This is a genomic window from Micromonospora sp. NPDC049114 (assembly GCF_040648635.1).
Taxonomy (GTDB): Bacteria; Actinomycetota; Actinomycetes; order Mycobacteriales; family Micromonosporaceae; genus Micromonospora.
The window spans coordinates 56,423-97,846 of sequence record NZ_JBEZEA010000010.1; the positions used below are offsets into that span (position 1 = coordinate 56,423).

General features: G+C 73.6%; 37 protein-coding genes. 25 read left to right on the plus strand and 12 right to left on the minus strand.

What is annotated here, in order from left to right; genetic code table 11:
• Positions 1–428: 428 nt before the first annotated feature.
• Both AB0B39_RS24830 and AB0B39_RS24835 read left to right on the plus strand, forming a co-directional pair.
• A complete protein-coding gene (locus AB0B39_RS24830) occupies positions 429–2,144 on the plus strand; it encodes a hypothetical protein (RefSeq protein WP_357498633.1) in 1,716 nt (571 codons plus the stop codon).
• A complete protein-coding gene (locus AB0B39_RS24835; protein WP_357575519.1) occupies positions 2,144–3,952 on the plus strand; it encodes a hypothetical protein in 1,809 nt (602 codons plus the stop codon). The genes AB0B39_RS24830 and AB0B39_RS24835 overlap by 1 nt, the downstream gene beginning before the upstream one ends.
• On the opposite strand, the gene AB0B39_RS24840 is transcribed toward AB0B39_RS24835, so the two are convergent.
• Complete coding sequence (locus AB0B39_RS24840) at positions 3,949–5,862, minus strand: hypothetical protein (protein ID WP_357575593.1); 1,914 nt, start codon at positions 5,860–5,862, stop codon at positions 3,949–3,951. The genes AB0B39_RS24835 and AB0B39_RS24840 overlap by 4 nt on opposite strands.
• Before the next feature lie 113 nt (positions 5,863–5,975).
• On the opposite strand from AB0B39_RS24840, the gene AB0B39_RS24845 reads away from it, so the two are divergent.
• From AB0B39_RS24845 to AB0B39_RS24870, 6 genes are all read left to right on the plus strand, one after another.
• Positions 5,976–7,253, plus strand: a complete 1,278-nt coding sequence (locus AB0B39_RS24845; protein WP_357575520.1) for a PQQ-binding-like beta-propeller repeat protein — start codon at positions 5,976–5,978, stop codon at positions 7,251–7,253.
• The gene (locus AB0B39_RS24850) at positions 7,250–8,545 is read left to right on the plus strand and encodes a PQQ-binding-like beta-propeller repeat protein (protein ID WP_357575521.1); all 1,296 of its coding nucleotides are present in this window, start codon (positions 7,250–7,252) and stop codon (positions 8,543–8,545) included. Before AB0B39_RS24845 ends, AB0B39_RS24850 begins: the two co-directional genes overlap by 4 nt.
• A gap of 86 nt (positions 8,546–8,631) precedes the next feature.
• Complete coding sequence (locus AB0B39_RS24855; protein WP_039907546.1) at positions 8,632–9,300, plus strand: response regulator transcription factor; 669 nt, start codon at positions 8,632–8,634, stop codon at positions 9,298–9,300.
• Entirely contained in the window at positions 9,297–10,478 is a 1,182-nt protein-coding gene (locus AB0B39_RS24860; RefSeq protein ID WP_234590812.1) for a HAMP domain-containing sensor histidine kinase, read from the plus strand. Before AB0B39_RS24855 ends, AB0B39_RS24860 begins: the two co-directional genes overlap by 4 nt.
• A gap of 179 nt (positions 10,479–10,657) precedes the next feature.
• Positions 10,658–11,065: a VOC family protein gene (locus AB0B39_RS24865; protein WP_357575522.1), complete on the plus strand. Its 408-nt coding sequence runs from the start codon at positions 10,658–10,660 to the stop codon at positions 11,063–11,065.
• Positions 11,062–11,484 carry a VOC family protein gene (locus tag AB0B39_RS24870; protein WP_234590807.1) on the plus strand — a complete coding sequence of 141 codons (423 nt, stop codon included), beginning with the start codon at positions 11,062–11,064 and terminating at the stop codon, positions 11,482–11,484. Before AB0B39_RS24865 ends, AB0B39_RS24870 begins: the two co-directional genes overlap by 4 nt.
• A 67-nt stretch (positions 11,485–11,551) precedes the next feature.
• On the opposite strand, the gene AB0B39_RS24875 is transcribed toward AB0B39_RS24870, so the two are convergent.
• From AB0B39_RS24875 to AB0B39_RS24890, 4 genes are all read right to left on the minus strand, one after another.
• Positions 11,552–12,337, minus strand: coding sequence for a hypothetical protein (locus AB0B39_RS24875; RefSeq protein WP_357498540.1), 786 nt, complete (start codon positions 12,335–12,337; stop codon positions 11,552–11,554).
• A 171-nt stretch (positions 12,338–12,508) separates the two neighbouring features.
• Entirely contained in the window at positions 12,509–14,569 is a 2,061-nt protein-coding gene (locus AB0B39_RS24880) for a 3-hydroxyacyl-CoA dehydrogenase NAD-binding domain-containing protein (RefSeq protein WP_357575523.1), read from the minus strand.
• Complete coding sequence (locus tag AB0B39_RS24885; RefSeq protein ID WP_354858147.1) at positions 14,566–15,762, minus strand: thiolase family protein; 1,197 nt, start codon at positions 15,760–15,762, stop codon at positions 14,566–14,568. The genes AB0B39_RS24880 and AB0B39_RS24885 overlap by 4 nt, the downstream gene beginning before the upstream one ends.
• A 109-nt stretch (positions 15,763–15,871) precedes the next feature.
• Positions 15,872–17,197 (minus strand): ribonuclease D, encoded by a 1,326-nt coding sequence (locus AB0B39_RS24890; protein ID WP_357575524.1) that lies wholly within the window; start codon positions 17,195–17,197, stop codon positions 15,872–15,874.
• 210 nt (positions 17,198–17,407) lie between these two features.
• Between AB0B39_RS24890 and AB0B39_RS24895 the strand changes: the two genes are divergently transcribed.
• Positions 17,408–18,787 carry a trypsin-like peptidase domain-containing protein gene (locus tag AB0B39_RS24895; protein ID WP_357575525.1) on the plus strand — a complete coding sequence of 460 codons (1,380 nt, stop codon included), beginning with the start codon at positions 17,408–17,410 and terminating at the stop codon, positions 18,785–18,787.
• Between the two features lie 198 nt (positions 18,788–18,985).
• Positions 18,986–19,885: a hypothetical protein gene (locus AB0B39_RS24900; protein ID WP_357575526.1), complete on the plus strand. Its 900-nt coding sequence runs from the start codon at positions 18,986–18,988 to the stop codon at positions 19,883–19,885.
• Between the two features lie 27 nt (positions 19,886–19,912).
• Here AB0B39_RS24900 and AB0B39_RS24905 read toward each other — a convergent pair whose 3' ends face one another.
• Positions 19,913–20,485, minus strand: coding sequence for a DUF3000 domain-containing protein (locus AB0B39_RS24905; RefSeq protein ID WP_234591593.1), 573 nt, complete (start codon positions 20,483–20,485; stop codon positions 19,913–19,915).
• A 149-nt stretch (positions 20,486–20,634) separates the two neighbouring features.
• On the opposite strand from AB0B39_RS24905, the gene hemE reads away from it, so the two are divergent.
• Genes hemE through hemQ form a run of 3 tightly spaced genes read left to right on the plus strand, consistent with a single transcriptional unit; the run spans position 20,635 to position 23,847 of the window.
• Positions 20,635–21,732, plus strand: coding sequence for a uroporphyrinogen decarboxylase (gene hemE / locus AB0B39_RS24910; RefSeq protein WP_357498552.1), 1,098 nt, complete (start codon positions 20,635–20,637; stop codon positions 21,730–21,732).
• Positions 21,733–21,739: 7 nt separating this feature from the next.
• Positions 21,740–23,149 (plus strand): protoporphyrinogen oxidase, encoded by a 1,410-nt coding sequence (hemG, locus tag AB0B39_RS24915; protein WP_357575527.1) that lies wholly within the window; start codon positions 21,740–21,742, stop codon positions 23,147–23,149.
• Positions 23,146–23,847: a hydrogen peroxide-dependent heme synthase gene (gene hemQ / locus AB0B39_RS24920; RefSeq protein WP_007456984.1), complete on the plus strand. Its 702-nt coding sequence runs from the start codon at positions 23,146–23,148 to the stop codon at positions 23,845–23,847. The genes hemG and hemQ overlap by 4 nt, the downstream gene beginning before the upstream one ends.
• Positions 23,848–23,898: 51 nt before the next feature.
• Here hemQ and AB0B39_RS24925 read toward each other — a convergent pair whose 3' ends face one another.
• The 4 genes from AB0B39_RS24925 to AB0B39_RS24940 all read right to left on the minus strand — a co-directional run bounded on the left by AB0B39_RS24925 (position 23,899) and on the right by AB0B39_RS24940 (position 27,015).
• Positions 23,899–25,032 (minus strand): lytic polysaccharide monooxygenase, encoded by a 1,134-nt coding sequence (locus AB0B39_RS24925; RefSeq protein ID WP_357575528.1) that lies wholly within the window; start codon positions 25,030–25,032, stop codon positions 23,899–23,901.
• 118 nt (positions 25,033–25,150) lie between these two features.
• A complete protein-coding gene (locus tag AB0B39_RS24930) occupies positions 25,151–25,606 on the minus strand; it encodes a GNAT family N-acetyltransferase (protein ID WP_357498558.1) in 456 nt (151 codons plus the stop codon).
• A 24-nt stretch (positions 25,607–25,630) separates the two neighbouring features.
• The gene (locus AB0B39_RS24935) at positions 25,631–26,575 is read right to left on the minus strand and encodes a DMT family transporter (protein ID WP_357575529.1); all 945 of its coding nucleotides are present in this window, start codon (positions 26,573–26,575) and stop codon (positions 25,631–25,633) included.
• A gap of 179 nt (positions 26,576–26,754) precedes the next feature.
• Entirely contained in the window at positions 26,755–27,015 is a 261-nt protein-coding gene (locus AB0B39_RS24940; protein WP_357575530.1) for a Prokaryotic metallothionein, read from the minus strand.
• Between the two features lie 155 nt (positions 27,016–27,170).
• Between AB0B39_RS24940 and AB0B39_RS24945 the strand changes: the two genes are divergently transcribed.
• The 3 genes from AB0B39_RS24945 (at position 27,171) to AB0B39_RS24955 (ending at position 28,952) form a co-directional block, all read left to right on the plus strand.
• Complete coding sequence (locus tag AB0B39_RS24945; protein ID WP_357575531.1) at positions 27,171–27,446, plus strand: isoamylase early set domain-containing protein; 276 nt, start codon at positions 27,171–27,173, stop codon at positions 27,444–27,446.
• 109 nt (positions 27,447–27,555) lie between these two features.
• Positions 27,556–28,314, plus strand: coding sequence for a lytic polysaccharide monooxygenase (locus AB0B39_RS24950; protein WP_357498565.1), 759 nt, complete (start codon positions 27,556–27,558; stop codon positions 28,312–28,314).
• A gap of 65 nt (positions 28,315–28,379) precedes the next feature.
• Positions 28,380–28,952 carry a DUF305 domain-containing protein gene (locus AB0B39_RS24955; RefSeq protein WP_357575532.1) on the plus strand — a complete coding sequence of 191 codons (573 nt, stop codon included), beginning with the start codon at positions 28,380–28,382 and terminating at the stop codon, positions 28,950–28,952.
• A gap of 9 nt (positions 28,953–28,961) precedes the next feature.
• Here the strand turns inward: AB0B39_RS24955 and msrB are convergent, their stop codons facing one another.
• Positions 28,962–29,366, minus strand: coding sequence for a peptide-methionine (R)-S-oxide reductase MsrB (msrB, locus tag AB0B39_RS24960; protein ID WP_357575533.1), 405 nt, complete (start codon positions 29,364–29,366; stop codon positions 28,962–28,964).
• A 47-nt stretch (positions 29,367–29,413) separates the two neighbouring features.
• Between msrB and ligD the strand changes: the two genes are divergently transcribed.
• Positions 29,414–30,439, plus strand: coding sequence for a non-homologous end-joining DNA ligase (gene ligD / locus AB0B39_RS24965; RefSeq protein WP_357575534.1), 1,026 nt, complete (start codon positions 29,414–29,416; stop codon positions 30,437–30,439).
• 96 nt (positions 30,440–30,535) lie between these two features.
• Positions 30,536–31,786 (plus strand): DUF222 domain-containing protein, encoded by a 1,251-nt coding sequence (locus AB0B39_RS24970; protein ID WP_357575535.1) that lies wholly within the window; start codon positions 30,536–30,538, stop codon positions 31,784–31,786.
• Positions 31,787–31,829: 43 nt separating this feature from the next.
• Here the strand turns inward: AB0B39_RS24970 and AB0B39_RS24975 are convergent, their stop codons facing one another.
• Complete coding sequence (locus AB0B39_RS24975; protein ID WP_357575536.1) at positions 31,830–32,249, minus strand: barstar family protein; 420 nt, start codon at positions 32,247–32,249, stop codon at positions 31,830–31,832.
• An 82-nt stretch (positions 32,250–32,331) separates the two neighbouring features.
• Here AB0B39_RS24975 and AB0B39_RS24980 point away from each other — a divergent pair, with 82 nt between their 5' ends.
• The 7 genes from AB0B39_RS24980 to AB0B39_RS25010 all read left to right on the plus strand — a co-directional run bounded on the left by AB0B39_RS24980 (position 32,332) and on the right by AB0B39_RS25010 (position 40,920).
• Complete coding sequence (locus AB0B39_RS24980; RefSeq protein ID WP_357498579.1) at positions 32,332–32,811, plus strand: DUF2975 domain-containing protein; 480 nt, start codon at positions 32,332–32,334, stop codon at positions 32,809–32,811.
• Complete coding sequence (locus AB0B39_RS24985; RefSeq protein WP_007457017.1) at positions 32,811–33,026, plus strand: helix-turn-helix transcriptional regulator; 216 nt, start codon at positions 32,811–32,813, stop codon at positions 33,024–33,026. Before AB0B39_RS24980 ends, AB0B39_RS24985 begins: the two co-directional genes overlap by 1 nt.
• Entirely contained in the window at positions 33,023–33,178 is a 156-nt protein-coding gene (locus AB0B39_RS24990; protein WP_357575537.1) for a hypothetical protein, read from the plus strand. Before AB0B39_RS24985 ends, AB0B39_RS24990 begins: the two co-directional genes overlap by 4 nt.
• A gap of 108 nt (positions 33,179–33,286) precedes the next feature.
• Positions 33,287–36,484 carry an ABC transporter permease gene (locus tag AB0B39_RS24995; RefSeq protein ID WP_357575538.1) on the plus strand — a complete coding sequence of 1,066 codons (3,198 nt, stop codon included), beginning with the start codon at positions 33,287–33,289 and terminating at the stop codon, positions 36,482–36,484.
• Entirely contained in the window at positions 36,481–39,186 is a 2,706-nt protein-coding gene (locus tag AB0B39_RS25000; RefSeq protein ID WP_357575539.1) for an FtsX-like permease family protein, read from the plus strand. Before AB0B39_RS24995 ends, AB0B39_RS25000 begins: the two co-directional genes overlap by 4 nt.
• Position 39,187: 1 nt before the next feature.
• Positions 39,188–40,183 carry an ABC transporter ATP-binding protein gene (locus AB0B39_RS25005; RefSeq protein WP_234588998.1) on the plus strand — a complete coding sequence of 332 codons (996 nt, stop codon included), beginning with the start codon at positions 39,188–39,190 and terminating at the stop codon, positions 40,181–40,183.
• 11 nt (positions 40,184–40,194) lie between these two features.
• On the plus strand, positions 40,195–40,920 hold the full coding sequence (locus AB0B39_RS25010) for an ABC transporter ATP-binding protein (protein ID WP_357575594.1): 726 nt from the start codon (positions 40,195–40,197) through the stop codon (positions 40,918–40,920).
• Positions 40,921–41,424 lie beyond the last annotated feature (504 nt).

A 41,424-nucleotide genomic window follows, 5' to 3' on the forward strand; every position in this document is an offset into this window, starting at 1 on the left:
CGCACCCGGAGGCGGCCGGCCCCGACGAGACAGTGAGCCACCACACTCCCACCGCCTCCCGGGTCAGGGCCGTCGGCGCTCCCGGCGGCACCGCCGCTCCGGCCTCCCATGCCGGCGCCCGCGTACGCACCGTTGGGCGCGAGCCCGAGCCCGCCACGACGGCGGTCGCCGCCGCGCCGGCCGAAGCCCCACCGGCAGCGCCGGCCGAAGCCCCGGCAGCGCCGGCCGAAGCTCCACCGGCAGCGCCGGCCGAGGCCCCACTGGCGGCGCCGGTCGAGACCCCGCCAGCGCCGCCCGCCACTGCCACCCCGGCCGGCGTACCCGTCGAGGTCGCCCCGGCCGGCGTACCTGCCGAGGGCGACGGCGACGAGGGGACCGCCGGGCCGCGCCGACGTCGGTGGGCCCGCTGGACCCGGCGACGGCAGCACCTGGCGGTCGGCGCGCTGTTCCTGCTCGCCGCGCTCTGGGTGACCAGCCGGATCTGGCTGGACCCGGCTGGCCGGGTGGCGTCGCTCTACACCGGAGACCCGGCCCAGGTGCAGTTCTTCCTCGCCCACTCGGTGCGAGTGGTGCTGCACGGCGAGTACCCGTTCTACACCGAGCAGTTCAACTATCCCGACGGCGTCAACCTGATGGCCAACACGGCGGTGCTGGCTCTGGGCATCCCGATGGTGCCGGTGACCCTGCTGTTCGGGCCGGCGGTGTCCTTCGTGGTGCTGGTGACGCTCGGCCTCGCCGGCACCGCGATGGCGTGGTATCTCATGCTCCGCCGCCACGTCGTGCGTACGCCGCTCGCCGCCGCGGCGGGCGGCTGGTTCTGCGGGTTCTCCCCGGCGATGCTCTCGCACGCCAGTTGGCACCCCAACATCATCAGTCAGTTCCTGCTGCCGTTCATCGTCTGGCGGGTGCTGGTGCTCACCCGCTCGCGCCGGCCGGTCCTCGACGGCGCCCTGCTGGCCCTGCTCGTCACCGCCCAGGCGTTCATCAACGAGGAGATCCTGCTCTTCACGGCGCTGGCCTGCGGGATCTTCCTGCTCGCGGTGGTGGCGCAGGAACCGGCCCGCTGGCGGGCGGCGTGGCGACCGCTGGCCGCCGGCCTGGCCGCGTGCGCGCTGCTGGCCGGGGCGCTGCTGGCGTACCCGCTGTACGTGCAGTTCGCCGGGCCGATGGCGTACCACGGGCTCAGCGACGCCGTGCAGGACTACGGCAACGACATCGCCGCCTTCTTCGCCCCCGGCTCGGCCACCCTCGGCGGCAACCAGCGGGCCAACGTCAACCTGGCCCCGAACTACTCCGAGGAGAACGCCTTCTTCGGGTGGAGCCTGTCGCTGCTCGCCGTCGCCGTAGTGGTGTGGCTGCGTCGGGAGATGGTCGTGCGGGCGCTCGCCGCGACCGGTGGCTTCTTCGCCCTGCTCTCCCTCGGCGAGCGGATCTCCTGGTGGGACCGGGAGCTCCTCACCGGGCCGTGGGAACTGCTGGTGCACCTGCCCCTGCTGGACGCGGTCGTGCCGACCCGGTTCGGCCTGATCACCACGGTGGTCATCGGTCTGCTGCTCGCGCTCGCCGTCGAGCGGGCCTGGGCGCTGCGCCCGGCCGACCGGCGTACCGTCCGGACGCTCACCGCCGCCGGCCTGGCGTTCGCGCTGCTGCCGATCGCCCCGATGCCGCTGCGGATGGTCTCCCGGCCGCCGGTGCCGGAGTTCATCACCGCCGACCGCTGGCGGCAGTACGTCGGCCCGGACCAGACGCTCGTGCCGATCCCGGTGCCCAGCATGGGCAACACGCACGGCATGCGCTGGGCGGCCGCCACCAACCTCGACTTCAAGATCCCGGGTGGCTACTTCCTCGCCCCCCGCAACGGCAACACCGGTGACCCCGGTCGGTTCGGCGGCCGGCCCAGCGGGGTGGGCCAGCTGCTGGAGGAGGTCGCGACCACCGGCCGGACCCCCAAGCTGGACGACCGGCAGCGTCGGCGCTTCACCGACGAGCTGCGGCACTGGCACGCGGCGATCCTGGTGCTGCCGGTCCGTCAGCAGCACGTCGAACCGCTGCGGCGTACCGTCGAGGAGCTGGTCGGCCCCGGCCGGCAGGAGCTGGACGTCTGGGTGTGGGACGTTCGGACGCTTACCGACCGCTCGGTCTGATGTCCACGGGAACGACGTCGTCGCCGGCGCAGACGGCGGCAGCGACGCTCGGTCCGCCGACCGCGCGCCGACCCCGGCCGGCGTGGCTCCCGGACGCGGTGGTCATCGCCGGCTACCTGGGGCTCGCGGTGCTGCTGACCGGCACCCAGTGGGGCCGCCCCGGCCGGCTGTTCCACCAGGCCGGCGACCAGGTGCTCTTCGAGTGGATGCTGGCCCACGCGGCGCACGCCGTCGTCGCGGGGGAGAACCCGCTCTACAGCACCGCCCTGAACGCGCCCGACGGCGTCAACCTGATGGCCAACACCTCGGTGCTCGGCCTCGGTGTCCCGCTGGCCCCGGTGACGCTGCTGTTCGGCTCGCAGGCGGCGTTCTGCGTGGCGGTGGTCTGCTGCCTCGCCGGCACCGCCACAGCCTGGTACGCGCTGCTGCGCCGTCGACTGGTCACCGCCCGCTGCGCGGCGGCGCTCGGGGGCCTGGTCTGTGGCTTCGCCCCCGGGATGATCGCCCAGGCCGGGGCGCATCTGCACGTGGCCGCCCAGTTCCTGCTACCGGCGATCCTCGCCCTGGTGTTCCGTTCCGGGTCGAGCCCGCGCGGGGTGTGGCGGCCCGGTGTCGGCCTCGGGCTGCTGCTCGTGTGGCAGGTGTTCATCGGCGAGGAGGTGCTCGTCTTCCTGGCGCTCGCCGCCGGGGTGTTCGCGCTCGGCTACGCCCTCGCCGACCGGGCCGCGGCCCGCCGGCTCGCGCCGGCCCTGCTCGGCCGGCTCGCCGTGGCGGCCGTGGTGGCGGTGACGCTGCTGGCGTACCCCCTGTGGTTCCAGTTCCACGGGCCGCAGCACTACACCGGAATGGCCTTCGCCGCGCACGGCTTCCAGCTCGACGCCGCGTCGTTCACCGCGTCGGCCCGGCAGACCGTGCTCGGAGACGACTGGCTACCCGGGCTGCTCGCACCGAACCCCACCGAGGAGAACTCGTTCTTCGGCCCCGGCCTGCTGGTGCTCGCCGTGGTCACCGTGATCTGGCTGTGGCGACGGCCGCTGATCCGCGCGCTGGCCGGCTGCGGCATCGTCTTCGCCCTGCTGTCGCTCGGCACCGACCTGCGGGTGGACGGCAATGCCACAGGCGTCGCGGGGCCGTACCGGCTGGTCGCGGGGCTGCCGCTGCTCGACCTCGCGGTGCCGGCCCGGTTCGCGCTGGTCTGCGTGCCGGTGCTGGGTGTCCTGGTGGCGCTCTTCGTGGACCGGGTGCGGGCGGCCCGCCGGTCACCGACCGTGCCGGGACTGCCGGTACGACTGCTGGGGGCGGGCGCGGTGGCCGCCGCGCTGCTGCCCCTGACGCCGACGCCGATCCGGGCGGTGCCGGTCGCGCCGGTGCCGGGGTTCGTCGCCGACGGCGGGTGGCGGCAGGTGGTGCCTCCGGGACGGACCGTGGTGGCGGTGCCCCCGGTGACCGGCGCCGCGCTGAGCCCGGTGATGCTCTGGTCGGCCCGCACCGGCCTGGCGTTCCGCGCCCCGGGCGGGTACTTCATCGGACCGAGCGGCCCGGACGACCCGGCGGCCCGCTGGGGCGCCCCGGACCTGCCGACCGCCGTGCTGCTGCGCCGGGTCGCCGAGACCGGCACGGTGCCGGTGCTCACCGAGGCCGACCGCCGTCAGGCCGTCGACGACCTGCGGCACTGGCGGGCCGCCGTGGTGGTGCTCGGCCGGTCGACGCACGACGAACCGGTCCGCCGGACCGTCGAGGAACTGCTCGGCCCCGGCCGCCCGGTCGACGGCGGGTGGGCGTGGGACGTCCGGACGTTGGTCGGCTAGCGCTGATCAACCAGCGCGCGGACGTCCCAGACCCAGACGTCGTCGACGCGCTGCGGTGGCCCGATCAGGGCGGTGACCAGTTCGCGCAGCACCGCCTCGCGCGGGTGGGCGCCGAGCACCACCACCGACGCCCGCCAGAACCGGAGGTCCTCGACGGCCTGGCGGCGGTTCTCGTCGGTGAGGACGGGGACCGCGCCGGCGTCCATCGTGGAGTAGATGAGGCTGCTGGTGGGCCGGTTCGGTGCGCCGAAGACGCCCTCGCCCAGCTCGTTGGGGCCGATGAAGTAGCCGCCCGGGACGGGGAACTCCTGCCCGGTCAGGGCACTCCAGCGCAGCGTGGGCAGGCCGTGCACGTTGCTCGGGATCGGCACCGGCACGAGGGTCCGGCCCTGGGGCACGTACGGCCGCCAGCCGCCGGCGGTGATGAAGTGCGGCGGCGGGTCGATCTGCTGGGCGGGCAGCGGCCGGGGAAAGAGCGGCAGCAGGGCGAGGGTGACCGCCGCGTACCCCAGTGGGCGCAGCCACCGGCGTCGCGTCGCGACCGGCGCGGTGACGCCCTGGTCGTCGGACGTCGCCGCCTCTGCGGCGGTCGCCGGCTCTCCGGCGCGCGGGGCCGGCACGCGGGCCGGCGCGGCCACCGGACGGCCGTGGCGGGCCGCGGCGTCCCAGGTCAGCGCCAGCAGTACGCCCACCGCAGCGGCGACCACCAGGGTCAACCGGGTCGGCATCATCATCTCGACCAGGGGCAGGTCGTCCGGCACGTACGACCAGGGGCCGCGCACCCCGGTCTCCACCCCGTCGAAGCGCACCCGTGGCCCGATCGAGGCCACCGTGAAGACCACGATCAGCACCGCGACGATCCGGGCGGCCAGCGAACGGCGCACCAGTAGCACGAGGGCCACCACCGAGAGCAGCACCAGCGGCCAACCGAACCAGGTGTTCTGCTCGGTCATGCCGATCGTCTGCTCGACCGCCGGATCGCCCGCCCAGGTGTCGCGGGCGAAGGTCACGAAGGCGACCAGGTCCTCGCCCCAGTTGTGGAAGACGCCGCCCTGCAAACCGCGGTAGGACTGCGGACCGTTGAACTGGAACCAGATCGGGTACGCCGCCAGCAGCAGGGCCAGCCCACCGGCGACGCCCAGCCCGGCCAGGAACGTCCCGGCCGCGGCGCGCGTCGCCCGTGGCCGCTGCACCGCGTACGCCAGCACGACGACCAGGCAGGCCAGCGCCGTGAGCAGCAGCATCTCCTCGTTGATGAAGATCTGGTAGGTCACCAGCACCCCGAGCACCAGCCCGTTGCGCCGCCACCGGCCCGGCTCGCCCATCCGCAGCACCCGCACCACGATCAACGGCAGCAGGAAGTTGGACACGAAGTTGGGCTGGCCGTTGGCGTGGTGGATGATGCCCGGTGCGAAGCCGAGGAACGCCCCGCCGACGAAGGCCGCCGCCCGGGAGCGCACCAGGTGCCGCGAGAGCATCCAGTAGGCGGTGCCGGCGGTGGCCGCCAGCGCGCCACCCAGGTAGAGCGCGTACGTGACCTGGGGGCCGACCAGCATCGTCAGTGGCGACAGCGGCAGGGTCACCCCGAGCAGCGAGGTGTTGGCCATCATGTTCACCCCGTCCGGGGCGTTCTGCCGGGCCGTGAACAGCGGGTTCTCCAGGTGCCGCACCGAGTACGCGCCGTGCGCGAACAGCCACTCGAACCAGCTGTGGTCGGTGGGCAGGTGCGAGGACACCCGACCGGACACGTCCCCCCAGTAATGGAGGCAGACGAAGACGCCCAGCACCACATAGGCTCCGAGGGCCAACAGGTCGGCTCGGGCCGGACGGCGTCGAGGTCGCCGTGTCGGCTCGACCTCGGCCAGTTCGGCGTCGGTCACGGGATTCAACGAGGGGTCTACCACCGGCACAGCCACGACGCGCCATCGTACAGGCGAGGATGCGTCGCTTTTGCCGGGCCGGTACGCCCCCGGCCGGTTTGCCGGGCCCCCGGCCGACCCCGCCGGTGATGGAGGGACCATCTTTGTCGATCATCGAGCTGGGCGAGGTCCGGGACGAGCCCGAATCGCGGCCGACGGTCCGTCGACCGCGCGCCGCCGGCCGCCGGCTGCGCAGCTCGGCGGTGCTGCTGCTGGCCCTCGTCACGCTGGCCGGCGCGACCCCGGTGCGGCAACGGATCGTGACGTCGGTGCCGGCCTCGCCGGGCGCCTCGGTGTACCTCACCGAGGACGCCGTCGTCGTTGTCGACACGTCGACGCCCGTCGGCGACAGGTACCTGACCGCGTACAGCCGTCCCGGGCCGAGGGTCGGGGACACCGTGCGGCGCCGGTGGCGCGCACCGCTGGAACGCAGCGGTGACTTCCTGGCGGTCTGGGCCGACCGCGGGATGCTGCTGGCGGTGGGTGCCAGCACCGCTGACGGGGTGCTGGAGACCACCGCCTTCGACGCCGGGACGGGTCAGCGGCGCTGGCGCCAGCCGGGGATCGCCCAACGAACGGCCGACGGGGGCCTGCTCCTCGCGAACGACCTGGGCGACGGGCCGGGCACGGTGACCCGGGTGGCGCCCGACACCGGCCGTGTGCTCTGGTCGGTGCCCATCGCGTCCGGCAGCCCCGCCTACCACGGACCGGTCAACCAGGTCGACCAGATCGTGTTCGTCCAGCCGACCGGCGAGCTGCAGGTTTACGACGCCGGCAGCGGCGACCTGGTGGGCAGTGTGGACACGTTGCCCGGTGCCCGGTCGGCGTTCCAGCGGGTGCAGGTGGTGGACGACCTCGTGCTGCTCGTTCCGCCCGGCAGCACCGGGCTGGTCGCCTTCCGGCTGCCCGGACTGGAGCAGGTGTGGACGTCCTCGCTGCCGCTGGTGGCCTGGGCGGTGCCGTGCGCAGATCTGCTCTGCACCGTCCAGCAGACCGGCGCCATCCAGGCCATCGACCCCGCCACCGGCGCCGTTCGCTGGTCGGACCCCGGGCCGGACACGTTGGTCGACGTCCGGCGGGACATGCTGCTGGTGACCACGCCCGAGCAGCGGTACGCGGTGCGGGACGCCCGGACCGGGCGGGAACGCGCGGAGCTGGGCCGGTGGCAGCTGGTGGACCAGCTGCGCCGCGACGACCCACTGATCGGCGTACGGCCGACCCCCGACGGCCGGCTCGTCGTCGCCGAGCTGGACCTCAGCGCCGGCCGGACGCGACTCCTGGACGTGCTCCCGGGCGTGGTCGGGGGGTGCCAGGTGGCGTTGCCCGTCCTGCTCTGCCGCCGCCTCGACGGCTCGAGCGCCCTGTGGCGGTTGTCCCGGTGAGCGGTCCGGTGATCGACCTCGGGGAGCTGCGGCACGGGCCGGACCCCGACCCGATCCGGCTGCCCCGCCCGCCGCTGGCGCGGCAACGGCCCCTGCGCTGCGCGCTGGTTCTGCTGCTGGTGCTCGCCGGCCTCGCCGGTTCGGGGCCGTTCAACAGGCGCGAGGTGCTGACGCTGCCGGCAGAACTCGGCGCCGAGGCGCTGGTCACCGACGACCTCTTCGTCCTCGTCGAGCCGCTCGGCGGGACGGGGCAACGGCGGCTCACCGCGACCCGGCTGCCCGGCGGCGAGCCGGCGTGGCAGGTGCCGTTGCCGACCGAGGGCCGGTACTGGGGGGTCGCGCAGCAGGGCGAGACGCTGCTGGTCACCGGCCACGAGGTCGGCCCGGACAATCAGGGGACGCTCACGATCGCGCTGGACCGCCGGACCGGAACGTACCGCTGGCAGCAGCCCGGCAACGCCGCCGCGCTTCCCGACGGCAACCTCCTCATGTGGTCCACCGCCGGCGACGACCAGGGGGACACCCTGCGCGGGGTCGACCTGTGCTGCGGGACCGTGCGCTGGCAGCTGCCGATCAGCCCCGGCGGCATGTTCGTCCTCCGCGACGGCGAGCACGGGGTGGACCGCCTGCTCGTCGTCCGCCTGCGCGGGGCGACCGAGGTCCGCGACCCGACCACCGGCGCGGTGCTGGCCCGCGCTGACCTCGACGCCGGCGGGGGTGCGTCCGGCGTGTCGGTGCAACTCGCGGACGACCTGCTGCTCACCATCGGTGGCGCGACGGCCACGACCACCGCGTACAGGCTCGACGACCTGCGCCAGCGGTGGCGCGTGCCTGCCGGCGAGGCGCTGTACGCGTCGGACTGCGGCGTCGTCATCTGCGTGCAGACCCGCTCCGGCGGGCTGCGGGCGCTCGACGCCGCCACCGGTCGGGACCTCTGGGCGAGCGACCGCTGGGGGTGGGTCTGGCCCTACGCCGGTCGGCTGGTGGCCACGACGGTGAGCAGCGCCGGGCCGGGTGCGGAGGAGATCGTCGTGCTCGACCCACCGACCGGCCGGGTGCTGGCCGAGCTGGGTCGGTGGGAGCTGGCGCAGTTCGCCCGCGGCGGCCCGCTGATCGGCGTACGCCGCCATCCCGACGGGGGTCTGCTCGTCGCCGAGCTGGACGTCACCGGTGGCCGGGCACGGACGCTCGACGTGTTGCGGGACGCGACCGGGGACTGTCAGGCCCTCACCGGGCGGCTGCTCTGCCGGCGGCGCGACAACGCGTACGGGCTGTGGCGGTTGCCCCGCTGACCACCGGCGGGGTCGGTCCGGGCGGCGAGGGAGGATTGTTGCCCGCCGGCACTAGGTTGTCGGTGGTCAGCAGCGAGGAGGCCGGGATGCGGGTACTGGTGGTGGAGGACGAACGCAACCTCGCCGACGCGATCGCGCGCGGGTTGCGCAAGCGGGGCATGGCGGTGGACGTGGCGTACGACGGCGACGCCGGCCACGAGGCGGCGTTCGTCACCCGGTACGACGTGGTGGTGCTCGACCGCGACCTGCCCGGCGTGCACGGCGACCAGATCTGCGCCGACCTCGCCGCCTCCGGGGCGCTGACCCGGGTGCTGATGCTGACCGCGAGCGGCACCGTGGCCGACCGGGTGGAGGGGTTGCAGCTCGGGGCGGACGACTACCTGCCCAAGCCGTTCGCGTTCGACGAGTTGGTCGCCCGGGTGCAGGCGCTGGGCCGGCGGGCCACCCCGGCCGCGCCGCCGGTTCTCGAACTGGCGGATCTGGTGCTCGACCCGGCCCGTCGGGTCGCGACCCGCGCCGGTGTGCCGATGGACCTGACGAACAAGGAGTTCGGCGTGCTCAGTGAGCTGCTCAAGGCCCGGGGCGCGGTGGTGTCCAGCGAGGAGTTGCTGGAGCGGGTGTGGGACGCCAACACCGACCCGTTCACCACCATCGTCCGGGTGACGGTCATGACGCTGCGCCGCAAGCTCGGCGACCCGCCGTTGATCGAGACGGTGGTGGGGGCGGGTTACCGCACGGCCGAGGTCCTGCCGTGAGCCGGCCGGGGCGGTTGCGACCCACCCTGCGGTTGCGGCTGACGCTGCTCAACGGAGTGCTGCTGGTCGGCGCTGGCGCGATCCTGGTGCTGCTGGCCTGGCTGCTGGTCCGGGACGCGCTGCGGCCCACCGACGAGCTGCTGCCCGGCACGACGGTGGTGCTCTCCGACGGTGGGCGGATGGACGCCGCCCAGTGGCAGCGGGAGCTGGTCGACGCCGCCTCCGGGGAGCTGCTGGCCAAGGGCCTGGTCGCGCTGTTGGCGATCAGCGTGGTCGGGGTGGCCGGCGCGTACGCCGTGGCCGGCCGGGCGCTGCGGCCCCTGCACCAGGTCACCGCGACCGCACAGCGACTCGGTGAGGCGACGCTGGACCAGCGGATCGGCTACTCGGGCGCGGACGACGAGGTCGCCGAGTTGGCCAAGACGTTCGACGCGATGCTGGACCGGATCGCGTCCGCGTTCGAGGCGCAGAAGCGTTTCGTGGCCAACGCCTCGCACGAGCTGCGGACCCCGCTCGCCGTCATGCGGACCGAGATCGACGTGACGCTCAGCGACGACGACGCGGACGCCGCCGAGTACCGCCGGATGGCGACAGTCGTCCGGGACGCCTCGGAGCGGGCGAACAGCCTGGTGGACGCCCTGCTGGTGCTGGCCCGCAGCGAGGCGCAGGCCGGGCGGCGCCTTGGCCGGCGCACCGAGTGCGACCTCGCGACGGGCACCGCCAACGCGCTGTCCGCGATGCGCCGCGAGGTCGAGCGGATCGGCCTGCGCGTGCAGACGTCACTGGAATCCGCGCCGGTGGTCGGCGATCCGGGTCTGCTCGACCGGCTGGCCGGCAACCTGATCGAGAACGCCGTCCGCTACAACCACCTGCACGGTCGGCTCTGGGTGCGTACCGGCACGGACGGCGACCGCTCGTGGCTGGTCGTGGGCAACACCGGGTTCGAGGTCGACCAGGCCGACGTGCCCGGGCTGTTCGAGCCGTTCCGGCGCGGCGGCCGGGAACGCACCGGGGCGCGCGGCTCCGGCCTGGGCCTGTCCATCGTCCGGGCGGTCTGCCAGGCGCACGGCGGCACCGTCCGGGTGATCGCCCAGCCCGGCGGCGGCCTGGAGGTGACCGTCACCCTGCCGACCGCGGACGCCCCGGCGGTGACCGGCCCGGTGCCCGCTGCCGGCTGAGCGGTCGGCGCGGCCGCGAGGGTTGCGGACGGCGCTCGCCCGATGGCAAGATCACCCACGTCAGCTCGAGAGCGAAAGGGGGTGCGTCGATGTCCACCATTCAGGGCTCCGCACCCCGGGTCTTCGCCGGCTGACCCCGGGCAGCGGAGCGTCCCCATCCGACCCTGGAGGGACCACCCGTGTATCCACGGATCCGCAACATCAGTTTCGACTGCCACGACACGTACTCCCTGGCCGGCTTCTGGTCGGCGGTGCTCGGCTACGCCCGGCACGGCGAGGACGCCCCGGGTGATCCGGAGGCGGTCCTGCTGCCGCCGGACGAGGCCACCCCGAACCTGTTCTTCCAGGCGGTGCCCGACGACAAGGTGACCAAGAACCGGCAGCACATCTGCCTGGAACCTGTCGACCGGACCCGCGACGAGGAGATCGAGCGGGTGCTCGGCCTCGGCGCCACGATGGTCGCCGACCGTCGGCATGCCGACGGCACGGGCTGGGCGGTGCTCGCCGACCCGGAGGGCAACGAGTTCTGCGTGCTGCGCAGCGCCAGGGAACGTGTCGTCACCACCACTTCGGAGGACCAACAGTGAGTTCGACGATCCACAACATCAGCTTCGACTGTCGCGACACGTACGCCCTGGCCGGCTTCTGGTCGCAGGTCTTCGACTGCCCCCGGCAGCCCGACGACTTCCCGGGCGACCCGGAGGCGATGCTGCTGCCGCCGGGCGGGCCGGAGGTGCTGTTCATCGCCGTGCCCGAGGGCAAGGCGGTGAAGAATCGACTGCACCTGGACCTGGAGCCGGCCGACCGGTCGCGGGCCGACGAGGTCGAGCGGCTGCTCGGCATCGGCGCGGTGCACGTCGCCGACCAGATCCGCCCGGACGGCTCGGGCTGGGTGGTGCTCGCCGACCCGGAGGGCAACGAGTTCTGCGTGCTGCGCAGCGCGGCCGAGCGGGCCGCGTCACCGGCTGTCGTCGCGGCGACGGGTGACGCCGAACCGGTCTCCTGAGCGATCGGTGCGGTACGGCAGGGGCCCCGATCACCCTGAGGTGGCCGGGGCCCCGGTCGTGCACGGGTCAGGAGCGCTGCTCGATCTGACCCCGGATGGTGACGAACTCGGCCTTCGTCTCCTCGGCCGACTTGAAGTACATGACCACCAGGCCCACGCTGCCCCGGTCGGCCCAGACGCAGACGCCGAGCGGCACACCCTCGGTCTTGCCGTCGCCGCAGCGCGCGTCACCGCCCAGCGGGCCCGCCTCGACCACCGCCATGTTGGTCACCGACAGCTCGCTGGAGAGCCCGGTGACGGCCTCGTCCAGTTCCTTCTTCGGGTCGGCCATCACGCCGGACACCGCCGTGACCATGATCAGGTCCTGCTTGGCCGGGTCACCGTAGAACGCGCCGATCGTGCTGGTCTCGTTCTGCACCTCGGCCTTCATTGAGGTGACCATCTGGTCGGCGACCGACTGCAACTGCGGGTCGGTGTTCTTCGCCCGGCCGGCGAGGGTGGCCGGCGCGACCACCCGGGTCTTGGTGGCGTCGACGACGTCGCCCACCTCGTCCTTGACCGCGAACCAGGTGATCGCCGCGCCGCCGAGGCAGAGCACGAGCACCACGGCCAGCACGATCAGGATGATCTTGCCGACGTTCGACTTCTTCGCCGGCGGCGGGCCGCCGAACTGGTTCGGGTCGCCGTACGGCTGGCCCGGCTGAGCCGGCCCGAAGCCCTGCTGCGGCGGCGGCCAACCGCCGGGCTGCTGCGGCTGGCCCGGCTGCTGCGGCACGGCCGGCTGGCCCGGCTGCTGCGGCGGGTGAGGGGAATCGTGCGGCGGGCCGAAGGGGTTGGCCGGCGGCTGGGACATCAGTCAGCTCCAGGATGGGTGTGCAAAGCGCGTGATCGTAACCCGGCGACCGCCCCGGCGTTGCCTCAGCCCAGGCCCGGCACACGCCGTGGCCGGCCACCAACGAGCGCGGTGGCCGGCCCGGTCCACGAGGGACGGTCCGGCCACCGCGACGGTGGTGCGGGGGACGTGTCAGGCGGGCAGGCTCGCCGCTCCGAGCGGCAGGAACCGCCGGCCGGTCACCCGCTCGCTGGTGCCGGTCCGGTCCAGGTACGGCGTGACGCCGCCCAGGTGGAACGGCCAACCGGCGCCCAGGATCATGCACAGGTCGATGTCCTGCGCCTCGGCGACCACGCCCTCGTCCAGCATCAGCCGGATCTCCTGCGCGAGCGCGTCGAGCGCGTTCTGGCGTACCTGCTCGGCGGTCAGCGGCTGGTCACCGACCACGAGCAGCTTGGCCACCTCGTCGTTCACCTGGTCGTCGACCACGATCGGCTGGCCCGAGTCGGCGATCCGCTTGAGGTTCTCGCTGACCCCGAACCGGTCCGGGAACGCGGCGTGCAGGGTGCCGCCCACGTGGTACGCCACTGCCGGCCCGACCAGCTGAAGCAGGGCGAGCGGGCGCATCGGCAGGCCCAGCGGGTCCAGTGCGCTGTTCGCCACGTCCAGCGGCGTGCCGGCGTCCACGGCGGCGAAGACGGTGCCCAGGAAGCGGGTGAGCAGCCGGTTCACCACGAACGCCGGGGCGTCGGAGACCAGCACGCTCGACTTCTTGAGCTGCTTGCCGACCGCGAACGCGGTGGCGAGGGTGGCGTCGTCGGTCCGCTCGCCCCGGACGATCTCCAGCAGCGGCAGCACGGCCACCGGGTTGAAGAAGTGGAAGCCGACCACCCGCTCCGGGTGCTCCAGCTCGGCGGCCATCTCGGTGATGGACAGCGAGCTGGTGTTGGTGGCGAGCACCGCCTCCGGGGAGACGATCTTCTCCAGCTCGGCCCAGACCTGCTTCTTGACGCCCAGGTCCTCGAAGACCGCCTCGATGACGAAGTCGGCGTCCGCGAAGGCGCCCTTGTCGACAGTGCCGCTGACCAGGCCGTACAGCTTGGCGGCCGTGCCCTTGTCCATCCGGCCCTTGGTGACGGCCTTCTCGATCTGGGTGTGGACGTAGCCGACGCCCTTGTCCACCCGGGCCTGGTCCAGGTCGCTCATGACGACCGGCACCTGGAGGCGGCGGGCGAACAGCAGCGCCAGCTGGCTGGCCATCAGGCCGGCGCCGACGATGCCGACCTTGGTGACCGGGCGGGCCAGGCCCTTGTCCGGTGCTCCGGCCGGCCGCTTGGCCCGCCGCTGCACCAGGTCGAACGCGTACAGGCCGCTGCGCAGCTCCTCGGAGAAGACCAGGTCAGCGAGGGCCTCGTCCTCGGCGGCGGTGCCGGCGGCGAAGTCGCCGTCCTTCGCCGTCTCCAGCAGGTCCAGGGCCTTGTACGCGGCCGGGACCGCGCCGTGCAGCCGCTGGTTCAGCGTCTCCCGGGCGAAGTAGAGCACGCCCGCCCACATGTCCTTGTCGACCTCGGGCCGGGTCACGGTGACCTGACCCCGCACCACACCGGCGGCCCATTCCAGGGACCGCTCCAGGAAGTCGGCCGGCTCCAGCAGCACGTCCGCGATGCCCATCTCGGCAGCCTGCTTCGGCTTGAGCATCTTGTTCTGCATGAGCGGGTTCTGGATGATCACCTGGGTGGCGGCGGGGATGCCGATCAGGTTTGGCAACAGTTGCGTGCCGCCCCAGCCGGGCACCAGACCGAGGGAGACCTCGGGCAGGGCGAGCGCCGCCGCACCGCCGGACAGCGTCCGGTAGTGGCAGTGCAGCGCCAACTCCAGGCCGCCGCCCATTGCCGCGCCGTTGACGAACGCGAACGTGGGGACGCTGCTGTCCTTGAGCCGGGCGAAGACCCGGTGGCCGAGCCGGCCGATCTCCAGCGCCTGCGCGCGGTCGGCGAGCTGCGGCAGGCCGACGATGTCCGCGCCCACACAGAAGATGTACGGCTTGCCGGTGACCGCGATGAACGCCGGGTCGGCGGCGAGCGCGGCCGTGATGGCCTCGTCCAGGCTGGTCAGACCGGCCGGGCCGAAGGTGTTCGGCTTGGTGTGGTCGAAGCCGTTATCCAGGGTGATCAGGGCGGCGGGACGGTCCAGCCCCGGCACGGTCACCGAGCGCAGCAGCGCCCGGGTGACGACCTCGTTCGGCGCCTTCACTTGTCGCCCTCCGTCCAGTGCGGGTTCTCCCAGATGACCGTGCCGCCCATGCCGATGCCGATGCACATCGCGGTGACGCCGTAGCGGACCTCGGGGTGCTCGGCGAACTGGCGGGCCAGCTGCGTCATCAGCCGTACGCCGGACGAGGCGAGGGGGTGGCCGATGGCGATGGCGCCACCCCACGGGTTGACCCGCGGGTCGTCGTCGGCGATGCCGAAGTGGTCGAGGAACGCGAGCACCTGCACGGCGAACGCCTCGTTCAGCTCGAACAGGCCGATGTCGTCGATCGTCAGGCCGGCGAGGCGCAGGGCCTTCTCCGTCGACGGGATCGGGCCGACGCCCATCACCTCCGGCTCCACGCCGACGAAGCCGAACGACACCAGCCGCATGGCGATCGGCAGGCCCAGCTCGCGGGCGGTGGCCTCGTCGGCGAGCAGGCTCGCGGTGGCGCCGTCGTTCAGGCCCGCCGCGTTGCCCGCGGTGACCTTCCCGTGCGGGCGGAACGGGGTCTTCAGGGTGGCCAGCTTCTCCAGCGACGTGTCGCGGGGAGCCTCGTCCACGCCGGCCAGACCCCAGCCGCCCTCGGCGTCGCGGATGGCCACCGGCACCAGGTCGTCCTGGAGCTTGCCGTTGGCGTACGCCTTCGCCGTCTTCTGTTGCGAGGCGAGCGCGAACGCGTCGGTGCGCTCCTTGGTGATGTGCGGGACGAGGTCGTGCAGGTTCTCCGCCGTGGCGCCCATGACCAGCGCCGACGGGTCCACCAGCTTCTCCGCGATGATGCGCGGGTTGGGGTCGACGCCCTCACCCATCGGGTGGCGGCCCATGTGCTCGACGCCACCGGCGATGGCGACGTCGTACGCGCCCATGGCGATGCCGCTCGCGACCGTGGTCACGGCGGTCATCGCGCCGGCGCACATCCGGTCGATCGCGAAGCCGGGAACGGTCTTGGGCAGACCGGCCAGCAGCGCGGCGGTGCGGCCGATGGTGAGGCCCTGGTCACCGATCTGGGTGGTGGCCGCGATGGCGACCTCCTCGACCCGCTCCGGCGGCAGCTGCGGGTTGCGGCGCAGCAGTTCACGGATGCAGCGGATCACCAGGTCGTCGGCGCGGGTGTTGGCGTACATGCCACCCGCCTTGCCGAACGGGGTACGGACGCCGTCGACGAAGACGACATCCCGAACTTCACGGGGCACTTGAGCCTCCTAGCCGAACGGGCACGTTACCCCGGATGCTACTCGCCAGTAACCAACCTGCCGCCCGCCCCCCGCTGTGGCACACCCCACACCGGGAGGCGGGGACAGGTCAGGGGATGGGGTTGGGGGACAGGGCCCGGGTCAGCTCGGCGGTCAGCAGGGCGATCTGCCACTCGCGGGCGTTGAAGCCGCGCAGGGTCTCCGCCACCGCGTCCTCGGTGACCTCCTCCGGCGGGCTCCACGCCAGACGACGTACCGAATCCGGGGTGATCAGATTTTCCGGGGGCAGGTTGTGCTCGCCCGCGATGCGGACCACCACCTCCCGGCAGCGGGCCAGCCGACCCGCCGCCACCGGGTCCCGCTCGGCCCACCGGTGCGGCGGTGGTGGGCCCTCCACCGCCGGGGTGACCGGAAGCGCGTCGTCCGGCAGCTCCCGGGCGACGTCCAGCGCGGCCAGCCAGGTGCGGGCCAGCCGACGGACCGACCGGCCGCCGAAGCCGGGCAGCGTCAGCAGCGTCTTCTCGTCCTTCGGATCCAGCTCGGCGGCGGCGACGATGGCCGAGTCGGGCAGCACCCGGCCGGGCGCGGCGTCCCGCCGGGCCGCGATCTGGTCCCGGGCGTACCACAACGAGCGGACCCGGGCCTGAGCCCGCGCCCCGCGCACCCGGTGGATGCCCGACGTGCGCCGCCAGGGTTCCGCGCGGACCCGGGGCGGTTTGGCGCCGCTGCGGACCAGGGCGGCGAACTCCTCGGCGGCCCAGGCCGACTTGCCCTGCCGGGTCAGCTCGGCGTCGAGCGCGTCCCGGAGGTCGGTGAGCATCTCCACGTCGAGCGCGGCGTAGGTCAGCCACGACTCGGGCAGCGGCCGACTCGACCAGTCAGCCGCCGAGTGATGCTTCTCCAGGGTGAATCCGAGTAGCTGCTCGGTCAGCGCGGCCAGGCCGACCCGCTCGAACCCGGCCAGCCGAGCGGCCAGTTCCGTGTCGAACAACCGGCGTGGACGCAGCCCCACCTCGGCCAGGCACGGCAGATCCTGACTGGCCGCGTGGAGCACCCACTCGGCCTCGCCGATCACCGCGTCCAGCGCGCTGAGGTCGGGCAGCGGCAGCGGGTCGATCAGCACGGTGCCGGCGCCCTCGCGGCGCAGCTGCACCAGGTACGCGCGTTGGCTGTAGCGGTAGCCCGAAGCGCGCTCGGCGTCCAGGGCAACCGGGCCGGTGCCCGCCGCGAACCGGGCCACGACCTCGGCGAGCTCGGCCTGTGTGGTCACGGGATCAGGGGTGCCGTCGCGGGGGGCGGTCAGCGGAACGGGCCCACCGTCGGTCGGGTCGGGCCCCTCGCCCGCCGGCTGCGGCTGGGCCGACGGCGGCTGCTGGGGTGCGTGTCCCGGGAGTTCTTCGGTGGGCCGACGGCGCAGGGGTGGTTCGTCGGTCACCTGCCAACCCTAGTGCGCGCCGTGATCCGGCGTGTGCAGCCGGTCCGGCGTGTGTCGGTCAGGTGTCCGCAAGGTGTCCTTTCGGATGCCGGACATCGGGGGAGACAAAGCCCTTTCGCGCAGGTACGGTCCATCGAGCCGCCGGCCCCCGTTCGGGTGATCCTGGGCCGTGGCCGCAAGCGCACGACCACGGGGAAGGGCAAGACGATCATGACGGCTGGCTTCGGTGCGGGGGACGCACGGCCAACGGGCGCCGAGCCTGACGACGTGAGCGGGCGGGCGGCCGAACGGCCGGGCCCCCTGCCGCCGCGCATCGAACCGCACCCGGAGGTCGGCGCCACCTGGCGCGGTGCCCCGGGCCCCGGTGGCGAGCCCACCGCCGCCGTCCCGGCGCCCCGTGCCGGCTGGGCGGCCCCGCCGAACGCCGGCCAGTGGGGCGCGGCGCCCCAGGGGCCCGTGCCGGCCGGCCCACACACCACGGCCGCCGCACCGGGCACCGGAACTGCACACGGCACCGCCGCTGCGCAGGGCACGCCGGCTGCACAGGGCACGCCGACTGCGCACGGCACGACCGCTGGACCGGGCGTCGCCGCTGGACACGGCAGTGCCGCGCCGTACGCGGCCGGGCCGGCGCCGCACGCGGCCGGTCCCGCGCCGTACGGCGCCGGTCCGTACACCCCGGGCGCTCCCACGGCCTACGGCGCGGGCGGCTATCCGCCCGCCGGTGACCTGGCCAGCGCGCCGCCGTTCCCGACCGCGACTCACCCCGGCCAGCCCGCCTGGCCGGGCGTCACTCCGCCCGCGCGACCCACCCGGCGCCGTTGGCCGATGGCGCTCGCCACGCTGCTCGTCGTCGTGCTGGCCGCCGTGGCCGGCCTGCAGGCGTACCAGCTCAACCGCCTCGGCGACCGGCTCGCCGCCACCGACCGCCGGCTGGCCCAGGCCCAGGACGGCGACGGCACCCGCCTCGACGGCCTGGAACAGCGCACCGACGCGCTGGAGAAGCAGGCCGGGGCCGCGTTCAACCCCGAGGCGGTGGCCAGCGCCGTGCTGCCCAGCGTCTTTCGGGTGCGGGCCGGCCAGTTCACCGGCACCGCGTTCGCGGTGGGCAAGCCGGCCGCCGGTGGCGGCACCAACCTGTTCACCAACTTCCACGTCGTCGAGTCGATCTGGGAGAGCGGCGGCCGACAGGTCTTCCTGGAGCGCACGGACCAGCGCTTCCCGGCCACCATCGTCAAGGTCGACAAGGCCAACGACGTGGCGCACCTGCGAGCGACCGGCAAGTTCACCGGCCTGGTCACCGCGCCCAGCGCCGTGAAGTCCGGCCAGCAGATCATCGTCGTCGGTGCTCCGCTCGGCCTGGAGGACAGCGTCACGACCGGTGTGGTGAGCGCGTTGCGCGCCGCGCAGGGCAGCTCCGGGCCGGCCATCCAGTTCGACGCTCCGATCAACCCCGGCAACTCCGGCGGTCCGGTGATCAACGGCAGCAAGCAGGTGGTCGGCATCGCCACCGCCAAGGCTCGTGACGCCGAGGGCATCGGGCTCGCCATCCCGATCAAGGTCGCCTGCGACGGGTTCAAGATCTGCTGACCGGCGGCTCCGGCCGCTCGCGCCACCCACGGCCTTCCCGGCCGCTCGCGCCACCGACGGCCTCTCCGGCCGCTCGCGTCACCGACGGCCTCCCCGGCCGTCTCCGACCCATCCGGGTCCTCGGTCCCGGACGATCCCGCCGCTGCACCTGGTCCGTCGCGCCTACCGGCGGAGGACCTGCTCACCTGGAGGAAGAACATGTCCCAGCCACCGACCGGGCCGGAGGGTTTCCCGCCCGCCACCCCCACGCCGCCGGCCGGCTCGCCCGACCCCGACGCCACGGTGCAGCACGCGGCCGGCAACGACCCGACCGTGCAGCACGCGGCCGGCACCGACCCGACCGTGCGGTACCCGGCCGGGCAGCCCGCGCCGCAGCAGTACGCGCCCGGCCAGCCCACGCCGCAGCAGTACGCGCCGGGTCAGGCCGCGCCGCAGTACGGCACCCCGCAGACGCCGGGCTACCCGGCCAGCGCCCCGCCGTACGCCGGCCAGCCGATGTCCGCGCCGCCGGTTTCCGGGCCGGCGTACGGGCAGCCGATGTCCGCGCCGCCGGTCTCCGGCCCGGCGTACGGGCAGCCGATGTCCGCGCCGCCGATGTCCGCGCCGCCGGTCTCCGGCCCGGCGTATGGGCAGCCCATGTCCGGTCCGCCCGGGATGGCGCCGTACGGCGCTCCCGCCGCCCCGCGGCGGGGTCGCGCGGTGCTGGTGCTGGCTCTGGTGGCCGCGCTGCTCTTCGTGGTCAGCGGGGTGATGACCGGGCTGTTCGTGACCAAGAACAACGAGCTGAACCGGACCGAGAAGCGCCTCACCGGCCAGGTCAGCCAGCGCGACGGGACCATCGCGGCCAACACCACCGAGATCGCGAAGCTCAAGACGGATCTGCAGGCCCTGCAGGACAAGCTCGACAACACCGAGCAGGACCTGACCGGCACCCGCAACGACCGTGACGAGCAGGCGCGGCAGAAGAAGGTCATCGCGAGCTGCCTGGACAAGCTGACCACCGCCCTGGGTGCGGCGGCGGCCGGCAACAAGGGCGCGTACGACGCGGCGATGAAGGGCCTCGACAAGGTGTGCGACGAGGCGGAGAACTACCTCTGATCCGCTGTGCCGGCCGCCGCCGTGGTTTCAGGCGGTGGCGGCCGGACGGCGGTCGGCCAGGGCGGTGACCCCGGGTGGGGGCAGGCCGGCCGTCGAGGCGAGCAGCGCGCACCAGCCGAGCAGGTGGGGAGCGAGGTCGTCGTCGACGGGCGTCCAGGAGGCGCGGATCTCGATGTCGCCCGCCGTCGGCGGCCCGGCCAGGTCGCCGAACCGGGTCGACATGGTCTGGGTGACAGTCCCGCCGATCGCCCGGTGACAGGCGTCCTGGGTGTCGAGGGCGTCGGTCAGCCACGTCCAGCCGACCCCGGGGAGCAGCGGGTCGGCGGCGAGGTCGACCTCCAACTCCGCCGTCACGTAGGTGACCAGTCGCAGCGTGCCCTGCCAGGCCTCGTGCCCGGCCGGGTCGTGCAGAAGGATCAGCCGGCCGGTGGCCACCTCGTCGCCGTCGCGCAGCACCGTCGCGGCGAGCGCGAACGTGAACGGCGCGAGCCGCTGGGGGGCGCCGACCTCCTCGAGGGTGATCTCCGGTCGGGGTGCCGGCGACCGGAGCCCGGCGACCGCGCGGGCGAAGGTCTCCGGGAGCGCGATCGGGGGGGCCATGTCGGCAGCCTATGCCGCCGTCGGCCCACCCGCTTCGACGGCACGCCGACGCGTACCCCGACCGACCGCTGGCGCGACGGACGTTAGGTGCGTCCCCTTCCGTTCACCCGCGGCGGGCTGGGGTCGGGCGGCGTGGCACGATTGCGGCGATGACCACGGACACCACGGGCACTGCCGCCCGAGACGGACAGCCGCGCCCCGGCGGCCCGGCCGACTCGCCCTTCATCCGGGCCTGTCGGCGACGGCCCGGGCCGCACACCCCGGTCTGGTTCATGCGCCAGGCCGGCCGCTCACTGCCGGAGTACCGGGAGATCAGGGCCAGCGTGCCGATGCTGGAGTCCTGCCGTCGCCCGGAGCTGGTCGCCGAGATCACCCTCCAGCCGGTGCGCCGGCACGGGGTCGACGCGGCCATCCTGTTCAGCGACATCGTGGTGCCGGTCGCCGCGGCCGGGATCGACCTGGACATCGTGCCGGGCACCGGCCCGGTGGTGGCCGAGCCGATCCGTACCGCCGCCGACATCGAGCGGATCCGCCCGATCGGTCGCGACGACGTCCCGTACGTGGACGAGGCCGTCCGCCAGCTGGTGGTCGAGCTGGGCGACACTCCGCTGATCGGCTTCGCCGGCGCACCGTTCACCCTGGCCAGCTACCTGGTCGAGGGCGGCCCGTCGCGGACCCACGCGAAGACCAAGGCCCTGATGTACGGCGAGCCCGAGCTGTGGCACGCGCTCTGCGGCCGGTTGTCCGAGGTGACATTGGCCTTCCTGCGGGTGCAGATCGAGGCCGGCGTCTCCGCCGTGCAGCTGTTCGACTCGTGGGCGGGCGCGCTCTCCGAGGCCGACTACCGCCGCTACGTGCTGCCGCACTCGACAGCGGTGCTGAGCGGGCTCGTCGCCGCGGGCGTGCCGCGGATCCACTTCGGGGTGGGCACCGCCGAGCTGCTCGGCGCGATGGGCGAGGCCGGCGCGGACGTGGTCGGCGTCGACTGGCGTACCCCGCTGGACGTGGCCACGCACCGGATCGGCCCGGACAAGGCGGTGCAGGGCAACCTGGACCCAGCCGTGCTGCTCGCGCCGTGGCCGGTGGTGGAGGCCGAGGTGCGCCGGATCCTGGCGCAGGGGCGGGCGGCCCCCGGGCACGTGTTCAACCTCGGCCACGGTGTGCTGCCGGAGACCGACCCGGACGTGCTGACCCGGGTGGTCGCGCTGGTGCACGAGGTCTCCAGCCGCCGGGCCGACCAGGGCTGACACGGCGATGCGGCAGCCCTGGCGGGTGGCGGTGGTCGGCGGCGGGATCGCCGGGCTGGCCGCCGCGGTCCGGCTGCGCGACCGCGCGCCGGAAGGCACCGAGATCACGGTGTACGAGCAGTCCGGCGCGGTGGGCGGCAAGCTGCGCACCGGGACGTTGGCCGGAGCGCCTGTGGAGTTCGGCGCCGAGTCGTTCCTGATGCGCGACCCGACAGGCGCCGAGAGCGCGGCGGTGACCCTGATCCGCCGGCTCGGCCTGGCGGACCGGATCGTGCACCCGAGCGTCGGGCAGGCCGCGCTTGTCGTCGACGGAGGGCTGCGCCCCATCCCGGGCGGGACGCTGGTGGGCGTACCCGGGGATCTGGAGCGGGCGGCCACTGTCGCGCGCCCGGCCGCGGACGCCGACACCGACGGCGGCCGGCCGCTGCTCGGGCCGGCCGCGGACGTCTCGGTGGGCGCGCTGGTCCGGTCCCGCTTCGGGGACGAGGTGGTCGAGCGGTTGGTCGACCCGATGCTGGGTGGCGTGTACGCGGGCCGCGCGGACGACCTGTCGCTGGTCACCACGATGCCGGCGCTGGCGCGTGCCGCCCGGGTGGAGCACACCCTCGTCGGCGCGGTCCGGGCGGCGCAGGCCGCCGCGCCGCGCGCGCCGGGGGCCCCGGTCTTCGGCACCCTGGCCGGTGGGCTGAGCACGCTTGTCGAGGCCGCGGTGACGGCCAGCGGCGCGACGGTACGACGGGACGCCGCGGTGCGCGACCTCACGCCCACCGGCACGGGTTGGCGGCTCACGGTCGGCCCGACCCGCGCTCCCGAGCTCGTCGACGTGGACGCCGTGGTGCTGGCGGTGCCGGCCCGGCCGGCGGCCCGGCTGCTCGCCGGCCCGGCCCCGGTGGCCGCCTCGGCGGTGGGCGAGCTGGACTACGCGAGCGTCGCGCTGGTCACCCTGGCGTTGCCGCAGCCGCTGCTGCCCGAGCTGTCCGGCTTCCTGGTGCCGAGCACCGAGGGGTTGCTGATCAAGGCGGCCACGTTCTTCACCACGAAGTGGGGGCACCTGCGGCGGCCGGACGGGCTGGCGCTGGTGCGCGCCTCGGTGGGCCGCTACGGCGAGGAGGCGCAGCTCCAGCGCCCGGACGCCGACCTGGCCGCCACCGTGCACCGGGAGCTGTCGGCGGTGCTCGGCGCCCCGCTGCCCGCCCCGGTCGACGGGCACGTGCAGCGGTGGGGCGGCGCGCTGCCCCAGTACGCGCCGGGGCACGCCGACCGGGTGACGGCAGCGCGGACGGCGCTGCGGGCCGCGCATCCCACACTGGCCCTGGCCGGCGCCGGTTACGACGGTGTCGGCATACCGGTCTGCGTACGCTCCGGCGAGACGGCGGCCGACGAGATCATCACAGCACTGGGAGGATCGGCGAGATGACCGAGCAGACCAACGCGGCCCGGTTGCGGGAGCTGAACGACAGCATCCGTTACACGATGTGGTCGGTGTTCCGGGCGAGCGCCCCGCTGCCGTCTCTGCGGGACAACGTCACAGGTGAGGTCGAGTCCCTCTTCGAGGAGCTGGCCGGCAAGGACGTGGTGATCCGGGGCGTGTACGACGTGTCCGGGTTGCGCGCCGACGCGGACGTGATGATCTGGTGGCACTCCGCGTCGAGCGACGCTCTGCAGGACGCGTACCTGCGGTTCCGCCGCACCACGCTGGGCCGGGCGCTGACCCCGGTCTGGTCGCAGATGGCGCTGCACCGGCCGGCGGAGTTCAACAAGAGCCACATCCCGGCGTTCCTCGCCGGCGAGGAGGCCCGCCCCTACCTGTGCGTCTACCCGTTCGTGCGCTCCTACGAGTGGTACCTGCTGCCCGACGCCGAGCGGCGCGAGATGCTGGCCGAGCACGGCAAGATGGCGCGTGGCTACCCGGACGTCCGCGCCAACACGGTCGCGTCGTTCGCGCTGGGTGACTACGAGTGGATGCTCGCCTTCGAGGCCGACGAGCTGCACCGGATCGTCGACCTGATGCGGGACCTGCGCGCCTCGGGGGCCCGCCGGCACGTCCGCGAGGAGGTCCCGTTCTACACGGGCCGCCGCCGGTCGGTCGCCGAGATCGTCAACTGCCTGGTCTGAGCCCCGCCGGCCGGCGCCGCACCCCCGCCCGGGTGCGGCGCCGGACGGGGATCAGCTGGTCTTCGTACAGGAGACCAGGGGAACGGGGTTGCTGCCGGTCCACGAGCCGAGGAAGCCGAACGTGGTGCTCGCTCCGCCGGCCAGGGCGCCGTTGTAGTTCACGTTGCGCGCGGTCACCAGCGTGCCGTTGGTGGTGAGGTTGGCGTTCCACGCGGACGCGACCTGTTGACCGTTGTTGAAGTTCCAGCTCACCGACCAGCTCTGGGTCGGCGAGTTGGCCCCCGCGGTCACCTTCACCTCGGCCTGGAAGCCGCCGGCCCACTGACCGGTGATCGAGTACGTCGCGTAGCAGGCGCCGGCCGGCACGGGAGTGCTCGGCGGCGGGGTGCTCGGCGGCGGCGTGCTCGGGGGCGGGGTGGTGGGCGGCGGAGTGGTGGGCGGCGGGGTCGTCGGCGGCGGCGTGGTGGGCGGCGGGGTGCTCGTGCCGCCGGAGAAGTCCACGTCACTGCACAGGTAGTACGACTGGTCCAGGTGACTGGCCTGCCAGACCGTGTAGACGATGTGCCGCCCGGTGCGGCCCGGCGCGCTGACCGGGATCTGGATGGACACGCCACCGGTGTCCTTGTCCCACTGCGACGCCGGGGTGTTGCCGATCTGGCCGGCCAGCTCCAGGTCGTCCCAGCCGAGCGCCTCGGTCGACGAGTTGAAGCCCTGCTTGGTCACGTACACCCGGATGTAGTCCGCGCCGTGGCTGGCCTGGTCGAAGAAGCGCAGCCGGAAGTTGTTCGACACCGGGGTGGCCTTCCACGCGCCGATGGTGTCCAGGGCGTTGTAGCGACCGTTCTGTGTGCGTCCGCCGCTGCACAGCTGGCCGTCGGGGACGGCGGCCTGGTGGTTGCCCGCCACACCCTCGCGGAACAGCCCGTTCCAGTTCCACATGGCCTGCGGGTCGGCCTGCCAGGCCTGCCAGCACATCGGGTCCTCGGTGGCCATCCGGGGATTCTGGAAGTCGCTGCCCCAGCGTTGCCAGCAGCTGTAGTTGCGCGAGGCCGGGTCGACGACCGAGCCGTGCGCGGAGGCGGGCTGGACCAGCGCGACGCTCAGCGCGGTGGTCAGCAGGAGCGTGACGGCCGCCGCGATGGCGAGTGGCCGGAGCACGCGTGGTGATCGGGCGAGAGTGGACATGGAGCCCCCGGGGGGATGAGGTCGGACGACGACACCCGGACGGCCGGGAGTTGCCCGCTCCCGTGCCTGCTGCGTTGCTCCCGCGCTGGCTCTACCCGGCACGATGCCAGGTCGATCGTCAGACGTCAATGACCTTGCGGCGCATCGGGGTGTGCGGAATGCCGTCCTCGACGTACTCCGGGCCGCTCACCGCGAAGCCGTGCCGGGCGTAGAAACCGACCAGGTGCGACTGGGCCTCCAGCACGCAGGGCCGGTTGCCGACGAGGTCCAGCGCCGCGGTCATCAGCCGCCCCGCCTGCCCGCCGCCGCGCGCCTTCGGGGCCACCACCACCCGACCGATCCGGGCGGCGCCGTCGGGGTCGGCGAGGATCCGCAGGTACGCCAGCGGCGCGTCGCCGTCGGTCAACCAGAGGTGGCGCGTGCCCGGCTCCACGTCGCGCCCGTCGAGTTCGGGGTAGGGGCAGTTCTGCTCGACCACGAACACGTCGATGCGCAGCTTGAGCAGGTCGTGGAAGGTGCGGGCGTCCAGGTCGGCGAAGGACGCCGCCCGGATCTCGGTGGTCTGCTGGGGCACCCACCGATCGTAGGCCGGGCCGGCTCACGCGGCGTCTCCGCGGGTCGGCGCGAGGTAGGTGGCGGCCACGGCGGTGAGCAGCAGCGCGCCGCCGAGGAGTACCGGCAGGGGGAGCGGCTCGTGCAGCAGCGCCACGGCCAGCGCCGCCGCCGTCAGCGGTTCGAGCAGGGTCAGGACGGCCGCGACGCTGCCGGCCGTCGTGCGCAGCCCGGCGTAGAACAGCGCGTACGCCACGGCGGTGGTGACGATGCCGAGGTGCAGCAGCAGCGCCAGGGTGTCGAGGCGTACGTCGACGGCGACGCCGGCGACAAGTGCCATCGGCGCCAGGGTCAGCGCGCCGACCACCGTGGAGATGGTGGTCAGTGTCATCGGTGCGGTGTGCTGCGACACCTGGCGGCTGATCAGGGTCGTCACCGCGTACCCGAGGCCGGACCCGGCGGCCGCGAGCAGGCCCAGCAGCGGGGCCGGCGCCGCCGTGGTGGGCTCGGCGGTGGCCCCGGTGATCAGGGCGAGCCCGGCCACGGCGGTGATCAGGGTGCCGAGGCGTGTCGGGCCGGGAAGCCGGCGGGCCCGCAGCGACTCCCAGGTCGCCGCGAGCACCGGCGCCAGGCCCAGGCTCACCACGGTGGCCACGCTGACCCCGGCGAGGGCCACGGCGGCGAAGTAGAGCGCCTGGTAGAGGCCGAGGCCGACGCCGGTGAGCAGCAGCGGTACGGGTGCCGCGCGCAGGGCGGCCAGGAGTGTGCGGAGCCGGCCGGCGCTGCACGCCAGCAGAACGAGCGCGGCGATCGCGAGACGGTGGAAGCCGATGCTCACCGGGCTGAGCCCGGTGCCCTCGCGCAGCAGTTGCACCGCCACACCTGTGGTGCCCCACAGGACTCCGGTGACGGTGATCTGGATCAGGCCGGTGCGGGCCTTCAGGGCGGCCGGTGCCGGGGTGACCGGCGGCGCGGTACGGGACGTGGACACGGTTGCGCTCCGTTGGGGTGACGTTGACGGGGACGACGTCGACGGAGCGCGTACGGCGAACTGACCGGCCGGGGTGGGTCACCCGGTCGGTGTGGGGCGCGGCGCTCCGCTCAGGAGCGCGGCGGGGGCAGGACGCCCAGCAGTGGCCGCATCGGGCGACCGTACCGCAGGGCGCGCGGTCAGGCGGGGCGGGCGCCGACGGCGTCGCGGATCTCGGCGCCCTCGGCGCCCTCGACCGCGCGGGCGCAGTGCCCGCAGCAGAAGAACCGGCCGTTGACCTCCACGCCGTGCCCGACGATCTTGACCTGGCAGTGTTCGCAGATGGGCGCCAGGCGGTGGACGGCGCACTCGAACGAGTCGAAGGTGTGCACGTCGCCGCTGACGGTGTGCACCTCGAACGCCATCCAGTAGTCGTTGCCGCAGACCTCGCAGGTTGCCACCGAAAAACCCCCCGTATCAGGACATGTGCCCTCAGAGTGCCCCAGGGTGGGGCGGTGGCGGGCGGGTTGCCGCCAGCTGGCCGGGTTGAGCGGCGTGTCGGCTCCGGCGTGTCGTCCGTTAGGTCCGATGAGCGCCGTGACCCCGGAGGATCGCCATGATCAAACGCAACAAGCTCTTCGGCAGCCAGACCCGGGTGACGTTCTGCCTCCCGCGGGACACCCCGCCCGGCCCGGTGAGCGTCGTGGGCTCCTTCAACGACTGGGAGCCCGGCCGGAACGAGTTGGTGGCCCGCCGCGACGGCACTCGGACGGTGACGGTGAAGCTCGGCCCGGGGGAGTACCGGTTCCGCTATCTCGCCAGCGGCGGGGTCTGGCTCGACGACGAGACGGCCGACGGCGTCGACGACCGCGGCAGCCTGCTGCGACTCTGAGGAGCGAAGTCGTCACCATCGATGTATTTATCGACCGCGCTCTTTACTGTTAATAAAGTTTAAATTACCTTGGGGGCACCTCACCGCACCTGGAGAAGGAGCTGCCCCCATGCGTCGAAGAATCACCGTCCCGCTGGTGGCGGCGGGCGCTGTCGCCGCCACCCTCACCGTCGCCGCGCCCGCCCAGGCGCACGGCTACGTCTCCGCCCCACCGAGCCGGCAGGCGCTCTGCGCGCAGGGCCGGGTGCCCGACTGCGGGCAGATCAAGTACGAGCCGCAGAGCGTCGAAGGGCCCAAGGGCCTCAAGAGCTGCAACGCCGGCATCGCCCAGTTCGCCGTCCTCAACGACGACAGCCGGGGCTGGCCGGCCACGTCGGTCGGCAGCTCGCTGACCTTCACCTGGGTCAACACCGCCCGGCACGCCACCAGCAACTGGGAGTACTGGATCGGCAACACCCGCGTCGGCGTGGTCAACGGCAACGGGCAGCAGCCGGGCGCGACGGTCTCGCACACCGTCAACCTGGGCGGCTTCTCCGGCCGGCAGAAGATCCTCGCGGTGTGGAACATCTCCGACACGGCGAACGCGTTCTACTCCTGCATCGACGTGCAGATCGGCGGCGGCGGGTCGACGCCCACCCCCACGCCGACGACCTCACCCACGCCACGGCCCACCACCAGCCCGACCACGGCGCCGACGACCCCGCCGACGACGCCGCCCGCGACGGGTGGCACCTGGACCGCCGGCCGGGCGTACCAGGTCGGCGACCAGGTCACCTACGGCGGCCTCACGTACCGCTGCCGGCAGGCCCACACGGCGATCCTCGGCTGGGAGCCGCCGAACGTGCCGGCCCTCTGGCAACAGGTCTGACCCGCACGGGTGCGGCCCCGGCCGCACCCGTGCCGCGCCGTCCCCGGATGATCGGAGCCCTCGGCATGCCCCGCGCAACCCTGCTGACCTGCCTGGTCGTCGCGTCGTTGCTCACCGCCTGCGCTGGGCCGTCGGAGCGTCCGTCAGCTTCCGCGACCCCGGCCGCATCGGCGGCGGTCGGGCCCGCGCCGGCCGGAGCTGAGCTGAGCGGCATCGACGTGGTGTTCCTGAGCACGATGGTCGGGCACACCGAACGCACGTTGCAGATCGTCCGGCTCGTCCGGGACCGGCTGCGCGACCAGTCGCTGCGCACCCTGGCCGCCGCCATCGAGGCGACCGAGGCCGACGAGCTGTCGGCCATGCGCGGTTGGCTGCCCACGAGCGGGCCGGGCGTGAGCGCGGCCGGTCACGACCATGCCGGGCACGGCGACGACACCGCGCTCGACCGGCTGCGGGCCGCGTCGGACGCCGACGTCGACCGGGTGCTGCGCGAGGTCCTCGCCGACCACCAGCGGGCCGCCGCCGACCTGGCCCGGGCCCAGGTCGGCGTCGGTCGCAACGAGCAGGTCCGCGACCTGGCCCGGCGGATCGACCAGTCCCGCAGCGCGGAGGTCGAACTTCTCAGGGGTACGCCCTGAACGCGCCCGTCAGCGCGGTTCCAGCCGGACCGAGATCGAGTTGACGCAGTGCCGGGTGTCCTTCGGGGTGAAGCCCTCGCCGTGGAACACGTGCCCGAGGTGGCTGTCGCAGCGGGCGCAGCGGATCTCCGTACGGGCCATGCCGAGGCTGCGGTCCTCGATCTCCTTGACCCGGCCCGGGATGGCGTCGTCGAAGCTCGGCCACCCGCAGTGCGAGTCGAACTTCGTGTCGCTGGAGAAGAGTTCGAGACCGCAGGCGCGACAGTGGTAGACCCCCTGGGTCTTGGTGTCCACGTACTCACCGACCCACGGGCGTTCGGTGCCGGCCTCCCGCAGGACGTGGAACTCCTCGGGGCTCAGGCGGACACGCCACTCGTCGTCGGTCTTGGGCAGGTTGTTGTCGTCAAGACTCACCAGTCAACGGTACGTCGAACGTCGGGGGCGTGGCATAAGGTCGCGTGATGGGTGGCACCAAGGCAGCGGTCGCCGAGGTCGAGGTGGCCGGGCGCAGCGTACGGCTGAGCAGTCCGGACCGCGTGATCTTCCCGCAGCGGGGGTTCACCAAGGCGGACGTCTTCCACTACTACCTGGCGGTCGGCGACGGCATCATGCGCGCCCTGCGGGACCGGCCCACCACGCTGCAACGCTTCCCCGAGGGCGTCGAGGGTGAGGCGTTCTTCCAGAAGCGGGTGCCCACCCGGGGCGTGCCGCCCTGGGTGACCACCGCCCAGATCACCTTCCCCAGCGGTCGCAGCGCGGCCGAACTCTGCCCGGCCGATCTGGCGCACGTGGCCTGGGCGGCACAGATGGGCACGATCGTCTTCCACCCGTGGCCGGTGCGCGCCGCCGACGTGGACCGCCCCGACGAGCTGCGCATCGACCTCGACCCGCAGCCCGGCACCGACTTCGCCGACGCGGCGCGGTCCGCCGGCGAGGTCCGTGCGCTCCTCGACGAGCTGGGCGCGACCGGCTGGCCGAAGACCTCCGGCGGCCGCGGCGTGCACGTCTACCTGCGCATCCAGCCCCGTTGGACGTTCACCGAGGTGCGTCGCGCCACGATCGCGCTGGCCCGGGAGGTGGAGCGCCGCAACCCCGACCTGGTGACCACCGCCTGGTGGAAGGAGGAGCGCGGCACCCGGGTCTTCGTCGACTACAACCAGATGGCCCGGGACCGGACGATCGCCTGCGCGTACTCGCTGCGGGCCAACGCCCGGGCGACCGTCTCCACCCCGGTCACCTGGGACGAGCTGCCCGACGTCGACCCGGACGACTTCGACCTGCGCAGCGTCCCGACCCGGCTCGCCGAGCAGGGCGACCCGCATGCCGGCATCGACGACGCCCCGTGGGACATCACGCCCCTGCTGGAGTGGGCCGAGCGCGACGCCGCCGCCGGCCAGGGCGACCTGCCGTACCCACCGGACCACCCCAAGATGCCCGGCGAACCCAAGCGCGTGCAGCCCAGCCGCGCCAAGCGCGAGACCACCTGACCCGCCCCTGCTCACGTCGGCGGTCGCCGCATTGCCGGTGGGTCCGTCGATGTTCCGGCGGTCGGAAGTGTCGTACACCCGTTCTAAAATTTGTGGGTGATCGATGAGTTGGCGCGGGCGGAGAGTGCGGTGGCGGCCTGCGCCGACGCTGCTGCCTGGGCCCTCTCCGAGCGTGACCTGATCGCGACGATCGATGCCACCCACCGGCTGCAGCAGCGTCTGGCGGCGGTGCAATTGGCGGCGGTTCGCGAGCTGGACGGCCGGGGTGTCGCGGTCGCGCAGGGTGCGTCCTCGACGGCGGTGTGGCTGCGCCAGCGCCTACGCCTCGACGTCGCCGTGGCCCGGCGGCTGGTCGGGCTCGCTGCCTCGCTCGACGTGGCCCCGCCCGGCGCGCGGGCCGCCCTGGCGGATGGGGTCGTCAGCGTCGAGCAGGCCCGGGTCATCGTCGACACCGCCGCCGCCGTGTCGGCCTCGGCGGGCGCCGAGGTCGTCGACAAGGCGGTCGGCGTGCTGGTGGAGTGGGCCGAGCAGTTCGAACCCACCCTGCTGCGCAAGATGGGCACTCGGATCCTCGACCACGTCGCCCCCGACCTCGCCGATGCTGCCGCCGCAGCGGCCTTGAAGGCCGAGGCCACCCGAGCCGCCCGCGACCGGCACGTCACCATCTCCGAGCAGGCCAGCGGCCGGCTGCGGCTCGCCGGCACGCTCGACGCGGAAGCCGCTGCCCTGCTGCGGGCCGCCATCGATCCTCTCTGCGCGCCCTCCGGGCCGGACGACAGCCGCAGCCCTGGGCAGCGCCGCCACGATGCCCTCGCCGACGTGTGCCGACTCGCCCTGCGTACCGGTGAGCTGCCCGAGCACGGCGGCGACCCCGCCCAGGTCGTCGTCACCACCAGTTACGACGGCCTGGCGCGGCAACTGGATGCCGGCGTCCTCGACATCGGTCCGCACCTCACCCCCGAGTCGGTGCGTCGGCTCGCCTGCGATGCCGCCATCCTGCCTACCGTGCTGGGCGGTGCCGGCCAGGTTCTCGACGTGGGCCGACAACGGCGTCTCATCTCCGGTCCGCTGCGTCGAGCCCTGGTCCTTCGGGACGGCGGCTGCACGTTCCCAGGCTGTGACCGACCACCCCGCTGGTGCGCCGCCCACCACATCCGCCACTGGGTCGACGGTGGCCCGACCAGCCTCGACAACGCCGTTCTGCTCTGCGGCCACCACCACCGACACGTCCACCAGAGCGACTGGGCCGTCCGCCTCGGCGGCGACGGCCACCCCGAGTTCGTACCGCCGGCCTGGCTCGACCCGGAGCAACTGCCGCGCCGCAACCACTACCACCGGCGAACGTAGGCGACCGGCACCCGGGTTCCTTCTCGCCGGCCAGCCACGCGGTTCAGAGCAGTTCGAGGATGATGCCGTTCTCGGATTCCTCGCCGCGTGGGCCGTGGTCGCGGATGATCTCGACGATCATGTCGAACAGCGTCTGTCCCTGGCCGCGTCGCGCGCCGCGGAGCCTGGCCTCGACGTCGGCGCGGTTCGACGGGTGGCAGGTGCGCAGGATCTGCTCCAGCCAGCGGACCGTCGCGTCCTGACCGAGTGCCGCCCGCGACGCGTCGGAGTTGAGCCACCTGAGCACCCACTGCGTCTCGGGGGTGCCGAAACCTCCGTGCAGGATGTCGTTGAAGGCGTCGAGGTTTCCGTTCCACGTCCCGTCCGGCAGCAGCCGCGAGAACTCGCGTACGAAGCCGGCGAAGTCGACGAACGAGGCGCCGTCGATGCTCAGCACGGGGAGGGCGTCGCTCTGGTTGGTCACGGTCCAAGTATGCGAGTCCCCGGCGGATTACGTTGACGCCGTACCGATTGACTTTCGATAGGTAACGAGCGAAACTCGATGCATGGCTGTTGAACGTCGAGCGGTAGCCGCTCTCAGAGTCTTTCTCGTGGTGCTGTTCGTGGTTCTGGTCGGCTTTCAGAGCTTCTCGTTGCCGGGGCAGTTCGCGCACATGGCCCAGGAGTCGCCGGAGCACGCGTACCTCCGGTGGCCGCTGACCGCCGTGACGGTGTTCTGGGTGCTGTGTGTCCAGGTGGTGATCGTCTGCACCTGGAAGTTGCTCAGCCTGGTCAAGGACGACCGCATCTTCACCGAGGCGTCCCTGAAGTGGGTCGACCTGATCGTGTGGGCCATCGGCGCGGGGTGGGTGGTGCTGGTGGGCGTCTTCCTCTACGTGGGCTTCAACGCGGACGACCCGGGCGGCCCGATCCTGCTGTTCCTGTTGACGATGGGCGTCACGGTGCTCGGGCTCCTCATGGTCGTGATGCGCGCGCTGCTGCGGCAGGCCACGACGCTGCGTACCGACATGGAAGCGGTGATCTGATGCCCATCATCGTCCGCATCGACGTCGAGTTGGCCAAGCGCAAGATGAGCGTCGGCGAGTTCGCCGAGCGCGTCGGGCTCACCCCGGCGAACGTGGCGGTCCTGAAGAACGGCCGCGCCAAGGCCGTCCGCTTCAGCACCCTGGAAGCGATGTGCCGAGTGCTCGACTGTCAGCCCGGAGACCTGCTCGAGTGGGTCGAGGAGGAAACCCCATGAGGTACGTCATCGCCGTTCTCGTCGTCGCCCTCGGCCTCGCCGCCGTCGTGTACGGAGGAGCCGACGACTCGCCGGGCCTCCAGCTCATCGGCGCCCTGCTCGTCGTGGGCGCGGTGCTGTTCGCGGTACGGACGGCCCGGCGCGGAACGTGACCACGCCTGCCGTACTCGTAATAACGATCATGTAACGGGCGCGAACCTTTCCCCGTAGGTGACCTGTCTTGAAGGTCGTCGGCCCGCCAGGGCCAGGGGAGGCGTCGGATGAAGCTGGTGTGGAGGCGGGCCCGCGAGGCGCGGGGTCTGCTGGTTGCCGCGGTGATCGCCGCCCTGGTGGCCGTAGCGTTGGTCACCGGTCTGTCCGACTACAACCGCCGGGCGGTGGACGCCGGGCAGCGGGCGCTGGTCGCCGCGTCGCCGGCCGAGGAACGCGGCCTGCTCATCAGCGGCGCCGGCGGCCGTGACGCCGCCGAGTTCGCCACCCGCGACCAGGCGGCACGGGCCCAGTTCGCCGCCGGGCTCGCCGGGGTCCCGGTCACCGTCGCCGGGGCCCGGTACGGCACCGGCCGGGAGTTGACCGGCGACCTCGGCTCGGTGCCGCGCACAGGCGACGAGCCGATCTTCGCGAACCTGGCCACCCTCGACGACCTGGCCGCGCACGCCGAACTGGCCAGCGGAGCGTGGCCGCGTCCCGGAGCGAAACCCGTCCAGGTGAGCCTGCCGGAACGGGTCGCCACGACACTCGGCCTCACCACCGGCGAGCGGATCCCGCTGCGGGACCGCTCCACCGAGAAGGCCAGCGAGGTGGTGCTCGCCGGGACCTGGCGGCCCCGCGACCCGGCCGAGGCGTACTGGCTGCTGGCCCCCGGCGTGGGTGTGGGCAGCGCCGGGTCGGCCACCTCGTACGGGCCGTTCGCGCTGGACCCGGCCGACTTCGCGACCGCCTTCCCGGGCTCGGTGACGGCGTCCTGGCTGGCCGAACCGGACCTCGGCGGCGTCGACGCCGGTGACCTGCCCGCGGTGCGGGCCGCCGTGAACGCGGCCTCGACGGCGGTGCCGGAGGCCGCCCAACTGGGCAGCTCGGCGCAGTCGCTGACGAAGATGGACCAACTGCTCGACCGGATCGCCCGCGCCGACCTGGTGGGACGCTCCGCGCTGGCCACTCCGCTGCTGCTCATCCTGGTGCTCGGCGGGTACGCGCTGGTGCTGGTCGCCGCCCTGCTGCACGAGGACCGCCGTCCACAGACCGCACTGCTGCGCGCCCGGGGCGCTGCTCGGCGCCAACTCGCGGGCCTGGCCGCTCGTGAGGCAACCCTCGTGGTGGCGCCGGCCGCCCTGCTCGGGCCGGTGCTCGCCGGGGAGGCGCTGCGGTTCGTCCGGCCCGGCGGGGCGGCGGAACTGTCCGCCGCCGGCGGCAACGCCACCCTGGTCTGGGCAGTTGCCGCGGCGACCGCCGCCGGATGCCTGGTGGCCATGGTCGCGCCGACGCTGCGCGGGGCCGGCACGTACGTGGCCGACATGGCCGCCCGGTCCCGGCCGAACCGGTCGGCGAGCATCCAGCGGGCCAGCGTCGACCTGGTGCTTGTCGCACTCGCCGTGCTCGCCTGGGTGCAACTGCGCCGGTACGCCTCACCGCTGGCCGGCTCGAACGGCCGTCTCGGGCTCGACCCGCTGCTGGTGGCCGCCCCGACCCTCGGTGTGCTGGCCGGGGCCGTGCTGGCGCTGCGGGTGCTCCCGCCGCTGACCCGGTTCGCCGAGCGGTTCGTCGACCGACGGCCGTGGACGGCCACCATGTTCGGCATGTGGCAGGCCGGCAGGCGTCCGCACGCCGGGCCCGTGCTGCTGCTCGCCCTCGCCGTCGGCGGGAGCACCCTGGCCTGGTCGCTGGTCAGCACGGGCGAGCGGTCCCAGGTCGAGCAGGCCGGCCACACGGTCGGCGCCGACCTGCGGGTCACCGAGCGGGCCGGCTCCGCCCCGCCGTCCCGGGCCGGTCAGCTCGCCGCGCTGCCGGGCGTGCACCGGGCGGTGCCGGCGTGGCGCGACGAGGTACGGGTCGGTCGCGGGGACCTGCCCGTGACCGTGATCGGGTTCGACCCGGCCAGCGCGGCCGGTGTCGTCCGGCTCGCCGACCGGCTCAGCGACGAGCCGGTGTCGACGCAGTACCAACGGATGGTCGCCGCGCGTGGCAACCCCGCCGGCGTCGAACTGCCCGTCGGCACCCGTGCGATCACCGGCACGGCTCGCACCCCCGTCGGCCAGGCCGTCCGGCCACAGCAGATCGCGGTGGCGCTGCTGGTCACCAGCAGCGACGGGCTCGCCTTCCGGCTGCCGGCGGTCAGCGCCACCAGCGACGGACGGCCTGCGCCGTTCACCGTGCAGTTGCCCGACGTGGGCCCGGCGCGGCTGCGGCTCGCCGGCTTCGAGGCCGACGGCGGGGCGGCGGCCGGGAACTCGTACCAGCTCCAGGTGGAGTGGCTGACGCTCGTCGGCGCGGACGGCACCACGCGACCCGCCGAACTGACCGGGCAATGGAACACGACGACCGGCCGCCAGGACGGCAACCAGGCGCCCGCCGTGGCACGGTCCACCGCGACGGGGGTCGCCGCGAGCTTCCCGGTGGAGGTGATCCCCGGCGGGCAGTTCGCCTACCAACCGCCCACCCGGTTCGCCATCGTGCCCGCCGGAGACATCGCACCCGTTCCGGTGCTGATGACCGCCGGGGTACGCGACGCGTTGAGCCTGCGCACCGGCGACACCTTCACCCTGACCCTCTCCGGCGCGTCCGTGCCGGCCCGACTGCTCGGCGAACTGGACTCCGTGCCGACCACCACCGGCGAGGGCGTGCTGCTCGACCTGCCCACGGCGGTCGACGCGCTGATCCGCTCCGGCGGGACCATCCGGCCGGTGCCGGAATGGTGGATCGGCGCCGACGACCCGGCCGCCGCGGCCCGCGCCACAGGTGAGTTGACAGGCGTCACAGTCCTCGACCGGCGAGCCGTGATCGAGGCCGCCGCCGACGACCCGTACTGGCGTGGGTCGCGTACGGGGATGCTCGCCGCGGCACTCGGGGCGGTGCTGCTCGCCCTGGTCGGCCTCATGGTCGACGTGTGGGCCACGGCCCGACGTCGACTGGGCGAGTTCGCGGTGCTGCACACCCTCGGCGCGACACCCCGGCTGCTGGCCCGGGCGTTGCTGGCCGAACAGACCTTCCTGGCCGGCATCGGCGTCGGGGTCGGGCTGCTGCTCGGCGCCACCGTCGGGGCCACCATGGCTCCACTGGTCATCCTCACCCCGGCCGCCGGCCGGCCGGTGCCCCCGGCGGCCTTCGCGCTGCCCTGGGTGCCCATCGGCCTGACCGCGGTCGGCCTGCTGCTGGCGGCGCTCGCCTTCAGCGCGTTCATCGCCGCCGGCATCCGTCAGCGGGTGGCGGCGGTGCAGCTGCGAATCGGGGGAGAACGATGAGCGTCGGCGCGGCCGCCCGCCGGGTCCGGGCGTACGGCGGGCAGTTCCTGCTTCTGGCAGTGCTGACCCTGGTGGTCACCCTGCTGGTCAGCGGAGTGCCCCGACTCGTCAACCGGCTCGCCGAACAGGGGTTGCGGGCGCAGCTCACCAATGAGCCCGCCGCCCGCCGGGACCTCTCGTACACGTCGAACTCCGCCATTCCCACGACGAAGACGGCGATGGCGGAGTCGCAGGAGAAATTCGACGGCCTGCTCGCGGCGATGCCGCCGCGGGTGCGCTCGGCCGTCACCGAGTCGTGGCACCGGGTGGACCTCCCCCCGACCCGCCTGGTCGGGCCGGACCTCGCGGCCCGCAAACTGCTTGTCGACCTGGGTCTGCGGGCCATGCCCGGGATTCAGGACGCCGGCGTCCTCGTCGAGGGCACCTGGCCCAGTGAGACGTACGTCCCGGACCGGCCGATCGAGGTCGCGCTGGACGCCGACGTGGCCCGCAAGCTCAACCTGCGCGCCGGCAGCCGGTTGCGCATCGGCACCGTCGATCTCGCGGGTACCTTCGGCGACCCGAAACCGGTGGTGGTGTCGGGGCTGTTCCGGCCCATCGACCGCGCGGACGGGATGTGGGACGGGCTGCCGCAGCTGCTGCGAATCATTGAACCGCAAGGCGACGGCCAGCCGTTCACCATCACCGGCGTGATCGCCCAGTCCGCCATGAACAAGCGAGCCACGGAGGGCTGGCCGATCCAGTCCGAGTGGCGGTACCGACTGGGCGTCGACCGGATCGACGCACGCGGTCTGGACGAGATGATCGGCGGCCTGCAGGAGATGCAGCGCAACGTTCCGCCGGGCTTCGCGTTGACCATCGGCGTCGACGTTCCGCTGCGGGCGTTCGCCGCCCAGCTGAACGCCGCCCGTACCCTGCTCGCCGTCATCGGCGCCGGCGTGCTGGCCACCCTGGCCGGTCTGATCGTGCTCGCGGCCATCCTGGCCACCCGTCGGCGCCGCTCGGAGTTCGCGTTGATCCGGGCCCGTGGTGGCGCCGCCACCGCAGGCGCCCGTCGCAGTCTGGCCGAGTCACTGCTGGTGGTGCCGGTCGCCGCAGTGGCCGGCTGGTTGCTCGGCACCCTGTTCCCCGGCGCTCCGGATCCGACCGCCCGGTACGCCGCGGCGGCGACCGTGCTGGTCACCCTGGCGCTGCCGCTGGCGACACTGGCCGTGCAGGGTGGCGGTGCCGCTCGCCGGGACCTGGTCCGGGTGCGCCCGTCGGCCCGCCGGCTCACCGTCGAGGTCTCCCTGCTGCTGCTGGCCGGGCTCGCCGCGGTGCTGCTGCGCCGACGCGGGCTCACCCTCGGCGAGGTGGACCCGCTGCTGGTGTCCGTGCCGGTGCTGCTCGCGGTCGCCGCGGCGGTGCTCGCGCTGCGCGCGTACCCGTGGCCGTTGCGGTTGGTCAGCCGGCTGGCCGCGCGGACGCGCGGCAGCGTGACATTCCTCGGCACCGCGCGGGCCGGGCGATCCGCCGTCGCCGCGCCACTGGTCGTCGTGGTGCTGGCGATCGGCACCGCGGCGTTCTGCGCGGTGGTCGCCGCAGGCGTCGACGCCAGCCGCGACCGGGCCGTGGAGCGGACCGTTCCCGCCGACGCGGTGATCCGGGGGGAACGCTTCGCCCCGGACACGGTCGAGGCGTTGGCCGGTCTGCCCGGCGTGCAGGCAGCCACCCCGGTCCTGATCGAGCCGGACGAGCGGCTGGCCACCGACGAGGTGGGCACCGACGCGCGGGTCGGACAGACGACGGTGCTGCTGATCGACGGTCCCGGACTGGCCCGGGTGGCCGGCGACGCGGAGGTCGACGTGACGGTCCCTGACGCGTTGCGCTCCGCCCGGGCCGAACCGGGACCGCTGCCCGCGATCGTGTCCCCGGCCGTCGCCGCCGACCTGTCGCGGGCGGGCCTGGACCGCTCGGCGTTCGTGTCGGTGCAGGGGCAGCGGTACGAGTTCCGGGTCGCCGGCGCGCAGGACAGCTTCCCGCTGTTGGCGCAGAGCACCAGCCGGTTCGTCATCCTGCCCTGGCAGGCGCTGCCGCCGCGGAACACCACGCCCGTGCCGACCAGCCTGCTCGTCGCCGGGGACCGGCTCGATGTGGAGGCGCTCCGGCAGGCCGGTGACCAGGGCCAGCTGCGCTACCAGCAGCAGGGTGCGGTCACCGGCCGGGAACGGCCGCTCGGAGTCACCGTCGACACCCGAGCGGCCGCACGACGGGACCTCGGTGACGGTGGCGCGAACGGCGTGCTGGCCTTCGGGTTCGTGGCGGGCGCCGCCGGCGGCACCGTGCTCGGACTGCTGGCCATCGCGTTCACCGTGCTGGCCGGCGCGCGGGCCCGGGGGCAGGTGCTGTCCCGGCTGCGCACCCTCGGCCTGTCCCGCCGGCAGTGGCGGGGGCTGCTGCTGGTCGAGCTGGCACCGCTGGTCGGCGTGTCGGTGCTGACCGGCGCGCTGGTCGGCGCGGTGCTCCCGCTGGTGCTCAATCCGGTGCTCGGCCTGTCCGCGTTCACCGGCGGAGTGCCGGTCCGGGTGGCGTTCGAACCCGGCCTGGTCGTCGCGGTGTTCGCACTCGGGGCGGTCGCCCTCGGCTTCGCGGTCGCCGTCGAGGCCCTGAACAACCGCCGGCTGCGCCTCGGTGAGGTGCTCCGGCTCGGAGAGGAGAGCTGAGATGACCGTTACCGAACAGACGTCACTGGTGCCCGACCTGGCCGCCCTGCAACAGAGGGCCGCGCAACGCGCTGCCGAGCGGGCCGGCGGGCAGGACCGACTGCGCGGACACATCGTCTGCGACGGGCTGGTGCGCATCTTCAAGACCGAGGGGGTGGAGGTCGTCGCCCTGCAGGGTCTGGACCTGGTCATCGACCGGGGTGAGCTGGTGGCGATCGTCGGCGCGTCCGGCTCGGGCAAGTCGACCCTGCTCAACATTCTCTCCGGTCTGGACACGCCGACCGCCGGCATCGCCCGGGTGGCCGACTACGACCTGCTCTCGCTGTCGGCCAAGCGGCGGCTGAGCTACCGGCGCGAGCTGGTCGGGTTCGTCTGGCAGCAGACGGGTCGCAACCTGCTGCCGTACCTGACCGCGCTGGAGAATGTCGAGTTGCCGATGCAGTTGGCCGGCAAGCGGGGCGCCAAGGCCCGCCGGGAACGGGCCCGGGAGCTGCTCGACATGGTCGGCGTGGGCTACTGCGCGGACCGCCGGCCGGGCCAGCTCAGCGGCGGCGAGCAGCAGCGGTGCGCGGTGGCGGTGGCCGTGGCCAACGACCCGGAGGTGCTCTTCGCCGACGAGCCGACCGGTGAACTGGACGAGGCCACCGGCGCGGAGGTCTTCGCGGCGCTGCGCACCATCAACGCCGAACTGGGCGTGACCATCGTCGTCGTCACCCACGACCACGCCGTGGCCACCCAGGTCCGCCGGACCGTCGCGATCCGCGACGGCCGAACCGCCTCCGAGGTACGCCGGACCGCGCGCGTCGGCGCGGACGGCAACACCGAACTGGTCAGCGAGGAGTACGCGGTGCTGGACCGCAACGGCCGGATGCAGCTGCCGGCCGCGTTCGTCGACGCGCTGTCGCTGAAAGAGCGGGTCCGGCTCGATCTGGAGCCCGACCACGTGCAGGTACGGCCCGGTGACCGGGCCTCGGACGAGCGGGAGGCACGGGCGTGAGCCCTCAGGACATGGTGGTGGCCGGAACGGCCGGGTTCAGCGGCAGCTCCGCAACGCCAGCGGACGAGGTGGTGCGGGTCAGCGGCGTGAGCCGGACCTTCGGTCGCGGTGAGCACGCCGTGCAGGCGGTACGCGATGTCTCGTTCAGCGCCAACCGCGGTGAGCTGGTCGCCATCCGGGGTCGCTCCGGCGCTGGCAAGACCACGTTGCTCAACATCATCGGCGGACTGGACCGGCCGGACAGCGGTCAGGTCATGGTGGCCGGGCACGACGTGACCTCGGCCGGGGAGGCCGAGCTGCTGCGGCTGCGCCGGGGCACCGTCGGTTTCGTCTTCCAGACCTTCGGGCTGGTGCCGATCCTCTCCGCCGCCGAGAACGTGGGCGTGCCGTTGCGGCTGGCGCAGGTGCCGGCCGCGGAGCGGGAGCAGCGCGTGGCGGTGCTGCTGGAGCTGGTGGGGCTGGGCGGGCACGCGGCGCAGCGCCCGTACGAGCTGTCCGGCGGGCAGCAGCAGCGCGTGGCGGTCGCCCGCGCGCTCGCCAACGAGCCGGACCTGCTCATCGCCGACGAACCCACTGGACAGCTGGACTCGGAGACCGGCCGCTCCATCATGGACCTGCTGCGCGCGGTGGTGCACGCCCGTGGCATGACGGCCCTGGTGGCCACACACGACCCGGCCCTGATCGACCTCGCGGACCGGGTGCTCGTCATGCGCGACGGCCGCCTGGTCGACGGCTGACCGCCGCCCTCGGCCGTGGTCCTGGTCCGTGGTCCGTGTGTCCTGGTCGGTGGTCGGTGGTCGGTGGTCGGTGATCGGCGGTCGGCGGTCCGTGGTCTTCGGTCGGTGGGCGGTGATCTGCGGTCAGCGGTCTGCGGTCAGCGGTCACAGGCTGCGGGGCGCGGGCGGCGCGGGCTTGGTCAGAGCCAACCGGCTGTGGTCTGTTCGCATCCTGTCGAGCTGCCCCAGATATGGACCATCCGGCCGACGCGGCCGGGTATCGGGGTGAGCGCGCTGGCCGTTCGAGCTGCCCCGGATGTGGACCGTCGGGCCGACGTGGCTGGGTATCGGGGTGAGCGCGCTGGCCGTTCGAGCTGCCCCGGATGTGGACCGTCGGGCCGGCGTGGCTGGGTATCGGGGTCGGCGCGTCGGCCGTTCGAGCTGCCCCGGATGTGGACCGTCGGGCCGGCGTGGCTGGGTATCGGGGTCGGCGCGTCGGCCGTTCGAGCTGCCCCGGATGTGGAC

Bases quoted from the DNA above. Each gene is read 5' to 3' on its own strand.
- ligD (WP_357575534.1), top strand. From the start codon at position 29,414: ATGGGTGGCACCAAGGCAGCGGTCGCCGAGGTCGAGGTGGCCGGGCGC.
- AB0B39_RS25000 (WP_357575539.1), top strand. From the start codon at position 36,481: ATGAGCGTCGGCGCGGCCGCCCGCCGGGTCCGGGCGTACGGCGGGCAG.
- AB0B39_RS24900 (WP_357575526.1), top strand. From the start codon at position 18,986: ATGTCCCAGCCACCGACCGGGCCGGAGGGTTTCCCGCCCGCCACCCCC.
- AB0B39_RS25010 (WP_357575594.1), top strand. From the start codon at position 40,195: ATGGTGGTGGCCGGAACGGCCGGGTTCAGCGGCAGCTCCGCAACGCCA.
- AB0B39_RS24925 (WP_357575528.1), bottom strand. From the start codon at position 25,032: ATGTCCACTCTCGCCCGATCACCACGCGTGCTCCGGCCACTCGCCATC.
- AB0B39_RS25005 (WP_234588998.1), top strand. From the start codon at position 39,188: ATGACCGTTACCGAACAGACGTCACTGGTGCCCGACCTGGCCGCCCTG.
- AB0B39_RS24980 (WP_357498579.1), top strand. From the start codon at position 32,332: ATGGCTGTTGAACGTCGAGCGGTAGCCGCTCTCAGAGTCTTTCTCGTG.
- hemQ (WP_007456984.1), top strand. From the start codon at position 23,146: ATGACCGAGCAGACCAACGCGGCCCGGTTGCGGGAGCTGAACGACAGC.
- AB0B39_RS24855 (WP_039907546.1), top strand. From the start codon at position 8,632: ATGCGGGTACTGGTGGTGGAGGACGAACGCAACCTCGCCGACGCGATC.
- AB0B39_RS24895 (WP_357575525.1), top strand. From the start codon at position 17,408: ATGACGGCTGGCTTCGGTGCGGGGGACGCACGGCCAACGGGCGCCGAG.
- hemE (WP_357498552.1), top strand. From the start codon at position 20,635: ATGACCACGGACACCACGGGCACTGCCGCCCGAGACGGACAGCCGCGC.
- AB0B39_RS24995 (WP_357575538.1), top strand. From the start codon at position 33,287: ATGAAGCTGGTGTGGAGGCGGGCCCGCGAGGCGCGGGGTCTGCTGGTT.
- AB0B39_RS24985 (WP_007457017.1), top strand. From the start codon at position 32,811: ATGCCCATCATCGTCCGCATCGACGTCGAGTTGGCCAAGCGCAAGATG.
- hemG (WP_357575527.1), top strand. From the start codon at position 21,740: ATGCGGCAGCCCTGGCGGGTGGCGGTGGTCGGCGGCGGGATCGCCGGG.
- AB0B39_RS24955 (WP_357575532.1), top strand. From the start codon at position 28,380: ATGCCCCGCGCAACCCTGCTGACCTGCCTGGTCGTCGCGTCGTTGCTC.
- AB0B39_RS24905 (WP_234591593.1), bottom strand. From the start codon at position 20,485: ATGGCCCCCCCGATCGCGCTCCCGGAGACCTTCGCCCGCGCGGTCGCC.
- AB0B39_RS24945 (WP_357575531.1), top strand. From the start codon at position 27,171: ATGATCAAACGCAACAAGCTCTTCGGCAGCCAGACCCGGGTGACGTTC.
- AB0B39_RS24990 (WP_357575537.1), top strand. From the start codon at position 33,023: ATGAGGTACGTCATCGCCGTTCTCGTCGTCGCCCTCGGCCTCGCCGCC.
- AB0B39_RS24875 (WP_357498540.1), bottom strand. From the start codon at position 12,337: ATGTCCCAGCCGCCGGCCAACCCCTTCGGCCCGCCGCACGATTCCCCT.
- AB0B39_RS24835 (WP_357575519.1), top strand. From the start codon at position 2,144: ATGTCCACGGGAACGACGTCGTCGCCGGCGCAGACGGCGGCAGCGACG.
- AB0B39_RS24950 (WP_357498565.1), top strand. From the start codon at position 27,556: ATGCGTCGAAGAATCACCGTCCCGCTGGTGGCGGCGGGCGCTGTCGCC.